At 65.5% G+C, this 55,494-nt stretch carries 55 protein-coding genes and 1 tRNA gene (1 of these 56 running past the window's edge); 28 read left to right on the forward strand and 28 right to left on the reverse strand.

Annotated features, from left to right (window positions below; translation table 11 throughout):
* On the reverse strand, positions 1-225 hold a 225-nt coding region (locus HMPREF9710_RS06780), incomplete at its 3' end, for an IS3 family transposase (RefSeq protein WP_005665076.1).
* 64 nt (positions 226-289) lie between these two features.
* Between HMPREF9710_RS06780 and HMPREF9710_RS06785 the strand changes: the two genes are divergently transcribed.
* A complete protein-coding gene (locus HMPREF9710_RS06785) occupies positions 290-787 on the forward strand; it encodes a hypothetical protein (RefSeq protein ID WP_040775161.1) in 498 nt (165 codons plus the stop codon).
* A 139-nt stretch (positions 788-926) separates the two neighbouring features.
* Positions 927-1,265: a hypothetical protein gene (locus HMPREF9710_RS27745; RefSeq protein ID WP_157225443.1), complete on the forward strand. Its 339-nt coding sequence runs from the start codon at positions 927-929 to the stop codon at positions 1,263-1,265.
* Positions 1,266-1,770: 505 nt separating this feature from the next.
* Here the strand turns inward: HMPREF9710_RS27745 and HMPREF9710_RS06790 are convergent.
* The 5 genes from HMPREF9710_RS06790 to HMPREF9710_RS06810 form a co-directional block, all read right to left on the reverse strand.
* Positions 1,771-3,021, reverse strand: coding sequence for an IS256 family transposase (locus HMPREF9710_RS06790; protein ID WP_157225494.1), 1,251 nt, complete (start codon positions 3,019-3,021; stop codon positions 1,771-1,773).
* Positions 3,022-3,199: 178 nt separating this feature from the next.
* A tRNA-Leu gene (locus tag HMPREF9710_RS06795) sits at positions 3,200-3,284 on the reverse strand.
* Between the two features lie 123 nt (positions 3,285-3,407).
* On the reverse strand, positions 3,408-3,875 hold the full coding sequence (locus tag HMPREF9710_RS06800; RefSeq protein ID WP_005665077.1) for a hypothetical protein: 468 nt from the start codon (positions 3,873-3,875) through the stop codon (positions 3,408-3,410).
* A 275-nt stretch (positions 3,876-4,150) separates the two neighbouring features.
* Positions 4,151-5,872: an ArnT family glycosyltransferase gene (locus tag HMPREF9710_RS06805; RefSeq protein WP_005665078.1), complete on the reverse strand. Its 1,722-nt coding sequence runs from the start codon at positions 5,870-5,872 to the stop codon at positions 4,151-4,153.
* Positions 5,873-5,983: 111 nt separating this feature from the next.
* Positions 5,984-6,253, reverse strand: a complete 270-nt coding sequence (locus HMPREF9710_RS06810; RefSeq protein WP_005665079.1) for a type B 50S ribosomal protein L31 — start codon at positions 6,251-6,253, stop codon at positions 5,984-5,986.
* Between the two features lie 235 nt (positions 6,254-6,488).
* Between HMPREF9710_RS06810 and HMPREF9710_RS06815 the strand changes: the two genes are divergently transcribed.
* Positions 6,489-7,814 (forward strand): ISNCY family transposase, encoded by a 1,326-nt coding sequence (locus HMPREF9710_RS06815; protein ID WP_005665080.1) that lies wholly within the window; start codon positions 6,489-6,491, stop codon positions 7,812-7,814.
* 120 nt (positions 7,815-7,934) lie between these two features.
* Here the strand turns inward: HMPREF9710_RS06815 and rho are convergent, their stop codons facing one another.
* From rho to hutC, 4 genes are all read right to left on the reverse strand, one after another.
* On the reverse strand, positions 7,935-9,197 hold the full coding sequence (gene rho, locus HMPREF9710_RS06820; RefSeq protein WP_005665081.1) for a transcription termination factor Rho: 1,263 nt from the start codon (positions 9,195-9,197) through the stop codon (positions 7,935-7,937).
* Positions 9,198-9,337: 140 nt separating this feature from the next.
* Positions 9,338-9,664 carry a thioredoxin TrxA gene (trxA, locus tag HMPREF9710_RS06825; protein ID WP_005665082.1) on the reverse strand — a complete coding sequence of 109 codons (327 nt, stop codon included), beginning with the start codon at positions 9,662-9,664 and terminating at the stop codon, positions 9,338-9,340.
* A gap of 229 nt (positions 9,665-9,893) precedes the next feature.
* Positions 9,894-10,292, reverse strand: coding sequence for a response regulator (locus tag HMPREF9710_RS06830; protein WP_005665084.1), 399 nt, complete (start codon positions 10,290-10,292; stop codon positions 9,894-9,896).
* 90 nt (positions 10,293-10,382) lie between these two features.
* A complete protein-coding gene (gene hutC, locus HMPREF9710_RS06835; protein ID WP_005665086.1) occupies positions 10,383-11,084 on the reverse strand; it encodes a histidine utilization transcriptional repressor HutC in 702 nt (233 codons plus the stop codon).
* A gap of 159 nt (positions 11,085-11,243) precedes the next feature.
* On the opposite strand from hutC, the gene ada reads away from it, so the two are divergent.
* From ada to hutI, 9 genes are all read left to right on the forward strand, one after another.
* Positions 11,244-12,323 carry a bifunctional DNA-binding transcriptional regulator/O6-methylguanine-DNA methyltransferase Ada gene (gene ada / locus HMPREF9710_RS06840; protein WP_005665087.1) on the forward strand — a complete coding sequence of 360 codons (1,080 nt, stop codon included), beginning with the start codon at positions 11,244-11,246 and terminating at the stop codon, positions 12,321-12,323.
* A 56-nt stretch (positions 12,324-12,379) separates the two neighbouring features.
* Entirely contained in the window at positions 12,380-13,009 is a 630-nt protein-coding gene (locus tag HMPREF9710_RS06845; protein ID WP_081589887.1) for a 2OG-Fe(II) oxygenase, read from the forward strand.
* A gap of 82 nt (positions 13,010-13,091) precedes the next feature.
* Positions 13,092-14,762, forward strand: a complete 1,671-nt coding sequence (locus tag HMPREF9710_RS06850; protein ID WP_005665091.1) for an amidohydrolase — start codon at positions 13,092-13,094, stop codon at positions 14,760-14,762.
* A 90-nt stretch (positions 14,763-14,852) separates the two neighbouring features.
* On the forward strand, positions 14,853-16,562 hold the full coding sequence (gene hutU / locus HMPREF9710_RS06855) for a urocanate hydratase (protein ID WP_005665094.1): 1,710 nt from the start codon (positions 14,853-14,855) through the stop codon (positions 16,560-16,562).
* A gap of 14 nt (positions 16,563-16,576) precedes the next feature.
* Positions 16,577-18,121: a histidine ammonia-lyase gene (hutH, locus tag HMPREF9710_RS06860; protein ID WP_005665096.1), complete on the forward strand. Its 1,545-nt coding sequence runs from the start codon at positions 16,577-16,579 to the stop codon at positions 18,119-18,121.
* Between the two features lie 16 nt (positions 18,122-18,137).
* Positions 18,138-18,926, forward strand: a complete 789-nt coding sequence (gene hutG, locus HMPREF9710_RS06865; RefSeq protein ID WP_005665098.1) for an N-formylglutamate deformylase — start codon at positions 18,138-18,140, stop codon at positions 18,924-18,926.
* The gene (locus tag HMPREF9710_RS06870) at positions 18,923-20,299 is read left to right on the forward strand and encodes a formimidoylglutamate deiminase (RefSeq protein ID WP_005665100.1); all 1,377 of its coding nucleotides are present in this window, start codon (positions 18,923-18,925) and stop codon (positions 20,297-20,299) included. The genes hutG and HMPREF9710_RS06870 overlap by 4 nt, the downstream gene beginning before the upstream one ends.
* A 1-nt stretch (position 20,300) precedes the next feature.
* Positions 20,301-20,906: a HutD/Ves family protein gene (locus HMPREF9710_RS06875; RefSeq protein ID WP_005665102.1), complete on the forward strand. Its 606-nt coding sequence runs from the start codon at positions 20,301-20,303 to the stop codon at positions 20,904-20,906.
* Positions 20,899-22,110, forward strand: a complete 1,212-nt coding sequence (gene hutI / locus HMPREF9710_RS06880) for an imidazolonepropionase (RefSeq protein WP_005665104.1) — start codon at positions 20,899-20,901, stop codon at positions 22,108-22,110. The genes HMPREF9710_RS06875 and hutI overlap by 8 nt, the downstream gene beginning before the upstream one ends.
* Positions 22,111-22,406: 296 nt before the next feature.
* On the opposite strand, the gene HMPREF9710_RS06885 is transcribed toward hutI, so the two are convergent.
* The 4 genes from HMPREF9710_RS06885 to HMPREF9710_RS06900 form a co-directional block, all read right to left on the reverse strand.
* The gene (locus HMPREF9710_RS06885) at positions 22,407-22,901 is read right to left on the reverse strand and encodes a GNAT family N-acetyltransferase (protein ID WP_005665106.1); all 495 of its coding nucleotides are present in this window, start codon (positions 22,899-22,901) and stop codon (positions 22,407-22,409) included.
* Entirely contained in the window at positions 22,898-23,836 is a 939-nt protein-coding gene (locus tag HMPREF9710_RS06890) for a DMT family transporter (RefSeq protein WP_005665108.1), read from the reverse strand. The genes HMPREF9710_RS06885 and HMPREF9710_RS06890 overlap by 4 nt, the downstream gene beginning before the upstream one ends.
* A 97-nt stretch (positions 23,837-23,933) precedes the next feature.
* Positions 23,934-24,380, reverse strand: a complete 447-nt coding sequence (locus HMPREF9710_RS06895; RefSeq protein ID WP_005665110.1) for an Mpo1 family 2-hydroxy fatty acid dioxygenase — start codon at positions 24,378-24,380, stop codon at positions 23,934-23,936.
* Positions 24,381-24,423: 43 nt separating this feature from the next.
* On the reverse strand, positions 24,424-25,401 hold the full coding sequence (locus HMPREF9710_RS06900) for a LysR family transcriptional regulator (RefSeq protein WP_005665111.1): 978 nt from the start codon (positions 25,399-25,401) through the stop codon (positions 24,424-24,426).
* Positions 25,402-25,542: 141 nt separating this feature from the next.
* Between HMPREF9710_RS06900 and HMPREF9710_RS06905 the strand changes: the two genes are divergently transcribed.
* The 6 genes from HMPREF9710_RS06905 (at position 25,543) to HMPREF9710_RS06930 (ending at position 34,463) form a co-directional block, all read left to right on the forward strand.
* Positions 25,543-25,770, forward strand: coding sequence for a hypothetical protein (locus tag HMPREF9710_RS06905; RefSeq protein ID WP_005665113.1), 228 nt, complete (start codon positions 25,543-25,545; stop codon positions 25,768-25,770).
* Positions 25,767-26,612, forward strand: a complete 846-nt coding sequence (locus HMPREF9710_RS06910; protein WP_005665114.1) for an alpha/beta hydrolase — start codon at positions 25,767-25,769, stop codon at positions 26,610-26,612. The genes HMPREF9710_RS06905 and HMPREF9710_RS06910 overlap by 4 nt, the downstream gene beginning before the upstream one ends.
* 395 nt (positions 26,613-27,007) lie before the next feature.
* Positions 27,008-28,222, forward strand: a complete 1,215-nt coding sequence (locus tag HMPREF9710_RS06915) for an efflux RND transporter periplasmic adaptor subunit (protein ID WP_005665116.1) — start codon at positions 27,008-27,010, stop codon at positions 28,220-28,222.
* 6 nt (positions 28,223-28,228) lie between these two features.
* Positions 28,229-31,408, forward strand: a complete 3,180-nt coding sequence (locus HMPREF9710_RS06920) for an efflux RND transporter permease subunit (protein ID WP_005665117.1) — start codon at positions 28,229-28,231, stop codon at positions 31,406-31,408.
* A 1-nt stretch (position 31,409) separates the two neighbouring features.
* On the forward strand, positions 31,410-32,909 hold the full coding sequence (locus tag HMPREF9710_RS06925) for an efflux transporter outer membrane subunit (protein ID WP_005665119.1): 1,500 nt from the start codon (positions 31,410-31,412) through the stop codon (positions 32,907-32,909).
* A 282-nt stretch (positions 32,910-33,191) separates the two neighbouring features.
* The gene (locus HMPREF9710_RS06930) at positions 33,192-34,463 is read left to right on the forward strand and encodes an alpha-amylase C-terminal beta-sheet domain-containing protein (RefSeq protein WP_005665120.1); all 1,272 of its coding nucleotides are present in this window, start codon (positions 33,192-33,194) and stop codon (positions 34,461-34,463) included.
* A gap of 66 nt (positions 34,464-34,529) precedes the next feature.
* Here HMPREF9710_RS06930 and HMPREF9710_RS06935 read toward each other — a convergent pair whose 3' ends face one another.
* Both HMPREF9710_RS06935 and HMPREF9710_RS06940 read right to left on the reverse strand, forming a co-directional pair.
* On the reverse strand, positions 34,530-34,823 hold the full coding sequence (locus HMPREF9710_RS06935) for a type II toxin-antitoxin system RelE/ParE family toxin (RefSeq protein ID WP_005665122.1): 294 nt from the start codon (positions 34,821-34,823) through the stop codon (positions 34,530-34,532).
* Positions 34,811-35,095 (reverse strand): YlcI/YnfO family protein, encoded by a 285-nt coding sequence (locus HMPREF9710_RS06940; RefSeq protein WP_040775165.1) that lies wholly within the window; start codon positions 35,093-35,095, stop codon positions 34,811-34,813. Before HMPREF9710_RS06940 ends, HMPREF9710_RS06935 begins: the two co-directional genes overlap by 13 nt.
* A gap of 90 nt (positions 35,096-35,185) precedes the next feature.
* On the opposite strand from HMPREF9710_RS06940, the gene HMPREF9710_RS06945 reads away from it, so the two are divergent.
* On the forward strand, positions 35,186-35,722 hold the full coding sequence (locus HMPREF9710_RS06945) for a DNA-deoxyinosine glycosylase (protein ID WP_005665123.1): 537 nt from the start codon (positions 35,186-35,188) through the stop codon (positions 35,720-35,722).
* A gap of 26 nt (positions 35,723-35,748) precedes the next feature.
* Here HMPREF9710_RS06945 and HMPREF9710_RS06950 read toward each other — a convergent pair whose 3' ends face one another.
* Both HMPREF9710_RS06950 and HMPREF9710_RS06955 read right to left on the reverse strand, forming a co-directional pair.
* A complete protein-coding gene (locus HMPREF9710_RS06950; RefSeq protein ID WP_005665125.1) occupies positions 35,749-36,927 on the reverse strand; it encodes a tetratricopeptide repeat protein in 1,179 nt (392 codons plus the stop codon).
* 69 nt (positions 36,928-36,996) lie between these two features.
* Complete coding sequence (locus HMPREF9710_RS06955; protein WP_005665126.1) at positions 36,997-37,854, reverse strand: HDOD domain-containing protein; 858 nt, start codon at positions 37,852-37,854, stop codon at positions 36,997-36,999.
* Between the two features lie 159 nt (positions 37,855-38,013).
* On the opposite strand from HMPREF9710_RS06955, the gene HMPREF9710_RS06960 reads away from it, so the two are divergent.
* Positions 38,014-38,583: a DNA-3-methyladenine glycosylase gene (locus HMPREF9710_RS06960; RefSeq protein ID WP_005665128.1), complete on the forward strand. Its 570-nt coding sequence runs from the start codon at positions 38,014-38,016 to the stop codon at positions 38,581-38,583.
* Between the two features lie 12 nt (positions 38,584-38,595).
* Here the strand turns inward: HMPREF9710_RS06960 and HMPREF9710_RS06965 are convergent, their stop codons facing one another.
* Positions 38,596-40,320, reverse strand: coding sequence for a methyl-accepting chemotaxis protein (locus HMPREF9710_RS06965; protein ID WP_005665129.1), 1,725 nt, complete (start codon positions 40,318-40,320; stop codon positions 38,596-38,598).
* Between the two features lie 63 nt (positions 40,321-40,383).
* Positions 40,384-40,839 (reverse strand): cache domain-containing protein, encoded by a 456-nt coding sequence (locus HMPREF9710_RS06970; protein WP_005665130.1) that lies wholly within the window; start codon positions 40,837-40,839, stop codon positions 40,384-40,386.
* Between the two features lie 281 nt (positions 40,840-41,120).
* Between HMPREF9710_RS06970 and HMPREF9710_RS06975 the strand changes: the two genes are divergently transcribed.
* The 3 genes from HMPREF9710_RS06975 to HMPREF9710_RS06985 are packed head-to-tail and all read left to right on the forward strand — an operon-like array spanning position 41,121 to position 45,167.
* Positions 41,121-42,515 carry a KamA family radical SAM protein gene (locus tag HMPREF9710_RS06975; RefSeq protein WP_005665131.1) on the forward strand — a complete coding sequence of 465 codons (1,395 nt, stop codon included), beginning with the start codon at positions 41,121-41,123 and terminating at the stop codon, positions 42,513-42,515.
* A 20-nt stretch (positions 42,516-42,535) separates the two neighbouring features.
* Positions 42,536-43,795, forward strand: coding sequence for an MFS transporter (locus HMPREF9710_RS06980; protein WP_157225445.1), 1,260 nt, complete (start codon positions 42,536-42,538; stop codon positions 43,793-43,795).
* A 58-nt stretch (positions 43,796-43,853) separates the two neighbouring features.
* Positions 43,854-45,167 (forward strand): PQQ-dependent sugar dehydrogenase, encoded by a 1,314-nt coding sequence (locus HMPREF9710_RS06985; protein ID WP_005665133.1) that lies wholly within the window; start codon positions 43,854-43,856, stop codon positions 45,165-45,167.
* Positions 45,168-45,174: 7 nt separating this feature from the next.
* Here HMPREF9710_RS06985 and HMPREF9710_RS06990 read toward each other — a convergent pair whose 3' ends face one another.
* Genes HMPREF9710_RS06990 through HMPREF9710_RS07005 form a run of 4 tightly spaced genes read right to left on the reverse strand, consistent with a single transcriptional unit; the run spans position 45,175 to position 49,359 of the window.
* Positions 45,175-45,501 (reverse strand): hypothetical protein, encoded by a 327-nt coding sequence (locus HMPREF9710_RS06990; RefSeq protein ID WP_005665134.1) that lies wholly within the window; start codon positions 45,499-45,501, stop codon positions 45,175-45,177.
* A gap of 2 nt (positions 45,502-45,503) precedes the next feature.
* Entirely contained in the window at positions 45,504-48,011 is a 2,508-nt protein-coding gene (gene ctaD, locus HMPREF9710_RS06995) for a cytochrome c oxidase subunit I (RefSeq protein ID WP_005665135.1), read from the reverse strand.
* Positions 48,008-48,970, reverse strand: coding sequence for a cytochrome c oxidase subunit II (gene coxB / locus HMPREF9710_RS07000; protein ID WP_005665136.1), 963 nt, complete (start codon positions 48,968-48,970; stop codon positions 48,008-48,010). Before coxB ends, ctaD begins: the two co-directional genes overlap by 4 nt.
* A complete protein-coding gene (locus HMPREF9710_RS07005) occupies positions 48,967-49,359 on the reverse strand; it encodes a c-type cytochrome (RefSeq protein WP_005665137.1) in 393 nt (130 codons plus the stop codon). Before HMPREF9710_RS07005 ends, coxB begins: the two co-directional genes overlap by 4 nt.
* An 86-nt stretch (positions 49,360-49,445) precedes the next feature.
* Between HMPREF9710_RS07005 and HMPREF9710_RS07010 the strand changes: the two genes are divergently transcribed.
* From HMPREF9710_RS07010 to HMPREF9710_RS07020, 3 genes are all read left to right on the forward strand, one after another.
* Complete coding sequence (locus HMPREF9710_RS07010) at positions 49,446-50,012, forward strand: c-type cytochrome (RefSeq protein WP_005665138.1); 567 nt, start codon at positions 49,446-49,448, stop codon at positions 50,010-50,012.
* Positions 50,009-50,371, forward strand: a complete 363-nt coding sequence (locus HMPREF9710_RS07015; RefSeq protein WP_005665139.1) for a c-type cytochrome — start codon at positions 50,009-50,011, stop codon at positions 50,369-50,371. Before HMPREF9710_RS07010 ends, HMPREF9710_RS07015 begins: the two co-directional genes overlap by 4 nt.
* A 71-nt stretch (positions 50,372-50,442) precedes the next feature.
* On the forward strand, positions 50,443-51,291 hold the full coding sequence (locus HMPREF9710_RS07020; RefSeq protein ID WP_005665140.1) for a fumarylacetoacetate hydrolase family protein: 849 nt from the start codon (positions 50,443-50,445) through the stop codon (positions 51,289-51,291).
* Between the two features lie 43 nt (positions 51,292-51,334).
* Here HMPREF9710_RS07020 and HMPREF9710_RS07025 read toward each other — a convergent pair whose 3' ends face one another.
* Entirely contained in the window at positions 51,335-51,889 is a 555-nt protein-coding gene (locus HMPREF9710_RS07025; protein ID WP_005665141.1) for a carboxymuconolactone decarboxylase family protein, read from the reverse strand.
* Positions 51,890-52,012: 123 nt separating this feature from the next.
* Between HMPREF9710_RS07025 and HMPREF9710_RS07030 the strand changes: the two genes are divergently transcribed.
* Positions 52,013-53,338: an aspartate aminotransferase family protein gene (locus tag HMPREF9710_RS07030; protein WP_005665142.1), complete on the forward strand. Its 1,326-nt coding sequence runs from the start codon at positions 52,013-52,015 to the stop codon at positions 53,336-53,338.
* Between the two features lie 24 nt (positions 53,339-53,362).
* Here HMPREF9710_RS07030 and HMPREF9710_RS07035 read toward each other — a convergent pair whose 3' ends face one another.
* From HMPREF9710_RS07035 to yjgA, 3 genes are read right to left on the reverse strand one after another with little or no spacing between them, the layout of a single operon-like run.
* Entirely contained in the window at positions 53,363-54,031 is a 669-nt protein-coding gene (locus HMPREF9710_RS07035) for an alpha/beta hydrolase (protein WP_005665143.1), read from the reverse strand.
* Between the two features lie 12 nt (positions 54,032-54,043).
* Positions 54,044-54,664, reverse strand: a complete 621-nt coding sequence (mog, locus tag HMPREF9710_RS07040; protein WP_005665144.1) for a molybdopterin adenylyltransferase — start codon at positions 54,662-54,664, stop codon at positions 54,044-54,046.
* Positions 54,642-55,241 carry a ribosome biogenesis factor YjgA gene (gene yjgA / locus HMPREF9710_RS07045; protein ID WP_005665145.1) on the reverse strand — a complete coding sequence of 200 codons (600 nt, stop codon included), beginning with the start codon at positions 55,239-55,241 and terminating at the stop codon, positions 54,642-54,644. The genes mog and yjgA overlap by 23 nt, the downstream gene beginning before the upstream one ends.
* 94 nt (positions 55,242-55,335) lie before the next feature.
* Here yjgA and pmbA point away from each other — a divergent pair, with 94 nt between their 5' ends.
* Positions 55,336-55,494, forward strand: the 5' end (the start) of a protein-coding gene (pmbA, locus tag HMPREF9710_RS07050) for a metalloprotease PmbA (protein ID WP_005665146.1). The gene runs 1,194 nt beyond the window's last position; the window shows 159 of its 1,353 coding nt (coding positions 1-159); it begins with the start codon at positions 55,336-55,338; its stop codon lies off the right edge, out of view.

A 55,494-nucleotide genomic window follows, 5' to 3' on the forward strand; every position in this document is an offset into this window, starting at 1 on the left:
CTTGTCCTCCGGGCTGCTTTCGTCCACCGGCTTCGGCCCGCGCTTGACGTCGAACAGGGCGCCGGCGTTCTCCAGGATCTCCTTCTTCCACTGGCCCACCAGTACTGGATGCACGCCGAATTCCTGCGCAATCTCCGTCACCGTCTTCACCCCACGCACCGCTTCCAACCCAACCTTGGCCTTGAACTCGGCGCTGTGCACCCTGCGTTTTTTACCTTCACTCATTCGCTGTCATCCTTTCGCGGACGACAGCTTAAACCACCGTCTCAGATTCGGGGTCCACTATACTATGGATATTACTCTTGTCGGAACTTACGAAGAGCCTTTCGCTGACCAAGCGAAAGTTGGTGATGAAAATCACCTTTTGTTGGAGGTTTATGCACAGTCCAGTTTTGACTACGCAGGTATCTTTGAAGATTACTTCAACTCCCAAGTGATGGACTGGGGAACAATCGGTGTGATCGAATACGGTAACATCGGTATTGGTGGCTTCAACGAAATGTATATCGATGGATTTGGCGTTGACACATATATCCAAGAATTCGATGTCGTTTTGGAAGGGGATCGCTATGGTGTAACATACTCCAGAGCAATTGATGAGCAAACCGGCAATGAAACGTGGACCATGAAATATGACTATAATGGGCTCGACGCAGGTACAGCCGTCGTAATTGCTACGGATCAAGGCACCACGATCATCGGAGTAAATCCCTACGGTCAGGTCGTTAGCCGAATCGAGATGAACCCTGGCGAGATCCTGGTCCCGATGGAAGGTTTGCCAGCCTAGCGTATTAATTTCATCAACTTAATCAGAAGCGCGCAAACTACTTACTATGACAAAAATTAGATACCAGAAATTGTTGATACCGTGCATGATCTTTTGTTTTTCGTTAAACGTTAGCGCTGCTTCCAATGACGAAAAGAATTTGCTTGTTGAGCGTCGTTATGAATATCGACCAGTACCAAGCGATTGTGTTGAGGAGCAAAAAAAAGCGAGAGATTTCCTGCTGAGTGTGAAGGAGGTGAATCTTCAACCGATTGCATCAGAGTTAGTTCCGGATAAAGAGAGTGATAAGACAGAAAGTGATGGGGTGATAAAATCATATTATCTCGCGCCCGTGGGATTTCACGCTGCAGCGCTCATGGAGCGAGACATGCAGGGTAATTTCCGATCGATTTTCGTAGACTGTCAGACTGGAGAAAAATACATCTCGTTACGTGGTGGTGTCGCAGATCAGACCCGTTGGTTTGGCCCGATAAAATAAAGATGCGTATCTGTCAATCTTCAATGATTGCGGACCTTCCTAAGCCCAGCTGGATCAGATGGCGAACTTACTAATGTGTACACAAAGAGGAGGCCAGCAATGCTGGCCTTTTTTCGTTGGAATTACACTGCTGCGCGGGGCATTACAGGGTCACGTCTGACAATCGGACACGAGCTTAACCATGATGAAGCAAGCAAGAGCCAGTACTAATGTAGAGACCGTGCCTAATTCTAAAACTGTATTGAGAGTGATCGACAGGCGCGACTGTGTAGGTAACGGCAGACCGTAGAGCTGCAGATGACTTGCCGCATGTGTTCGGCGTATCTAATTTGCAGCAGCAGACGATGCGGCCGGACCGGGTATGGGCCTAGGCAATCACGTCGGATTGTGGAGCTGCATGGGGGCGCTTGCTACCCGCAGTCGGAGACAGGTGAGCGGGACGCCGTTTGCGATTCACTTGCCGCGGACCTGTCAGAAATTCTGTGTGCGGGGCCAGAATTCGTAGTTAGATAATCGCGTTCGTGAAGCGCTCGCCGAACATGATGGCGAACTGGTTGGCAGCCTGCTTCCAGGTACGCTGTGGCATCTTCCAATCTTTCTCGATATTGCGCAAGGCCAGGAACAATAACTTGGTCGCGGCTTCGTCGCTGGGGAAGTGACCACGGTTCTTGACGATCTTCCGCAGACGCATATGCAGGCTTTCAATAGCGTTGGTCGTGTAGATGATCGTGCGCACTTCAGGTGGGTAGGCAAAGAACGGAATCACCTGCTGCCACTGGCGCCGCCACATCGCGGCCACGGTCGGAAACTTGGTGCCCCATGGGCCTTCTGCAAAGGCATCCAGCGCCGCTTCGGCCAGCTCGGCGTTGGCAGCGTGGTAGATCGGCTTGAGCGCCGCTGCCAGTTCCTTCCGGTCCTTCCAGGCCGCAAGCGTCGTCGAATTGCGGATCAGGTGCACGATGCACGTCTGGATCTGCGCTTGCGGATAAACGGCCTCGATGGCCTCCGGGAAGCCGCGCAGGCCATCGACGACGGCGATCAGGATATCGTCCAGTCCGCGGTTCTTGAGTTCGTTGAAAACCTTCAGCCAGAATTTGGCGCCTTCGGTCTGTTCGATCCACAGACCCAGCACTTCCTTGCGGCCGTCGGCACGAATGCCCAAGGCCAGATATACGGCCTTGTTCTTGACCGTGCCTTCGTCCCGGATCTTCAGGCGCAACGCGTCGAAATACACGATCGGATACATCGCCTCGAGCGGCCGCTGCTGCCACTGCGCGACCTCCTCGAGCACTTCGTCGGTGATGGTCGAAATCAGGTCTGGCGACACCTCGGTGCCGTACAACTCCAGCAAATGCGCCTGAATCTCGCGCACGCTCATACCACGAGCGTACATGCTGATAACGTGATCGTCGAAGCCCGACATCCGGCGCTGATGTTTGGCCACCAGTTTGGGCTCGAAGCTCGACAGACGATCGCGCGGAATGTCCAGGTGGAGCTCCCCGCCTGGCGTCAAGACCTTCTTCGGGCTGCTACCGTTGCGGTGGTTTCTGCTGCCGTCTTCCTCGTTGGCCAGGTGGTGGTTCAACTCGGCCGACAACATACGCTCGGCCAGCATTTTTTTGAGCTGCCCGGCGAGGCCCGATTCGCCAAGGATCGACTCGGCGTCCTTGTTCTCAACCTGGGCCAGCAACTGGTCGATCAGCTCAACGGGAAACGGGTACGCTGCTTTCTGTTTTTTGGGCTTCTTGGTGGTCATCACTTCGGTCATGGAACAGTCCTTTCGGGATTATTTCATGACCCCGTTCCACACAGAAATTCTGACAGGCTCCTTGCCGCTAAGCGACGGATCGTCCGCTGGCAAACGGCCCAGCCCGGAAAGCAAAAAACCCGCTCTTCCGAAGAAGTGTGCGGGTTTCGCTAATACTGTCTATTAGTGGTGCCTCCGGCCGGAATCGAACCGGCACGCCTTTCGGCGCTTGATTTTGAGTCAAGTGCGTCTACCAATTCCGCCACAGAGGCCCAATAGCAGGCGCGAATCTTAGCACATGGCGCACACAACTGACCAGTGTGCGAAAGAAATTGGCACAACGCGGCTTCAACTCACCCCTGCGCACGCAGCCAAGCCAGGCCCGGCGCAATGGCTCAGCGCGCGATCCGATGCTGCAACAACCGCAAGCTCCCCACCGGCCCGACGATCTCCAGCACGTGCTCGCGCACCGCGACATTGATCGCGCCTTCTTGCCCACGCAGCCAGGGGCGCGGGCGGAAGTAGCGGATGCTGGTGCTGTCGGTCGCGGTACGCCGGTAGCCGAGCGCGCCGAGCGCTTCGTCGAGCGTGCTGATCATGTAGTGGGCATCGAAGCGGGTGCGCATCTCGAAGCGGCCAGGCCCGAGCATCCAGACGGGCAGCAGACCGCCCACGATGGCCGGCAGCACCAGGTAGGGCAACGGCGTGTCGGGGTCGATCACATGCTGCGCCAGCACCAGCAGCGGCAGCCCGCCCAGCAGGGTCAGCGCCCAGGGCAGGGATTGGCGCCAGGTGTCGATGCGCCGTAGAAACCCGGGTCGCTCCCGGACGCGTACGATTTCTGAAAACGTCACACTCTTCATGGTGATCTCTCCCTCACAGCATCTTGTGCAACGGTCCATGTTGACGCCTCAATTTATAGTGACGCAACACCCCATTCAGCCCGGTAATTGATCTGCATCGACTCGCCCATTGTGACGAGCGGCCCCCGGCCGGTGCTTGACTCCGCGCAAACACGCATCCTTTGCAAACAGGTTCTCATATTGGCAACACATGCCGCGCACAGGTGAAGTTCGTTGCCTGCAAGCTCCTTAAAACGAACAAGCCGCACGGTGTGCGGCTTGTCGAGGTGCATGTTTTACTGCGTGCGGCGGAACAATCTGAAGCGCTCATCGCGGTCCGAGGCGCGCCGGCCTTCCCACAGCGGGATCGTATTGCGCACGCCCCATTTGCGCAGCAGCGCGCGGTCATTGCGGCTGCGCAGGCTGTCCTGCAGCAGCACGTAGTCGCACTTGCCGCCGGCCAGGGTGACGAAAGGCAGGCGTCCGTAAAAGGCCAGCGAGGCGCGCTGGGCCGGGCCGACATTGGTCTCGATGCAGTCGGTGTCGGCCGGCAGGCGCGCCGCGATCTGCTGGGCCACGCCGGCGTAGCTCTTGCCGTAGTTCAGGTCGGGCAGGAACAGAGTCATCAACAGCACCCACAGCAGGATCAGGCCGCCGGACGACAGCACCACCGCGCGCCACAGCACCGCCGGCTGGCGCGACAGGCGCCAGTGCACCAGCATCACCCAGCCGACGCTGGCGGCGGCCGCCACGGTGAAGGTGACGATGCCGATTTCGGGCGTGAAGCCGGGCACCAGCTTGAGCGCGTTCTTGGCCAGCTGGGCCGGCCAGCCGGTCAGCTTGGCGATCCAGAACAGCCAGATGGTGGCGCCCAGCATGGTCAGCACCATCACCGAGAACCAGTCGATGGCGTTGATCGCGCCGCGCTTCATGGTCGGCAAGCCGAAGGCGGCCATCAGGGCCAGCGGCGGCAGCATCTTGAGGAAGTCGCTGTTCTCGGGCACCGGGTCGCACAGCAGTTGCAGCACCAGGGCCAGGAAGAAGAACACCGGCAGCACGATGTGCAGCATCTGCTGCTGGCGGCGCCAGGCCCAGACCGCCCAGATCGCGAAGGGCCAGGCCGGCCAGAAGAACCAGACGCCGATGCGGAAGAAGGTCTTCACCGCCACCCAGCCGGGCAGGCCGAACTGCTCCGCGTTCCAGGCCAGCCAGTCGGCCACCGGCGGCAGGCCATACGGCTGCACGACGACGGCGGGCAGGATCCACACCAGGGTCAGGCCGAAGCCGACGCCGGCCGCCACCAGCAGGTGGCGCAGCGCTTGGCCGGCCGGCATGTCGAGGTAGCGGGTGCAGGCGAACAGGGCCACGATCAGCACCAGCGGCGGCAGGAAGCCCTGGGTCAGGGTCAGGGCGCCCAGGGCGACGCCGACCAGCACCGCATTGCGGGTGCTGGTGTGCTCGACGTAGCGCACGGCGCGGTACAGGAAATAGGCCAGCAGCGCGCCCTGCAGGGTCGCGGCCAGGGTCAGGTGGCTTTGCAGCAGCAGGCCAAGGCTGCCGAGGTAGATCAGGACGGCGGTGTCGCCCAGCGTGCGGCCATAGTCGTCGGGCTCGGGCTGGCCGCCGAAGGCCAGGCGCAGCGGCTGCGCCTCGGCGCGCCGGCCAAGGTGGAAGGCGGTGTACCACAGCGACATCGTGCCCAGCACGAAGATGCCGATGGTCGAGACGCGCGCGGCCAGCACGTCGCCCAGGATCCAGCCGAACAGCTTGATGCAGATGGCGCCCAGCCAGAAGGCCAGCGGGCCCTCGTCGACGCTGGCCAGGCCGGCAATGTTCGGGTACAGCCAGTCATCCAGGCCACCGTGCGCCATGGTCCACATGATGCCGAAGCTGCCCGCGTCTTCCTTCCACAAATCACGGCCGATGATGCCGGGCAGGATGTACAGCATGCCCAGCGCAAGCAGGGCCCAGCGGGGCAGCGCCAGGGTGGCGGCGGCGGGGAGACGGACTGGTTTCATCGGCGAATCTGATGGATAAAATAAAGCGCAGTATAGCTGCGAAAAAAAAGAAGCCGGGCAGGCCGGCTTCTTTCGCGAAGCCCGAAGGCTTCGAAGATTCTACTGCGGCAATTAGCCGTTGGCGACCGAGGTCTTCGAGCCGACCGAACCGAACTTCTGGCGGAACTTCTCGACGCGGCCAGCGGTGTCGACGATCTTGTGCTTGCCGGTGAAGAACGGGTGCGATTCAGCGGACACCTCGATCTTGACCAGTGGGTATTCTTTACCTTCGTGGGTGATCGTTTCGCGGGTGTTGATGGTCGAACGGGTCACGAATTTGAAGTCGCACGACAGGTCGTGGAAGACGACTTCGCGGTAATCTGGATGGGTATCGGTCTTCATGGTTCTGCTTTCTATTGAGTTGGTAGCCAAACAGCACTTCGTCGGTCGAACAGCTTCTTGACCCGATTGCCGATCACTTGCCAGGGGTTGGACTGAACCGGAGATTATAAAGCGGTTTCCGGCGTCAGGCAATGCCAAACAAAAAGGCATGTTAGCGCAAAGTAGTAATGTCCCCTCTCCGCTAAGTAGAAATGTCCCCTAGGATGCCCTGAAGGGGGACGGGACAGTGCTCAAGATGACAGCCAAAGACGTGTTGCGTAGCCAGGTGATGGCACAGGTAGTTGAGGGTAAGCTGGATCAGGAAAGTGCTGCCAGGAGGCTGGGCATCAGCACGCGCCAGGTGAAACGTCTGAAGCGGCGTATGCTCGACGAGGGCAATGCAGGGCTACTGAGCAAGAGCCGGGGCAAACCGTCGAATCGACGCACGCCACAAGAGAAGCTGTCCAAGGCATTGGACCTGATCAGGGCGCACTATGCGGATTTCGGTCCGACGTTGGCATGCGAGAAGCTCGACGAACTGCATGAGATCCGCCTATCAGTGGAAACGGTGCGCAAGGCGATGATTGCGGCGCAACTGTGGAAACCGCGTCGTGGCGCAACAGCGCGGACACACGCAATGCGCGAGCGCAGGGCGCGGCGCGGAGAGCTGATCCAGATCGATGGATCGCCGCACGACTGGTTCGAGGGCCGCGCGCCCCGCTGCAGCCTGTTGGTGTTTATCGACGATGCCACGAGCGAGCTGATGGCATTGCGTTTCGTCGATGCCGAGACGACGCTTGGATACATGAGTTTGCTGGAGGAGCACATCAGAAATCATGGCCTGCCAGCGGCCCTGTACAGCGATCGTCATAGCATCTTCCGGATCAGCACGGGCGACAAGAGTGGCGTCGGTGAAGGGCAAACGCAGTTTGCACGCGCATTGGAACAACTCGGTATCGAGGGCATCCAGGCTAACAGCCCGCAGGCCAAGGGACGAGTCGAGCGAGCCAATCAGACCTTGCAGGACCGCTTGGTAAAGGAGATGCGGTTACAGGGCATCAGTAGCCAGCAGGCTGCCAATGCCTGGCTACCGCAGTTCATTCGCGCCTTCAACCGGCGCTTTGCCGTCACGGCCGTGCTGCCTGAAGACGCTCATGTGCCGTATGGCGGAACCGAAGCTGCTCTACGCCGAATCCTCTCGGTGCATATACCTCGCCGCCTGTCTAGCAACCTGAGCTGTCAGTTCAATGGCTTGCTGTATCAGATCCAAATTGCCGACCAGGGGCGAGCATTGCGTGGCGCCAGCGTTACTATCGTCACCCATCCGGAAAGTGCGACCGAGGTCGTCTGGCAAGGCCGGGTTTTGCAGCACGCATGCAGCAGCAAGCCAATCAAGCAGCATGAGGCGATCGACGGCAAGGACATCAATGGCAAGGTCGAGCAGGCACTCGCCCGACGCCAACCGCCACAGCCTATCGGACACCCCTGGAAAAAACGCATGGAAACGCAACCGGGCACCGTCCCTGTACGTGCTGAGTTCGCCCATACGAAATCGCATCTGGCCCCTGTTACCAACCCGTGATCAAATTGGCAAGAGGGACATTTCTACTTTGCGCAACAGGGGACATTTCTATTTAGCGTTGACATGCCAAACAAAAAGGCAGCCCGAAGGCTGCCTCTGCACGCGTTGCGCTGGGGCTGGTCAGCCGCCGCGGCGCATCATGTCGAAGAATTCGACATTGTTCTTGGTCGCGCGCATCTTGTCGAGGATGAACTCCATCGCCTCGATCTCGTCCATCGAGTACAGCAGCTTGCGCAGGATCCAGATCTTCTGCAGCTGATCCGGCTTGATCAGCAGCTCTTCGCGGCGGGTGCCCGATTTGTTCAGGTTGATCGCCGGATAGACGCGCTTCTCGGCCAGGCGGCGCTCCAGGTGCACCTCCATATTGCCGGTGCCCTTGAATTCTTCGTAGATCACGTCGTCCATGCGCGAGCCGGTCTCGATCAGCGCGGTCGCGACGATGGTCAGCGAGCCGCCTTCCTCGACGTTACGGGCGGCGCCGAAGAAGCGCTTCGGACGCTGCAGCGCGTTGGCGTCGACACCACCGGTCAGCACCTTGCCCGAGGCCGGGATCACGGTGTTGTAGGCGCGCGCCAGGCGGGTGATCGAATCCAGCAGGATGACCACGTCCTTCTTCATTTCGACCAGGCGCTTGGCTTTCTCGAGCACCATCTCGGCGACCTGCACGTGGCGGGTGGCCGGTTCGTCGAAGGTCGAGGCGACGACTTCGCCGCGCACCGAACGCTGCATCTCGGTCACTTCTTCCGGACGTTCGTCGATCAAGAGCACGATCAGGGTCACGTCGGGGTGGTTCGCGGTGATCGCATGCGCGATGTGCTGCAGCATGACCGATTTGCCCGACTTGGGCGACGCCACCAGCAGGCCACGCTGGCCCTTGCCGATCGGCGAGATCAGGTCGACGATGCGGCCGGTGATGTTCTCGGCGCCGTTCATGTCGCGCTCCAGGCGCAGCGGCTCGTTCGGGTGCAGCGGGGTCAGGTTCTCGAACAGGATGCGGTGCTTCGAGGCTTCCGGCGATTCGCCGTTGACCTTGTCGACCTTGACCAGCGCGAAGTAACGCTCGCCGTCCTTCGGCGTACGCACTTCACCTTCGATCGAGTCACCCGTATGCAAGTTGAAACGACGGATCTGCGACGGCGAGATATAGATGTCGTCGGTCGAAGCCATGTAGCTCGCGTCCGGCGAGCGCAGGAAACCGAAACCGTCAGGCAAGACCTCGAGGGCGCCGTCGCCGAAGATCTGTTCGCCCTGCTTCGCGCGCTTCTTCAGGATCGCGAACATCAGTTCCTGTTTGCGCAGGCGGGCTGCGTTGTCGATGTCGAGGCCGATTGCCATTTCCAACAGCGCGGAAACGTGCATCGCCTTCAGTTCAGATAAATGCATGTGTGTGGGTGACCCGTGACGGGTGAATATGGTAGGGGAGGGGACTGCGTGGGTTAATCAAGGCGGGAGGGTGACTCCCGGCCAATATTGTGACTGCGTGGCGACTGCGCGGGCGCGCCGTCGCCGCTATATTACTTGGATCAGATGTTGCTGTCGATGAAAGCGGTCAGCGGACCCTTGGCGACGGCGCCCACTTTCTGGGCTGCGACCTGGCCGTTCTTGAACAGGATCAGGGTCGGGATGCCGCGGATGCCGAACTGGGCCGGCACGGCCTGGTTCGCGTCGACGTCCATCTTGGCGATCGTGATCTTGCCTGCATATTCCTTGGCCACTTCTTCCAGGATCGGGGCAATCATCTTGCAAGGACCGCACCACTCGGCCCAGAAATCGACCAGCACCGGCTGCTCGGACTTGAGCACGTCGGCTTCGAAGGATGCATCGCTGATGTGTTTGATGTTTTCGCTCATGGTTTCCTCAATGTGAGGTAAGAATCGTTATTAACGCCTTGAGACAAGTCATGCGGGACGTCTCGACCGGCTACCGTGTGTACTGCCTTGCCAATATTGCTGCTACACAATGGTGGAGGCACTGTGTGCGAATTTCAATATTGGAAGAACGGCAAGAGGGTGTCAGGCGGGGAATGAGGCGAATAATACCCCATTTTTTTAAAAAGTGTTCAGGGCCTTGTACAAAATCTCAACATTCCAGCGCATGACGCAATTGCTCGGGCGTGAGCGGCTTGCGGAACGAGCCCACTACCCGCAGGCCGAGGGCGCGCGCCAGTTCGGCGGCCGCCTCGCGCACTTCGTCCTCGAGCGCCGACAGCAGGATCACCCTGCCGGCATAGCCAAGGCTGGCCGCGGCCTGCAGGAACTCGATGCCGTCCATCTCGGGCAGCACCAGGTCGCAGATCAGGACGTCGGGCATGGCTTCGTCGAGCCGGGCCAGGGCCTGGCGCGCATCGAGTTCGAGGACGATCTGGCACGGGCCGCAGGTCGCCAGCATCTCGCGCATGACTTCCAGCAGCAGATGGTCGTCGTCGAGCACCAGCACGCGCAGTTGCGCGAAAGGCGGGTCGGCGGCGTCGGGAGGCATGGGCGACATTGGCTGGAATGGGACAATCGGATCGACGGCCATTATCGCGAAAAACTGGCAAGCCGGGTTGTCCGAAACCGCATTTACTTATCAAACACTGCCGGTGAAGCGCGCCAGGTGTCCCGGATGCCACATGGTGGCCACTGACGCCACCCGGCCGGCCGAGGTGGTGCGCCGGTGCAGCACCAGGCACGGGGCGCCGGCCGCGATCGCCAGCAGGCGCGCCTCTTCCGCCGGCGCCGGCTGGGCCTCTATCGTATAGCTGGCCCCCTGCAACGGCGCGGCCGCCATCAGGTGCTCGTTGGGCGTGATGCGCGCAAAATCCTGCTCCAGGTAGGCCGGGGCGCAGGCCGGGTTGACCCAGCGGTCCTCGAGCTGGACCGGCGTCTCGTTCTCGAAGTGGACGATCAGCGAATGGAACAGGGTGGCGCCCGGCTCCTGGTCGAACTCGGCGGCCAGCGTGTCGTCGGCGCTTCTTGCCTCCAGCGCCAGCACGCGGCTGGCGTGCAGCTTGCCGCGCGCGCGGATCTCGTCGGCGATGTTGCGGATCTCGACCAGGGTGCCCTGGTACTTCTGGGGAGCCACATAGGTGCCCGAGCCCTGGCGCCGCACCAGCACCTGCTCGGCCGTGAGTTCGCGCACGGCGCGGTTGACGGTCATGCGCGAGACGCCGAACTGGCGCACCAGCGCCTGCTCCGACGGCACCAGCTCGCCCTCTTTCCAACGGCCGGAGGCGATTTCGCCAACCAGATAATCCTTGATCTGCTGGAAAATGGGCGACTTTTCCTGCATGCTGTCTTGCGCGGTCTGTGCTTCCAAACTCAATCTCCGAATGCCTGGCCTGTCGTGGCCACGCCCGATTCTAGCATCGGGGATTCGAAAGCAAGACCCGGAGTGCGGCCTGGCGGCATCGGCTTCAGGATGGCGCTATTGCTGAAGGAGGACACCATCATGACGACATTGGATAGCGACGAGATCGACAGTATCGGCGACGATGCGCGCTGGGACGCCGTACAGCGGCGCGATGCCGGCGCCGACGGCAGTTTTTATTATTCGGTGCGCACCACCGGCGTCTATTGCCGGCCCTCGTGCCCGTCGCGCGGGGCCAAGCGCGCTAACGTCGCCTTCCACGCCAGCAGCCAGGCGGCCGAGGCGGCGGGCTTCCGGCCCTGCCTGCGCTGCGCGCCGCACCTGCCGCCGCTGGCCGAGCGCCAGGCGGACGCGGTGGCGCGCGCCTGCCGCCTGATCGAGGAATCGGAGGACGAACCGGATCTGGATGCGCTGGCCCAGGCCGCCGGCATGAGCCGCTTCCACTTCCACCGCGTGTTCAAGGCCCGCACCGGGATCACGCCCAAGGCCTATGCGGCGGCCAGGCGCGGCGCCCGGGTGCGCCAGGAACTGGCGGGGGGCGCCACGGTCACCGACGCCCTGTACGGCGCCGGCTATGGCTCCAGCGGTCGCTTCTATGCGGCGTCGAACGAGGTGCTGGGCATGCAGCCGTCGAACTACCGCGCCGGCGGGCAGGGCGAAACGATCCGCTTCGCCGTGGCCGAATGCTCGCTGGGCGCCACCTTGGTCGCGGCCACCGAACGCGGCATCTGCGCGATCCTGATCGGCGACCAGCCGGAACCGCTGCTGGAAGACCTGCAGGCGCGCTTTCCCAGGGCCGAGCTGCGCGGCGCCGAAGAAGGCTTCGAGCGCACCGTGGCGCTGGTGATCGGCCTGGTCGAGGAACCGCGCATCGGCCCGTCCCTGGACCTGCCGCTCGACGTGCGCGGCACCGCCTTCCAGCAGCGCGTGTGGCAGGCCCTGCGCGCGATTCCCCCGGGCCAGACCGTGACCTATGCCGAACTGGCCGAACGGGTCGGCCTGCCCGATGGCGCGCGCGCCGTGGCCGGCGCCTGCGCCGCCAATCCGGTGGCGGTGGCGATTCCCTGCCACCGCGTGGTGCGTACCGGCGGCGCGCTGTCCGGCTACCGCTGGGGCATCGAGCGCAAGCGCGCGCTGCTCGAGCGCGAGGCGCAGCAGTGACCGTCATCGATTGGGATGACGTCGGCGCCCAGCTCGACGACGCCGGCTGCGCCGTGATGCCGGGCCTGCTCGATGCGCGCCACTGCGCGCGCTTCATTGCCGCCTACGACGAGCCGCAGCGCTTTCGCAGCCGGGTGGTGATGGAGCGCCACGGCTTCGGCCGCGGCGAATACCAGTATTTCGGGTATCCGCTGCCGGAGCCGCTGTCCGCGTTGCGCGCCACTCTGTATCCGCCGCTGGCGCGCATCGCCAACCGCTGGCAGGCCGCGCTCGGGCTGGACGCGCGCTTTCCAGGCGAGCATGCCGACTTTCTCGCGCAATGCCATGCGGCAGGCCAGCTGCGCCCGACCCCGCTGCTGCTGCGCTACCGCGCCGGCGACTACAACTGCCTGCACCAGGACCTGTATGGCGAGCAGGTGTTTCCGCTGCAGGTGGCGGTGCTGCTGTCGCGTCCCGGCGAGGATTTCACGGGCGGCGAATTCGTGCTCACCGAGCAGCGGCCGCGCATGCAGTCGCGCGCCGAAGTCGTGAGCCTTCGTCAAGGGGACGCCGTCGTCTTCGCGGTCAACCAGCGGCCGGTGCAGGGCACGCGCGGCGTCTACCGGGTGGCGATGCGGCATGGCGTCAGCCGCGTGCGGCAGGGCCTGCGCCATACCTTGGGGATCATCTTCCACGACGCCACCTGAAGGGCCGCCGCCCTCATGCAGTACACTCTCCACACCGTGCCCACGAAGCGCGGAAAACCATCTATCGGAGAGAAGAAAAAGCATGCGCGCGCGCCAGATTTCCCTGCAGTGTTCCCTATTTGTCCTGGCTGCCCTCGGCAGCCTGTCGGCACACGCCGACACCCTGGTCGACAACGCCAACGGCTATACCCTGAACGGGAAGGGTGAGCTGGTCCAGTTCACGGCGATCGCCTTCGACGACAAGGGCCGCATCATCGCCGTCGGCAGTGGCGCCGACGTCGCCGCCAAGGCTCCAAATGCGAAGCGCATCGACATGGGAGGCCGCACCCTGCTGCCCGGCCTGATCGACGCCCACGGCCACGTGTTCGGCCTGGGCCAGCAACTGACCCAGCTCGACCTGTTCCACAGCACGTCGCTCGACGGCGCCCTGAAGTCGATCGGCGGCTATGCGCGCGCCAACCCAAGCCACGCCTGGATCCGCGGCCGCGGCTGGAACCAGGAGAACTGGAAGCTGGGCCGCTTCCCGACGGCGAAGGAGCTTGATGGCGTCGTCGCCGACCGCCCGGTATGGCTGGAGCGCGTCGACGGCCACGCCGGCTGGACCAATGGCCGCGGCCTGGCGCTGGCCGGCATCACCAGGTCGACCCCGGACCCGGTCGGCGGCAAGATCGTGCGCGACGCCAACGGCGAGGCGACCGGCGTGCTGGTCGACACCGCCCAGGAATTGCTGACCAAGGTGCTGCCGCAGCAGACCGAGGCCGAGGGTCGCGTCATGCTCGACCGCGCACTGGGCGAACTGGCGCGCGTGGGCCTGACCAGCGTGCACGACGCCGGCGTCGACGTGGCCCAGGACCGCCTGTACCGCGCCTATGCCGACGACGGCAAGCTGACCACCCGCGTGTACGGCATGATCGCCGGCACCGACAAGGACTTCGACCAGCTGGCGGTGAAAGGCCCGCTGAAGGACTACGGCAACGGCATGTATGCGCTGCGTTCCGTAAAACTGTACTCGGACGGCGCCCTGGGCAGCCGCGGCGCGGCCCTGATCAAGCCCTACAGCGACGAATCGCACTCGCACGGCCTGCTGTTCTACAAGACCGCGCAGATGGACGCGATGATGGCCAAGGCCATGCGCAAGGGCTACCAGGTCAACGTCCACGCGATCGGCGACGCCGGCAACAAGCAGATCCTCGACATCTACCAGAAGGAGTTGAAGGCGACGGGCAGCGCGGCGCAACGCCACCGCATCGAGCACGCCCAGGTCGTGCTTCCTTCCGACATCCCGCGCTTCAAGACGCTGGACATCATCCCGTCGATGCAGCCGACCCACGCGACCTCGGACAAGAACATGGCCGAGACCCGCATCGGACCCGATCGCATCAAGGGCGCCTACGCCTGGCGCAGCTTCCTGCACCAGGGCTCGCGCATCGCCTGCGGTTCGGATTTCCCGGTCGAGTCGCCGAATCCGTTCTTCGGCATCCACGCCGCCGTCACGCGCCAGGATGCGCAAGGGCAGCCGGTGGCCGGCTGGTATCCGAACCAGGCGATGTCGCTCAAGGAAGCCTTCCGCTGCTTCACGCTGGATGCGGCCTGGGCCGGGCATCAGGAGAAAGACCTGGGTTCGCTGGAGCCGGGCAAGCAGGCCGACTTCATCGTGATCGACCAGGACCTGTTCCGCATGCCGACCTACGACATCCACAAGACCGGCGTGCTGGAAACCTGGGTGGCGGGACGCCAGGTCTTCAAGAAATGATTTGACGAGGTTGTATAGACAACCTAGACTTCAGAGCAGCTTTGCGGCGCGCGGATAGCGCGCGCCGTATCCCCGACCGAAGGAGCCGCCATGTCCCAAGATACCCGTCCTCTCGACGACCCGCGTTTCGACCCGACCCGCGTCATTCAAGCGCCACGCGGCAACCAGCTCAGCTGCAAGAGCTGGCTGACCGAAGCCGCCTACCGCATGATCCAGAACAACCTCGACGCCGAGGTCGCGGAAAACCCGCAGCGCCTGGTGGTCTACGGCGGCATCGGCCGCGCCGCCCGCAACTGGGAATGCTATGACCAGATCCTGGCCTCGCTGCGCGCGCTCGAGGATGACCAGACCCTCCTGATCCAGTCCGGCAAGCCGGTCGGCGTGTTCCAGACCCACCCGGATGCGCCGCGCGTGCTGCTGGCGAACTCGAACCTGGTGCCGAAATGGGCCGACTGGGAACATTTCAATGAACTCGATCGCAAGGGCCTGTTCATGTACGGCCAGATGACGGCCGGCAGCTGGATCTATATCGGCACCCAGGGCATCGTGCAGGGCACTTATGAAACCTTCGCCGAGGCGGGCCGCCAGCACTTCGGTGGCGATATGGCCGGCCGCTGGGTGTTGACGGCGGGCCTGGGCGGCATGGGCGGCGCCCAGCCGCTGGCCGCCACCTTCGCCGGCGCCGTCTCGCTGACCGTCGAATGCCAGCAGAGCAGCATCGACTTCCGCCTGCGCACCCGCTACCTGGACAAGCAGGCGCGCGACATCGACGAAGCGCTCGCCATGATCCGCCAGCACAAGGACGCGCGCGAGGCCATCTCGATCGGCCTGCTCGGCAATGCGGCCGAGGTGCTGCCGGAACTGGTGCGCCGCGCGAAAGAGGGCGGCCTGGCGCCGGATCTCGTCACCGACCAGACTTCGGCCCATGACCTGATCAACGGCTATCTGCCGATCGGCTGGAGCGTCGAACAGTGGAAGGCGGCGCAGGCGGACCCGGGCCAGCATGCGCGCCTGAAGGCCGAAGCGGCGGCATCGTGCGCGATCCACGTGCGCGCCATCCTCGACTTCAAGGCGCTCGGCGCCCACGCCGTCGACTACGGCAACAATATCCGCCAGGTGGCCAAGGACGAGGGCGTGCAGGATGCCTTCGACTTCCCGGGCTTCGTGCCGGCTTATATCAGGCCGCAGTTCTGCGAGGGCCGCGGCCCGTTCCGCTGGGTGGCGCTGTCAGGCGACCCGGAAGACATTTATAAAACCGACGCCAGGATCAAGGAGCTGTTCCCGCACGACGCGCGGGTGCACCGCTGGCTCGACATGGCGCGCGAACGGATCGCCTTCCAGGGCCTGCCGGCGCGCATCTGCTGGCTGGGCCTGGGCGAGCGCCACCTGGCCGGCCTGGCCTTCAACGAGATGGTGCGCACGGGCGAGCTGAAGGCGCCGGTGGTGATCGGCCGCGACCACCTCGACACCGGCTCGGTGGCCAGCCCGAACCGCGAGACCGAGGCGATGCGCGACGGCACCGATGCCGTCTCGGACTGGCCGCTGCTGAACGCCTTGCTGAACACGGCCGGCGGCGCCACCTGGGTCTCGCTGCACCACGGCGGCGGCGTGGGCATGGGCTACTCGCAGCATTCCGGCGTGGTGATCGTGGCCGACGGCACCGAGGCCGCGGCGAAACGCCTGGCAAGGGTGCTGGTGAACGACAGCGCCTCGGGCGTGATGCGCCACGCCGACGCCGGCTATGACAGCGCCATCGACTGCGCCAAGCGCAATGGCCTGAACCTTCCAATGATCAAATAAACCCAGCAGCGACCATGAACGACACTCTTCAACGCCTCACCCTGCAACCCGGCGCACTGGCGCTCAGCGACCTGCGCGCCGTCTGGGGCGGCCACCAGCGACTGGACCTGGCGGCCAAGGCATGGGACGACATCGCGGCCTCCGCCGCCACCGTGGACGCCATCGTCGCCAAGGGCGACCCGGCCTATGGCATCAACACCGGCTTCGGCATCCTGGCCAAGGCCCATATTCCCAACGACCAGCTGGCCACCCTGCAGCGCAACCTGATCCTGTCGCATGCGGTCGGCACCGGTGAGCTTCTTTCGGACACCATCGTGCGCCTGATCCTGCTGACCAAGATCGGCAGCCTGGCGCGCGGCTATTCGGGCGTGCGTCCGATCATCGTCGAGACTCTGGTCGCCCTGTACAACGCCAACATCATGCCGGCGATTCCCTCGCAGGGTTCGGTCGGCGCCTCGGGCGACCTGGCGCCGCTGGCCCATATGACGCTGGCGATGCTGGGCGTGGGCCAGGTGCGCCACGATGGCGTGCTGGTGGAAGCCGTCGACGCATTGCGCGCGGCCGGCATCGAACCGGTGACGCTGGCGGCGAAGGAGGGCCTGGCCCTGATCAACGGCACGCAAGTCTCGACCGCGCTGGCGCTGCATGGCCTGTTCATGGCCGAACGCCTGCTGGAGGCGGCGATGGTCACCGGCTCGCTGTCGGTCGATGCGGCGCGCGGCAGCGATGCGCCGTTCGATCCGCGCATCCACGCGGTGCGCGGCCAGCCGGGCCAGATCGCGGCGGCGAAGATCTACCGCGAACTGGTGGCGGGCAGCGCGATCCGCGCCTCGCACCTGGTGGGCGACGAGCGGGTGCAGGACCCGTACAGCCTGCGCTGCCAGCCGCAGGTGATGGGCGCCGTGATGGACCTGATCGCCAATGCCGGCCGCACCCTGCTGATCGAGGCGAACGCCGTGACCGACAATCCGCTCTTGTTCGAGGGCGGAGAGATCATTTCTGGCGGCAACTTCCACGCCGAGCCGGTGGCCTTCGCCGCCGACACGCTGGCGCTGGCGATCGCCGAGATCGGCGCGTTGGCCGAGCGCCGCATCGCGCTGCTGATCGACGCCAACCTGTCCGGCCTGCCGGCCTTCCTGGTGCGCGAACCGGGGCTGAACTCGGGCTTCATGATCGCCCACGTGACCGCCGCCGCGCTGGCCTCCGAAAACAAGTCGCTGGCCCATCCGGCCAGCGTCGACAGCCTGCCGACGTCGGCCAACCAGGAAGACCACGTGAGCATGGCGACCTTCGCTGCGCGCCGTCTCGACCAGATGGCGCACAATACGGCGGTCATCGTCGGGATCGAGCTGCTGGCAGCAAGCCAGGGCATCGAATTCCACCGCCCCTTGAAAAGCTCCGAGACGCTGGAATCGGTGCATGCCCAGCTGCGCCAGCACGTCGCGCCCTACGATGCCGACCGCTTCTTCGCGCCCGATATCGAGGCCGCGCGCAGGTTGGTGGTCGACGGCGCGCTGTCGGCGTCGTGCAAGGAGTTGTTCACCGTACTGCACCCGTAAACACAAAGGAGGCAAGATGGAGTTCCGGTTCAAGGCAGGCAGGCTTCCCATGCTGGTGTCGATGCCGCATGCGGGCACTGACATCCCCGACGAGGTGGCGGACACGCTGGCGCCCTGCGCCGCGGCGCGCGCCGACACCGACTGGCACTTGCCGGAACTGTACGGCTTCCTGGAAGAGATGGGCATCTCGACCATCTCGGCGCGCTGGTCGCGCTACCTGATCGACCTGAACCGCCCGCCAGAGAACACCAACCTGTATCCGGGCCTGGACACGACCGGCCTGTGCCCGCTCGACACCTTCGGGCGCGAACGTCTTTACCGGGAGGGCATGGAGCCCGACCAGGCCGAGGTAGGGCGGCGCCTGGAACGCTACTGGCGGCCATATCACGCGCAACTGCGCGCCGAACTCGATCGCCTGAAAGCCGAACATGGCCGCGTGGTGCTGTGGGAAGCGCATTCGATCGCCTCGATCGTGCCGCGCTTTTTCGAGGGCAAGCTGCCCGACCTGAACTTCGGCACCGCCGAAGGCAAGTCGTGCGACCCGGGACTGGAGGAGGCGGTCCTGGGCGTGGCGCGCGCCCAGGAGCGCTACACGATCGCCCTGAACGGCCGCTTCAAGGGCGGCCATATCACGCGCCACTACGGCCAGCCGGCGCACGGCGTGCATGCGATCCAGCTCGAGAAATGCCAGTGCCTGTACATGGACGAGGCGCCGCCGTTCGACTATCGCCCTGACGTCGCCGCTCAGTTGCAACCGCTGCTGCGCGACATGGTCATGGCCGCGGTGAACTGGGTGCGTCCATGACGACAGCCCTGTTCGCGCGCCATGCGCTGCTGCCGCAAGGCTGGCAGCGCGACGTCCTGCTCGAATGGGATGCGCACGGCGACCTGACCCGGGTGGCGCCCGGCGCCACCGCTTCCCCCGGCATGCGGCAGGCGCAATACGTCCTGCCCGGCATGGTCAACCTGCATTCGCACGCCTTCCAGCGCGCGCTGGGCGGCCTGACCGAACGCGCCGGCGACGGGCCGGACAGCTTCTGGACCTGGCGCGACCTGATGTACCGCTTCGCCGCCCGCATCACCCCAGGCCAGATCGAGGCCATCGCGGCCCAGCTGTTCGCCGAGTGCCTGCGCCACGGCTACACCTCGGTGTGCGAGTTCCACTACCTGCAGCGCGACGCCGACGGCGCCGCCTATGCGCGGCCGGCCGAGACGGCCGAGCGGGTGGCCGCGGCGGGACAGGCGACCGGCATGGGATTGACCCTGCTGCCGGTGCTGTACAGCCATGCGGGCTTCGGCGAAAAGCCGCTGGCGCCGGCGCAGGCGCGCTTTCGCACGGACGTCGACGAGGTGCTCGGCATCGTCGAGGCCCTGGGCCCGCTGCGCGGCGGCCAGCTGGAAGTCGGCGCCGCGCCGCACTCGCTGCGCGCCGCCACCATCGATCAGATCCGGGCGCTGGCGGGCGGCTTGCCGCCGGGGCGTCCGCTGCACATCCACATCGCCGAGCAGCAGGGCGAGGTGGCGCAGTGCCTGGCGCATGCCGGCCGGCGCCCGGTCGAATACCTGATGGACCACGTCGCGCTCGATGCGCGCTGGTGCCTGGTGCACGCGACCCATTTGAACGAGAACGAAGTCGTGGCGCTGGCAAGCAGCGGCGCGGTGGCCGGCCTGTGCCCGACCACCGAGGCCAACCTGGGCGACGGCCTGTTCCCGCTGGCGCCCTTCATCGAGGCGGGCGGGCGCTTCGGCGTCGGCAGCGACAGCCACGTGTCGCAAAGCCCGGTCGAAGAGCTGCGCTGGCTCGAGTACGGCCAGCGTCTGTTGCACCAGCAACGCAACGTGGCGCACACCCGTGAACGGCGCGACGTGGGCGACTATCTGTGGCAGGCGGCGCTGCAGGGCGGCGCGCTGGCGACGGGGCGCCGCGTCGGCCTGCTCGAGGCCGGCCGGCGCGCCGACCTGCTGGTGCTGGACGAGCAGCATCCGAACCTCGATGGCGTGATTGAATCCGAAGTGCTCGGACGTGTTGTATTCTGTGGCAACGACAACCTGGTGCGCGACGTGCTGTGCGGCGGCCGCTGGGTGGTGCAGGACGGGCGCCACATGGCGCAGGACGAGGTCGCCCAGCGCTACCGCCAGGCGCTCAGGGATTTGCGCGCAGTGACCCAGGAGGTGTGAAATGACAGTCTTGATTCCGTTTGCAGGCTTGGCCCCGGCGCCGTGGAAGAACGGCGGCGGCAGCACGATCGAGATCGCGATCGGCCCGCCTGACGCCGGCTTCGACGATTTCGACTGGCGCGTCAGCCTGGCGACCATCGCCGAGGACGGCGCGTTCTCGCGCTTCCCCGGCGTCGACCGCACCCTGGCGCTGGTCGACGGCCATGGCCTGACCCTGCAGATCGACGGCGAGCCGACCCTGATCAGCGACGCCGAACCGGTGATCGCGTTCGACGGCGATTCCGAGGTGCAGGCCCGGCTCAATCGCGGGCCGACCCTGGACTTCAACGTCATGTCGCGCAGCGAGCGCTGCTGGCACCAGTTCGGGCGGCGTCGCCTGAGCGGCGACTCCACCTTCGTCGCGCGCGCCGAGGTGACGGTGCTGTTCCTGGCCGAGGGCGACAGCCTGCAGCTGGCCAGCGACGACGAGCGCATCGGCCTGGTGCGCTACGACGCCGTGATCCTCGACCAGGGCACGGTGTGGTCGCTGGAAGCGGGGCAGGCCACGATCTTCATCGTCGACGTCCACTATTATTCGGAAGACGACGACGCAGAGATGTATGACTGACCTGCTCTTCACCAACGTCCACCTGGCGACGATGGAGGACGGCTACGGCGAGCTGCCGGACGCCGCGCTGGCGGTGAAGGATGGCCGCATCGCCTGGATCGGCAAGCGCCTTGATGCCCCGCCGGCAAGCCGGGTGCACGATTGCGGCGGCGCCTGGATGACGCCGGGCCTGGTCGACTGCCATACCCACGTGGTCCACGCCGGCAACCGCAGCAACGAGTGGGAAGCGCGCCTGAACGGCGCCACCTATGAAGACATCGCGCGCCAGGGCGGCGGCATCATGTCCACCGTGCGCGCCACGCGCGCAGCCAGTGTCGACGACCTGGTCGCGGCCAGCCTGCCGCGCGTGCGCGCCCTGCTGGCCGAGGGCGTGACCACGCTCGAGATCAAGTCGGGCTACGGCCTCGAACAGGGCGCCGAAGAACGCATGCTGCGCGCCGCGCGCCGCATCGGCGCGCTGCTGCCGGTGCGGGTGGCGACCACCTTCCTCGGCGCGCACGCGCTGCCGCCGGAATTCGCCGGCCGCCAGGACGACTACGTGACTGAAGTGTGCGAGCGCATGCTGCCGGCGCTCGCCGCGCAAGGCCTGGTCGACGCGGTGGACGCCTTCTGCGAACGGATCGGTTTCACGCGCGCCCAGACCGAGCGCGTGTTCGACGCCGCGCGCAAGCTCGACCTGCCGCTCAAGCTGCACGCCGAGCAGTTGTCGGACCAGGGCGGGGCGGAACTGGTGGCGCGCTACGAAGGCCTGTCGGCCGACCACCTGGAACATCTGAGCCCGCAAGGCATCGCGGCGATGGCGCGCGCCGGCACCGTGGCGGTGCTGCTGCCGGGGGCCTATTATTTTTTGCGCGAGACCGTGATGCCGCCGATCGACGCGCTGCGCGAAGCCGGCGTGCCGATGGCGGTGGCCACCGACTGCAATCCCGGCACCTCGCCGATGACGTCGCTGCTGCTGGCGATGAATATGGCGTGCACCCTGTGGCGCCTGACGCCGCAGGAAGCCCTGCTCGGCGCGACCGCCTATGGCGCGCTGGCCCTGGGCCTGCAGGCCGAGATCGGCACCCTGACGGTCGGCAAGCGCGCCGACCTGGCCTTGTGGAACATCGCCCGTCCCGCCGACCTGGCGTATGCGATCGGCTTCAATCCCTGCCAGGCCGTGGTCAATGGCGGCGTCCTGCGCGCGCCCGGTCTTGCCGTGTAATTTGGCAACACTTGTCCCTTTGTCGCAACACTCGCAGCCACGGTGGGTAAGTGCTTGATCACCCTCAAGCCTGGCTTTCTTGCCTGGCCGATGATGGATTCAACACGCGATAACGACAAACGGTTACTACGGCGGTTACAGCAGTAAGCAAATGTAAGCCTTAATGGATCATTAAGAATGGCCAACTATAGTCATTCATGTGATTCCCATCTCCCCTCCCCATTTGCCAAAATGGGTTTGCCCACGGTGCCAAGGCCCGTGGGTTTTTCTTTCGGGCGTCGCTTTTATTGCGTGCTTCAGCTGCGCTGCGCGAGCGACAGCAGGCTGTCGCCGGTGACGCGGCAGATGCGCCAATCCGGCATGACGTCCGCGCCCATGGCTTGGTAAAACTGGATGGCCGGTTCGTTCCAGTCCAGCACCGACCATTCGAAACGTCCGCAGCCGCGTTCGACCGCCAGCTGCGCCAGGCGTTGCAGCATCTGCGTGCCATAGCCCTTGCCGCGGTGCGCCTGTTTTACATACAGGTCTTCCAGGTACAGGCCCTTCCTGGTGAGGAAGGTCGAGAAGTTATGGAAGAACAGGGCGAAGGTGACGACTTCACCGTTTTCTTCACCGACGATCGCTTCGCACGATGGGCGCGCGCCGAACAGGCCTTCGTGCAGCAGGGCTTCGGTGGCGACCACCATGTGTTCGAGTTTTTCGAACACCGCCAGCTCCACGATCATGGCGTGGATGTGGGCGACGTCTTGCGGCTGGGCGGGGCGGATGGAAAAGGCGGTGTTAACATTCATGGCGATTCAATGGCATTGTTCAGGTTAGCGGATTGCACGCTCCTGGCGGCAGGCGTGCGCACGGCCCAGGCGACGCTGGCCAGGCACAGCACCATGCCCAGGAATTCGAGCAGGCCGGGGCGGTAGTCTTCGAGCTGGACCGACAGCAGCACCGACAGCACGGGCGTGACGACGCCGATGTAGACGGCCTTGTTGGCGCCGATGCGGCCGATCAGCGTGAAATAGGCGAAGAAGGCGATGACCGAGCCGAAGATCGACAGGTACACCAGGCCCGCCCAGTAGGTGGGGCTCTCGGGTAGGGTAAAGGCATTGCCGTTGGCAAGCGACCATACCGCCACCATCGACGCGCCCCACAACATCGACCAGGCCATCGTCAGCGGCAGGTTGGACGATTGTTCCTTGACCTTGTTGACCACGATGCTGCCGGCCGAGCTGGCCAGGGTGGCGGCCAGCGCCAGCACCACGCCGGCCAGGAAATGGCCGTCGCCGCCCGTCTTCAATTCTTGCCAGGCGTCGCTGATCGAGTGCCAGAACAGCAGGGCCACGCCGACGGTGGCGATGCCGCCGCAGGCCCAGGTGCGTCCCTTGACCTCGGTGCCGAAGAATACGCGGCTCCAGATCGGCGTCCAGAACACCATCAGCGCGAACATCACCGCCACCAGGCCAGAGACGATGTGCTGCTCCGATTCGTAGGTGCAGATATACGAGATGCCGAAGGTCAGCCCGCCCTGCAGCGCCATCCAGCGATGGGTGCGCCAGGGCAGGCGCAGGCTGTCGCGGCGCACCAGGCAGATGGCGAACAGGGCGGCGGCAGCCAGGAAGAAACGGTAGGCCACCGACACGGCGGGAGCGGTGTGTCCCAGCTGTAAGGTGATGGCCCAGAAGGTCGAGCCCCAGATCAGTGAGGCGATGATGAAGAGGACGGGAGAAGACATTCGCGGGAGTATAGTCCTCCCGCTTTGTTCCTGCCGGCATCTTTTACGGCGGTGGGGCGCTCCGCTGTATCAAAAGCGCAACATCGCCGTCGGGTGATCAATAGGCCAGCCGCATTCGCCGATACAGAAAGCTCAGCACGAATAATGGCCCGATCAGCAGGAAGCGCAGGTCGTCGAAGAACGATGGTTTCTTGCCCTCGATATGGTGGCCGATGAATTGCCCGATCCAGGCCAGCACGAACACCCCGATCGAGGTCACCAGCACGGTGCCTTCCGGCAGCATGTTCAGCAGCCCCAGCATCACGGCGGCCATCGCCGCCATGCCGAGCGCGAACGGCCTGGACAGCCTGATGTAATAGACCAGCGCGGCGCCCACGACCGCCAGGGCCACGAGCGGGTGAATTGCCCACAGGATGCCCAGCAGGCTGAACACGATGGCGGGGATGCAGACGAAGTGGATCAGTTCGTTGACGGGATTGCGGTGGCTCTCGGCATAGCGGGCCAGCAACACGTCGATATCGCGCGGCGTAGAGGAAAATTCCATGACGGCGGCCTCCAGTTGTTGTAACGACGATTCTACGCCCGCATCAGTCTCCTTGTCCGGCCTGCCGCGCACTCGACGGCAGCGCCGGCACGGGCGCCGCGGTGTCGGCCGGCTGCAGGCGCAGGTTCGGATGGTTTGCGAACAGTTCCGAGATCCATTCGACGAATACCCGCACCTTGGCCGACAGGTGGCGGTTGTGCGGATAGACGACGTGCACCGGCAGCGGGTCGCAGCGCCATTCGGGCAGCAGGCGCACCATCTTGCCGGTGGCCAAGTGCTCGTTGAGCAGGTAATCCGTCATATTGATCACGCCCAGCCCCGACAGGCCGGCCTGGATATAAGCGCTCGAATCGTTCAGGGCGATCACGCCGGGCAAGGTCATGTCGATGCGCTCGCCGTCGCGGGTGTAGTCCCAGCTGGAGATCTTGCCATTCCTCGCCGAGAAATAATTCACGCAGCGGTGCCGCTCCAGGTCGCGCGGGTGCATCGGCATGCCGTAGCGTTCCACATAGGCGGGGGAGGCGCAGGTGACGAAGTTGATCACCCCGACCCGACGTGCAATGAGATTGGTATCGAGCAATTCCCCGCCGCGCACGGCGCAATCGACGCCTTCCTCGACCAGGTCGACCGGGCGGTCGGTGGTGCCGAGTTCGAGCGTGATGTCCGGATAGCGCTCGAAGAAGTCGGGCAGGGCGGGAATCAGGATCTCGGCCGACAGGCCGGTCGGCGCATCCACCCGCAGCCGTCCGCTGGGGCTGAAGCGGTGGCGCGACAGCGATTCCTCGGCGTCGCGCACGTCGGACAGGATGCGCACGCAGCGCTCGTAATAGGCGGCGCCGTCCGAGGTCACCGACACATGGCGCGTGGTGCGGTGCAAGAGCTTGGAGGCGAGCGAGGTTTCCAGCGCCTGTACCAGGGTCGACACCGTTGCCTTGGGCAATTGCAGGGTCTCGGCGGCACGCGTGAAGCTGCCGGCGTCGACCACTTGCACGAATACTTCCATGGCCTGGAGTTTGTTCATATCGTCTTCTTCGGATTAAAACAGTGCGATTGTTCAGCAATCCGAACAATCAATTCGGTATTGCCATCTTTATCTGATTGTAGATGAAGACTATTATGTGTGCATCGCAACAATGTATTGACCAGGAAGACGGAGCCGGCCATGAGCCATCGGAACATTCAGAACGGAATCTTTACCACGGTAGCAGTCGCCCTGAGCGGCGTCGCACTGGCGGCACTGCTCTGCACCGATGCCTACTCGCGCGCCGCCGGCGCCGAGGCGCGTGGTTTCCATGCGCTGTCCCTGGAAATGCAGATGAGCTGCGCCGGCGATTGCGCCGACGTCGACGAGCGCATCGTCCAGCTCCAGAAACAGGGAGCCGCCCGATGAGCGCCGTGCTGGACGCCGTCGACCGCAGCCTCAAGGTACGCGACCTCGAGGTAGGCGGCGCCACCGGTCCCCTGGCCGCGCGGCTGTATGCCGCGGGCCCGGTCGCCAAGCGCGACCTGCTGGTGGTGTACTTCCACGGCGGCGGCTTCGACAGCGGCGACCTGGACGAGTGCGACGACTTCCTGCGCAGCCTCGCCGAATGCGACCACCTGCCGCTGGTGCTGGCTTCGACCTATACGCTGGCGACCGTGAGTCCGTTCCCGGCCGCGGTCGAGGACGCCCATGCGGTGCTGCAGTGGGCCAAGAAGAACAAGACCAAGCTGGGCTGGAGCGGCAAGCTCCTGGTGACGGCCGGCATCGAAGCCGGCGCCAACCTGGCGGCGGTATGCGCGCTGATGTCGCGCGACCGCGGCGGCCCGGCCCTGGCCGGCCAGATCCTGGTCATGCCGATGCTCGACCCGGCGCTCTCCACCGGTTCGATGCGCCAGATGACCTATTGCGCCGATCGCGAGAAGGCGGCCACCGTATGCGCGGCCGCCTACCGCGGCTACCTGCCGCATGCGGCCGACCGCTCGCATCCGTATGCGGCGCCGCTGCACTCGAGCCGTCTCAAGAACCTCGCGCCGGCGCTGATCCTGTCGGCCGAAGACGATCCATTACGCGACGAGGCTGAACAATACGGCGCCAAACTGATCAACGCCGGCATTTGCACCACCGTGCGCCGCATGGCCGCACCCGACCTGCAGGATCCGAACGGGCGCAACGAATGCGCCTGCAAGGTGCAGGCGATGCTCGAGATTTCCAGCTTCCTCGCGCGGCTGGAAGGGCGTGGAGGCGCCTGACACCTCAGCATCAACCACCTGATCCCGGCCACGCCGGATACAGCAAGCGTATCGCAAGACACCGTGCCTGGCGCACCGGTGGGGGACCCATTGTAACTGCGTCTTATGCAGTCTTGATGGGTAAGTAAGAGTCAATCGAAAATGGAGGGTCGCCATGAATCACAACGAGCAGGCACAGGGCCGGCAGTTGCACGCAGCGCGCGACTGTCCCCGGGGCTAGGCCCGGCGCCGCCGGCATGAACTGACCGGCCGCGTTTCACTTATTTCCTGATTTTTTCCGCGCCACGGCGCGGAAGGGGATGTTTTTCGCCAGCGTTTCGCTCGACTCGACAGGTCGACGACGCCGGACGGGGTTTTATTGTCTTTTCAATCGTCGTTAATAAGAAAGGTTAATCATGAATAACCAGCCAAAACAGGGCAAACTACCGGGCAACCTGCGCGTGATCGTGGCCGCACTGGCGCTCAGTGGACTCGTCGGCGCCGGCCTGACCGGCTGCGCCGACGCCAACAGCAACGATGCACCGGCAGCGCCGCCCGCGCCGCCGGTGTCCGCCGCCGTGGTCGTGCAAAAGCCCGTCCTCGAGACCCAGGAATTCTCGGGCCGCCTGGAAGCGATCGACGTGGTCGAGATCCGTTCGCGCGTCTCGGGCTACATCACCGCCGTCAACTTCAAGCCCGGCGCCGAAGTCAAGAAAGGCGACGTCCTCTTCGTGATCGACCCGCGTCCTTACCAGGCCGAGGCCGACCGCACCCAGGCCGCCGCGGCCGCCGCCCGCGCCAGGGCCGACCTGGCGCGCCTGGAACTGCAGCGCGCCGAGCGCCTGCTGCTTGACAAAGCCATCGCCCAGCGCGAATTCGACGAACGCGACGCCGGCCAGAAGGAGCTCGACGCCAGCGCCCGCGCCGCCGCCGCCGAGTACGAAGCCGCGCGCCTGAACCTGGCCTATACCCGCGTCACCGCGCCGATCGACGGCCGCGTCTCGAAAGCCGAAATCACCCTCGGCAACCTGGTCGATGCCAGCGCCGTGCTGACCTCGGTGGTGTCGCTGGACCGCATCTATGCCAGCTTCGACGGCGACGAAAGCACTTATCTGCGCGTGAGCCGCCGCACCCATGCCGGCCAGCCGGTCGACGTGAAGGTAGGCCTGGCCGGCGAAGCAGGCTTCCCGCACAGCGGCAAGCTGGAATTCGTCGACAACCAGCTCGACAGCCGCAGCGGCAGCGTGCGCATGCGCGCCACCCTGGCCAATGCCGACCGCCAGCTGGCGCCCGGCCTGTTCGCCCGCGTGCAGATCGCCGGCGGCGCGCCGAGCCAGCAGATCCTGATCCAGGACCGCGCCATCAACACCGACCAGGACCGCAAGTTCGTGTACGTGGTCGACAAGGACGGCAAGGCCGAGTACCGCGCCGTCAAGCTCGGACCGCTCGACGATGGCCTGCGCGTGGTGCGCGACGGCTTGAAGCCGGGCGAAAAGATCGTCGTCAACGGCCTGCAGCGCGTGCGTCCCGGCGCGCCGATCGCCGCGCAAACCGTGCCGATGGTGGCCCCTGCGGCCGCAGCCCCGGCAGCCAAGGACGCCAAAGTGGCGCTGGCCGACGTCAAGGAGTAATCGAACATGAACTTTTCCAGATTCTTTGTCGACAAGCCGATCTTCGCGGCGGTGCTGTCGGTGATCATCTTCGTCGGCGGCCTGATTTCGATCTTCCAGCTGCCGATCTCGGAATACCCGGAAGTGGTGCCGCCGTCGGTGGTGGTGCGCGCCCAGTATCCGGGCGCGAACCCGAAGGTGATCGCCGAAACCGTGGCCACGCCACTGGAAGAACAGATCAACGGCGTCGAGGACATGCTGTACATGTCCTCGCAAAACACATCGGACGGCGCGCTGATGCTGACCGTCACCTTCAAGATCGGCACCAACGTCGAGCAGGCCGAGACCGCGGTGCAGAACCGGGTCCAGCGCGCCTTGCCGCGCCTGCCGGAAGAGGTGCGCCAGATCGGCGTGACCACGGTGAAGTCGTCGCCCAACATCACCATGGTGGTGCACCTGAATTCGCCCAACGGTCAATATGATGACCTGTACCTGCGCAACTACGCGGTGCTGAACGTCAAGGACCAGCTGGCCCGCATCGAGGGCATGGGCGAGGTGCAGCTGTTCGGTTCCGGCGAATACGCGATGCGGGTCTGGCTCGATCCGCAGAAGGTGGCCGAGCGTAACCTGACCGCGGGCGACGTGGTCGCGGCGATCCGCGAGCAGAATGTGCAGGTCGCGGCCGGCGTGATCGGCCAGGGGCCGGCCAAGGACGCCGACTTCCAGCTGACCGTCAACACGGTGGGCCGCCTGCAGTCCGTCGAGGAATTCGGCGACATCGTCCTCAAGACCAATGCCGACGGCGGCACGACCCTGCTCAAGGACGTGGCGCGCCTGGAACTCGGTTCCAGCTCGTATGCGCTGCGCTCGCTGCTGAACAACAAGTCGGCGGTGGCGATTCCGATCTTCGCCGCCCCGGGCGCCAACGACCTGCAATTATCAAGCAACGTGCGCGCCACGATGGACGAGCTGGCGAAGGACTTCCCGCAGGGCGTCGAGTATTCGATCGTGTATGACCCGACCCAGTTCGTGCGCGAGTCGATCGATTCGGTGATCAAGACCCTGCTCGAAGCCGTGGTGCTGGTGGCGCTGGTCGTCATCATCTTCCTGCAAACCTGGCGCGCTTCGATCATCCCGCTGCTGGCGGTGCCGGTCTCGGTGGTCGGCACCTTCGCCGTGATGCTGGCCTTCGGTTTCTCGATCAACACCTTGTCGCTGTTCGGCCTGGTGCTGGCGATCGGCATCGTGGTCGACGACGCGATCGTGGTGGTGGAAAACGTCGAGCGCAATATCGCCAACGGCTTGACGCCGCATGACGCGACCATCCAGGCGATGAAGGAAGTGAGCGGCCCGATCATCGCGATCGCGCTGGTGCTGTGCGCCGTGTTCGTGCCGATCGCCTTCGTCGCGGGCCTGACCGGCCAGTTCTACCGCCAGTTCGCCCTGACCATCGCGATTTCGACCGTGATTTCGGCCTTCGTGTCGCTGACCCTGGCGCCGGCGCTGTCGGCCTCGATCCTGCAGCCGCATCACGCGCCGAAGGACCGCCTGACGCGCATGATCGACGCAGTCCTGGGGCGTTTCTTTGCGGTGTTCAACCGCTTCTTCGCCCGTTCGTCCGAGAAGTACGAAGGCGGCGTGAAGGGCGTCCTGCGCCGCAAGACCGCCGCCATCGGCGTCTACCTGGCGCTGGCCGTGGCCGCAGTGTTCATGTTCAAGGCAGTGCCGCCGGGCTTCGTTCCGCAGCAGGATAAAGCCTACCTGATCGGCTTCGCCCAGTTGCCGGACGCCGCGTCGCTCGACCGCACCGAAGCCGTGATCCGCCAGATGTCGGCGATCGCCAAGGAGATCCCGGGCGTGGAATCGTCGATCGCCTTCCCGGGCCTGTCGATCAACGGCTTTACCAATGCGCCGAACGCCGGCATCGTGTTCACCAGCCTGAAGCCGTTCAAGGATCGCAAGGGCAAGGACATGAGCGCGGACGCCATCGCGGCCGAGATCAACAAGCGCATGGGCGCCGTCGAAGACGCCTTCGTGCTGGTGCTGTCGCCACCGCCGGTGAACGGCCTGGGCACCACCGGCGGCTTCAAGATGATGATCGAAGACCGCGGCAACGTCGGCTATGACGAGTTGAACAACGCGGTGCAGGCGCTGCAGGCACGCGCCTGGCAGACCCCGGAGCTGGCCGGCGTGTTCTCGGGCTTCCAGATCAACGTGCCGCAGCTGTTCGCCGACATCGACCGCGTGAAAGCCAAGCAGCTGGGCGTGCCGCTGTCCGAGATCAACCAGACCTTGCAGGTCAACCTGGGTTCGGTGTACGTCAACGACTTCAACCAGTTCGGCCGTACCTACCAGGTGCGCGTGCAGGCCGACGCCGAGTTCCGTTCGCACCGCGAGCAGATCGAGCAGCTGAAGGTGCGCAGCAACAGCAGCGAGATGATTCCGCTGTCGTCGGTGATGCGCGTGAAGGACACCTATGGTCCGGACCGCGTGACGCGTTACAACGGCTACGTGTCGGCCGAGATGAATGGCGGCGCGGCGCCCGGCGTGTCGTCGGGCCAGGCGCAAGCCATCATGGAACAGATCGCGAAAGAGACGCTGCCGAAGGGCGTGTCGTACGAATGGACCGAGCTGACCTACCAGGACATCCTGTCGGGTAACACCATGATCTATGTGTTCCCGCTGTGCGTGCTGCTGGTGTTTCTGGTGCTGGCCGCCCAGTACGAAAGCTGGACCCTGCCGCTGTCGGTGATCCTGATCGTGCCGATGTCCATCCTGTGCGCGCTGGCCGGCGTGAAGCTGTCGGGTGGCGACAACAATGTCTTCACCCAGATCGCCCTGTTCGTGCTGGTGGGGCTGGCCTCGAAGAACGCGATCCTGATCGTGGAATTCGCGCGCGAACTCGAAGACCACGGCCGCAGCGTGATCGACGCCGCCCTGGAGGCAAGCCGCCTGCGTCTGCGTCCGATCCTGATGACGTCGATCGCCTTCATCGCCGGCGTGGTGCCGCTGGTGTTCTCGAGCGGCGCCGGCGCCGAGATGCGCCACGCGATCGGCATCGCCGTGTTCTGGGGCATGCTGGGCGTGACCTTCTTCGGCCTGTTCCTGACGCCGCTGTTCTACGTGCTGCTGCGCATGCTGGCCAAGCGCTTTGAAAAACCTGCGAAGGCGCCCGCCGTGGCGCACAACGCGGAAGGAGTACATTGAGATGAATAATCCATTCATTCGACGCGGCGTAGCCCCGTTGCTGGCAGCCTTGTTGCTGACCGCCTGCGCCACGCCCGATTTCGTGCAGCCGCAAGTGGCGACCCCGGCCGCCTTCCGCGAATCGCAGGCCCCCAAGGCGGCCGACGTGGAAGTGGCGGGCATCGACGGCGCGCGCTGGAAGCCGGCGCAGCCGGCCGAAGCCCAGTCGCGTGGCCAGTGGTGGCTGGCCTTCAACGACCCGGCGCTCACCGCGCTGATCGAGGAAGCCGCCGCCAACAACGCCAACCTGTCGGTCGCGGCCAGCCGCGTCAAGCAGGCGCGGGCCATCGCCGGCATCGCCGAAGCCGACCGCATTCCGCAAGTGGGCATCGGCATCGGCGCCCAGCGCGCGCGCCTGTCGCCGCTGGAGTCGGGCCAGGTGCAGGGCAGCGATACCGAGGCCCACACCAGCTACACGGCGCGCCTGTCGGCCAGCTACGAGGTCGACCTGTTCGGCCGCGTGGCGGCCAGCGTGTCGGCGGCGCGCGGCGACGCGGCAACCTCCGAGGCGAACTTCCGCTCGGTGCTGCTGGCGCTGCAGGCCGACGTGGCCCAGACCTATTTCAGGCTGCGCGCGCTGGACGCCGAACTCGTGACGGTGGACCAGACCGTGCGCCTGCGCGAAGAGAGCGTGAAGGTGACCCAGCGCCGCTTCGACCTGGGCGACATCGGCGAATTCGACCTGTCGCGCGCCCGCACCGAGCTGGCCACGGCGCGCGCCGAGGCGATCGGCGTGCAGCGCCAGCGCGCCACCACCGAGCACGCGCTTGCCGTCTTGCTGGGCAAACCGGCGGCCGACTACGTGGCCGGCCCGAGCCCGCTGCTCGATGCGAGCCTGATGCCGGCGATTCCTGCCGGCCTGCCGTCGTCGCTGCTGGAGCGCCGGCCCGACATCGTCGCCGCCCAGCGCGCGATGGAAGCGGCCAACGCCCGCATCGGCGTGGCGCGCGGCGCCATGTTCCCGGCGCTGACCATCAGCGCCGACGGCGGCGGCGTGGGCAGCGTGTTCTCCGAGGTCTTCAAATGGAGCAGCCGTTCATGGGTGGTCGGCGCGCTGGCCTCCATGCCGCTGATCGACGGTGGCCGCAACCGCAACAACGTGGTGCGCAGCGAAGCCGCGCTCGAGGAATCGGTCGGCGCCTACCGCCAGAGCGTGCTGGTGGCGTTCGCCGAAGTCGAGGACAGCCTGGCCGGCCTGCGCATCCTGGCCGGCCAGTCGGCCCAGATCGACGCCGCCGTGGTCTCGGCGCGCCGTTCGGCCGACCTGGCGCAGAAGCTGTATGACGCGGGCCGGTCGAGCTACCTGGAACTGCTCGACGCGCAGCGCAACCTGGCGGCAGTGGAACGCAGCGCGGTGCAGCTACGCGGTGACCGTGCGCTGGCCACCGTGGCGCTGATCCGGTCGCTGGGCGGCGGCTGGGATGCGCCGCAGGCGGAAAGCACGACGCTGGCCCAGCGTTGATCTGATTCCTTACCTCCTGGCAGATTGTTTGCCCTTTGCGGCGGTGCGTGCGAGCGTACCGCCGCTTTTTTTGCTTGGTGTAGCAAAACTACACATTTCACCCGGATTCAATTGACACATTGAGGAGGCGGGACGAGACTTTCCCTGCCGAGTTCGCCAACTGCGTAGATGATTTCAAGAAATAAGTAATTAACCTACTCAGTATGTCTTGCAGAAGCGCGTCGGCGCCAAGCGATGTTGAAGAAATCCATTCGAACCGCACAAAACAAAAGGAGACAAAGCATGAAGAAGAGCATCACCGCCATGCTCGCGGCAGGCGTCATGGGCATGTGCGCCGGCGCCGGCGCCGCGACCCCGCCGGCCCAGTCCGGCAACAGTCAGGCCGTCCTGCTGCAGGGCTTTCACTGGCACTCCGCCAATTACAGCAGCCCCAACTGGTATAACACGCTGCACGCCAACGTGGCCGACCTGAAAACGATGGGGTTCTCCCACGTCTGGTTCCCACCGCCTTCCGACTCGGCGGCGGCCGAGGGTTACCTGCCGCGCCAGCTCAATGTGCTCAGTTCGCGCTACGGCAGCTCGGCCGAGCTGACCAATGTGGTGCGGGCCTTCACCAATAATGGCATCAAGGCGGTGGCCGACATCGTGGTCAACCACCGCGTGGGCAGCACCGGGTGGTCGGATCTCACCAACCCGAACTGGACCACGCACGCCATCGTCAATAACGATGAGTGCAATTGCGGGCTTGGTAACCCGGACACCGGCGACGGCTTCAGTGCCGCCCGCGACATCGACCATCGCAACGTGGGCGAAGTCCAGAACGGCATCATCGGCTGGCTCAACCACACTCTCAAGCCGGTCGGCTTCAGCGGCATTCGCTTCGATTACGTGAAGGGCTTCAGCCCGAGCTATGCCGGGCAGTATGCGAACGCCTTCGGCGCCGAGTTCTGCGTGGGCGAGTTGTGGACCGACCTGAACCTGAACAATATCGATGCCCACCGCCAGCAGATCATGAACTGGATCGACGGCACCGGGAGTAGCTGCGGCGCCTTCGATTTCACCACCAAGGGCTTGCTCAACGATGCGCTGGCCAACGGCAATTACTGGCGCCTGCGCGATGCGTCCGGCAAGCCGCAGGGCGCGCTGGGCTGGTGGCCGGCGATGGCGGTGACCTTCGTCGACAACCACGACACCGGTCCGTCCGAAAGCTGCGGCAACGGCCAGAATCACTGGTCGGTGCCGTGCGGCTCGGTGATGGAAGGGTATGCCTATGTGCTGAGCCATCCGGGCATCCCGACCGTGTACTACCCGCACATCTATAACTGGAACCTCAAGACGCCGATTGCGGCGCTGATGGCGGCACGCCGTACGGCAGGCGTGCATTCGACGTCGCCGGTGGCGATCCAGCAGGCGACCCAGGGGCTGTATGCGGCGATCATCAGCGGCAATACGCGCCAGCTGGCGATGAAGATCGGGCCGAACAGCTGGAGTCCGGCGGGCAGTGGGTGGACGTTGCAGACGTCGGGGAATAATTACGCGGTGTGGATCAAGTAAAACCGCTTGTTGTAGCCGGCTGCCATCCACGGCAGCCGGATTTAGCGCGGTGGATGCGATCGAGCGCTAGCCGTAGAAGCCAACTTCTCTCTGGTGTCGGATGGCGAGAATCAGGATGGCATCCTGTTCCGCTTCATAGCTGTAGAGGGCGATGTATCCGGTCTTCGCCTGCGAGATGATGAGTTCACGTAAATCATGCTCTGCCAGACGACCGATGAGTGGGTGCCGGACGAGCACCGCCACCGCTTCGTCAATCAAATCGAGTGCTTCAAGCTGCGCACCCGCGCCTTCCGGCGCGAGAAAGTCGCTGATACGTTCAAGATCGGCCAGCGCACGACGGGAATAGCTTATTCTCGCCATGGTTTTTTGGGCGGCCTGTCAACCTGGCCGTCTTCGAGCCGCCGGCGCAGATACGCCCGAACGTCCTCGGCCGCATGCCCATCTCCTTGTGCCAGCATTTCCGTCCTTGCTTCACGCGCCTGCGTAACGAAGGCCGCACGTTGCTCGACAGCGTGGGCGGCCTGGCGGATCGCGTCCACCATGAATGCGTGGGGACTGATGCCTAGTTCCTGCGCAGCGTTGACTGCGCGTTGCTTGAGCTCATCGGGAAGCTTGAGTGATGTTGTCGACATGGTATGCGTCATCCTGGGCGGTGCTACTAAGGTAGCACCTTCGCTACAGAGTTTCAAGGCGTTATTCGGGCCGGCCGCTACAATGCATCCATGCAGAATGCAACTGTTCCCACTCTCATCGGTCTGGCGCCGGTTCTCGACGCGAACGTACGCATTCTCGTCCTGGGCAGCTTTCCCGGCGCCGCCTCGCTGGCTGCGGGCCAGTACTACGCCCATCCGCGCAACCAGTTCTGGCGCCTGATCTCCAGCGTCGTGGGCGAGGACCTGGCGGCCCTGCCTTACGCCGAGCGCCTGCCGCGCCTGCTGGCGCATGGCGTCGGGCTGTGGGACGTGCTGGGCGAATGCGAGCGGGTCGGCAGCCTGGATTCGGCGATCCGCAAACCCGCCGCCAATGACTTCGACCGACTGCGGGAACTGTGTCCGCGGCTTGTCACGGTCGGTTTCAACGGCCAGGCCTCGGGCAAGTTCGCGCCGCAATTCGCAGCGGCTGGCTATCGCACCGTCGTGTTGCCATCGAGTTCGCCGGCGCATATGGCGATGTCGTTCGAGCAGAAGCTGGATGTCTGGTCGCGACTACGGGGCGACGAGCAGCGCGGCCCGACGGTATCGCAGTCGCCGCTGTTCTGATGACGCCGGCATGGCGGGCGGCGCGGTCAGCGCAGCCGCGTCCCCGTCGTCGCCACCCTTCTTAAATGCGCCAGCTTGGCCGAATACACCTCGCGCATATCCCCCCGCGTGCTGTGATCGACCGCCAGCGCGATATGCTCGCGCGCGTCGCCCAGATGCCCGAGCTTGAGGTGCGCGATTCCCAGCCAGAACCTGAACTCGTCGTTGTAGGGCGAGCGTTTCACCTCGCGCGCGAAGAGCGCCACGGCCGCGTCGAAGTCGCCCGCCTTGAGCGCCGCCATGCCCTTGTCGAAATAGTGGTACGGCGGCGTCGGCTCGATCGCGGCGATGCGTTTGGCCAGCGCCTGCGCTTCCAGCGGCCGGCCCAGCGTCACCAGCAGCGGCTCCAGGTTGCGCAGCACCGCCAGGTTCTCGGGCTCGCGCGCCAGCGCGGCCTGATAGGCGCGCTCGGCCAGCGCCAGCTCGCCGTGGCGGTGGTAGATCACGGCCAGCGTATTGAGCGTGGTCGCCGTGCCGGGACGCGCCGCCACCGCCGCGCGCGCCCACCAGTAGGCGTCAATGATACGGTCCTGTATCAGCGCCTCGGCGGCGCGGTTGTTCAGGTAGAGGGCGACGACGTCTTCTTCTTCCAGCTCGCGGGTGCGCAGGCTCGCCGCTTCCTCGCGCGGGATGAAGTCGACCACCAGCACCCGCTCGGGATCGTAACCGCGCAGGACCTCGGACGCATGCTGCCCCAGGCCGATGTTGATGTGGGCGCTCGACAGGTAGATGCCGGCGGTGCGGCTCCAGCTGTCCGCGACCTCCACGCTCTGGAAGCGCACCGGCATGCCGAGTTCCTTCGCGAAGGCGGCCGTCATGATGACCAGCGACAGGCAGTTGCCCATGCGCGCCTCATAGGTTTCGCTGGCGGTGCGCGTGATGCGCGATTCGTATTCGAGTTTCAGGTCGGTCTTGCTGTACAGCGCGTCCAGCAGGCCATGGCGCATGCCCTTGCTGCGCAGGCGCTGGGTGAAGGCGGCGCTGTGCAGGTAATCGCGCATCGCGGGGCTGAGCGTGAACAGGCCCTGCGCGCCGACCGGTTCGGACGGCGGCGCGAAACGCTCGTCGGCGAACAGCGCGGATGATGGCGGGGAGGTGGGAGCGGTGCTGGCGCAGCCGCCCAGCAGCAGGGACAGCGACAGCAGTCCGGTCACGAGGCGCTTCATGTCTCCTCCCTGTACGCGCGGGTATTTACATCCCAGTATCCGCTCGCGTCAGGCAGAAGTCAAAAGCCTTCAATCCTCGTGGAAGGCTTCCAGCAATTCGTCCAGGATCTCGGCGGTTTCTTCGCTCGACAATCCCAGATAGGCGCAGGCCGCGGCGCCGCCCTTGTTCCACTCGGTCGATTCGGCGTGGCCCTGGTAGCGGCAGATCGCGTTCTCGGCCAGCAGCGACAGCGCGACCAGCGAGCGCACCGGCGATGCCGTCGACGCGTCTTCGATCACGGCGTAGTCATGGTGGTGCAGGATGGCCCACGACACGTGGTCCGACAGCCCCCAGTTACGCGCCAGCAGGCAGCCGACGGCGGCGTGGCTGGTGTCGTGGCGCTCGACTTCGAGCGCGGTGAACGGACGGACCGCTTCGAGCGAGGCCGCGCCATAGGTGACGTTGTAATCCTTGAAACGCTCCATCAGCAGCGGCACGCCGGTGTCGCAGAACAGGCCGAAGGTGTGGGCCACGTCCGCTTCGCCCATGCGCAGGCGGCGCGACAGGAACACCATCGCCTGCGCGCGGCGGGTGGAGATGTCCCAGAAGCTGGCCAGGGCCGCGCTGTTGGCGGGAATCGCCTGGCGCGCCAGCAGGCCGGTCATCATGGCCGCGACCTGGTTAATGCCGAGGAACAGGATGGCCTGTTCGATCGACTTGGCCTTGCGCCGGCCGCCATAGATGGCCGAATTGGCAAGTTTCAGGAGGGCGCCGGACATGCCGACGTCGCTCGCCACGATCTTGCCGATGGCGTCCAGCGACGGATCTTCCGCCGCCAGTTCGCGTTGCAGGTCGGCGAGCAGGCTGGGCCGAGGCGGGATGCGGATCGATTTGATCAGGGCATCGACCTGGTCGATCTGCGGAATGGGCTCGACGACGGTGTTCATGGAGATGGAGGCGCGAATAGGCTTCGCGGAAATGCGGAGGACGCTGCCACTATACCCGAGTCATTTCGTTATTGCAGCAAGGCAATGCCATTATCACTCTATTCTTGTGTCAATTTCACCAAAACGGCGGGTCATGCTGTCCCGCGCTAGAATCGGCGCATGGCTATTTCTACAATTGCAGGGATCGATTTCTCGAAGCCGGCGGACGTCGTCGCGCAGCAGCTGATCGGCGTCACGGTGCTGGTCGACGGCGTCGGCGGCCGGATTGTCGAGACCGAAGCCTATGACCATGAAGACCCGGCCTCGCACGCGTATTCCGGGCCGACCGAGCGTAATGCGTCGATGTTCGGGCCGCCCGCGCATGCCTATGTCTACCGGTCGTACGGCATCCACTGGTGCCTGAATTTCGTGTGCCAGGAGGCCGGGCACGGCGCCGGGGTCCTGATCCGGGCGCTGGAGCCGGTGGCGGGCCTGGACCTCATGCGCGCGCGGCGCGACGCGCTGGACGAGCGCCTGCTGTGTTCCGGGCCGGGCAAGCTGTGCCAGGCGCTGGGCGTGACCCGTGCGCACAACGGCATGGCGTTGTCGGAACGACCATTCGAACTGCTGCCGGCCGAGCCCGGTCTGTCGCTGGTGGCAGGACCGCGCATCGGCATCTCGAAGGCGGTCGACGTGCCGTGGCGGTTCGGGCTGGCCGGCTCGCGTTTCGTCAGCCGGCCGTTCCGCTAGCCGAACCACGCTTCAGGCGCGCCGCCGCGTGGGCGCCGCGGGCGCCGCGGGCAGGGCGCGCACCGGACCGCCGCGCATCGCGCTGCCCGATGCGCGCCGTTCGCCCACGCCCTGGAAGCCGGATTCCGGCGCTTCTTCCGCGCTCGTCTCCTCTTGCGTTTCGACGCCCGCCGCATCGGCGTCCAGGCCGGGCGCGACGCGGAAGATCGCCACCGCCTTCGCCAGGTTCACGGTCTGCTCGTGCAGGCTTTCGGCCGCCGCCGCGGCCTGTTCGACCAGGGCCGCGTTCTGCTGGGTCATGCCGTCCATCTGCCCGACCGCGCGATTGACCTCGGCGATGCCGTCGGCCTGCTCGGTGCTGGCGATGCTGATGCGGCCGATGATGTCGTTCACCTGGCGCACCGAGGACACGATGTCGCCCATGCTGGCGCCGGCCTCGCTGACCGAAGCGTTGCCGCGCTCGATGATGTTCACCGAATCGGCGATCAGGCCCTTGATTTCCTTGGCCGCCGCCGCCGAGCGCTGGGCCAGGGTGCGCACCTCGGAGGCCACCACCGCGAAGCCGCGTCCCTGTTCGCCGGCGCGCGCCGCTTCCACCGCCGCGTTCAGGGCCAGGATATTGGTCTGGAACGAGATGCCGTCGATGACGCCGATGATCTCGACGATCTTGCGCGAGCTGGCCTGGATCGATTCCATCGTCGTCACCGCCTGCTGCACCGCCTGGCCGCCGCGCGATGCCAGTTGCGACGCTTGCGCCGCCAGCTCCGAGGCCTGGCGCGCATTGCTGGCATTGTCCTTGACCGCCGTGGTCAGGGTCTCCATGGTGCTGGCGGTCTGCTCGAGCGAGCCGGCCTGCATCTCGGTGCGGGTCGAGAGGTCGAGGTTGCCGCTGGCGATTTCCTGCGACGCGGTGTCGATCGAGCGCACCGCGTTCATCACGCTGTGCAGGGCGGCGTTCAGGCGCGCGATGGTGTGGTCCAGCGCCCGTGCGGTGTCGTCGATCTCGTCGCGGCCTTTCGCCTGCAAGGGCGGCGCGTCGAGCCGGCCTTCGGCCAGTTCGCCGACCGTGCGCGCGATCGCGTTGATCCCGCCCAGCATCGAGCGCCGCACCAGCATCGTCACCGCCAGCGACAGCCCGATCGACAGCAGCACCAGGCCGGCCATGCTCAAGCCAAGGCTGCGGAACTCGGCCTTGGCGGCGGCGTGGGCATCCTCGCTCATCTTTTTCTCGAGCTGGGCCAGGCGCGTCAGTTCGGCGTCGAGCGCGACGAACTGCTGCTCGGCCTTCTGCATCGAGTTGGTGGCGATCGACTGGTCGACCGAGGCCATCTCGATCGTCTCGCCGACCGCCTTGCGGTAGCGCGCCAGCGCCGCTTGCGAGGCCTCGATCGGCGCGCGCTCGTGCTGTTCGGCCTCCTGCGCGAACTTGCCCAGCTGGTCGCCGATGGCGGCGTGCCTGCGCTGGATGTCGGCGGTCAGGGCGCTCAGCCGGTTCTGGGCGAAGCTGCCGTTGACCCAGGCCAGCAGCTGGTAGGCGTTGGCATGCGCGAAGCGCGCTTCGCCGGCGACGTCGGCCACCGCCTGCAGGCGCGCGGCGCGCACCTGCACCATGTGTTCGAGCGAGGCATTCTGGCGCACCATGCCATAGTAGGCGGCCGCCGAAAGCAGGGTCAGCAGGACGAGCACGAGTCCCGGGGCCAGCAGCAGTTTCTGGCCGATCCGCAGTTTGTTCAGCATGGGAGTCACTCCTAGAGACGCGTGCGGTGGACGGATTCACCGTCCACCGCACGCCAACGGCAATCACTTCTTGTAGATGCCGGCTTCCAGCACCACGTCGTCGACCAGCAGGATATAGGTGGTCTTCGGCTCGATCTTGCCGGTGGTCGGGTTCTTGTACTGGTAGTCGACCCAGCCCTTGCCCTTGGCCGCGGCCAGCTCGATGATCTCGCGCCGGTATTTCTTGCCGTTCGCATCGGGCACATCGGTCAGGTCCTTGCCGACGATCGACGGGTTGTACGGATGGGCCAGCACGATGCCGGTCTTGACGTCGCGCAGGTCGACGTACAGCGAGCCCTGGACGAAGCTCGGATCCTTGGCGTTGATGAGTCTCATCATCTCGGCCTTGCCCTTGGTCTTGATGACGGTGGCGCCGCGCTCGGCCATCGCGATGGCGTCCTTCGCGGTCGGTTCGTTGGCGTGGGCGGCGGTGGCGGCCAGCCCCAGGCAGAGGGCGGCGGCGGTGGCGATCATCTTCATGGATGGCTTTCCTTTCGGGTGTGTTCGGTAGGATATTTCTCAAGTGCACGCACTAATGTACCGAGCCGTGACGGTGCCGGATTGCGTTCGCACAACGGCAGGAGCTGCGAGCCGGTCGCGTTGTGTCCTTGCCTCATTTCGCCGGGCCGCGTCGCAGGTTTGTTCTAAACACGGTCCGAGCAACAGTGAGGTTGATGGAAGGCAATTCCTGTTGCATACAGGCTCCCTAATATGAGTGCTTCCCGGCAACTTGCCGCCTGTCATCTCACTGGAGAATTCTCGTGACCACGACTGTATCGACGCCTTCCAAGTTCAAGCCGTATACGCGCCAGTCCATTGTGACTGCGCGCCAATGGGAATGGCTCACACCGGAGCTGCAGGAAGCCGTACAAGTGGTATCGCACGTGCTGCCGTTTCGCACCAATGCCTATGTGATGGATGAGCTGATCGACTGGAAGCGCGTGCCCGACGATCCGATCTACCGCCTGACCTTCCCGCACCGCGACATGCTGCCGGCCCATGAATACGAGCAGTTGCGCGAGCTGGTGCTGCACAAGAAGGACGACGCCGCCATCGCGCGCCTGGTGCACGACATCCGCATGCGCATGAATCCGCACCCGGCCGGCCAGATGACGCACAACGTCCCGCGCGTGAACGATGCGCCGCTCAAGGGCCTGCAGCACAAGTACAAGGAGACCGTGCTGTTCTTCCCCAGCGCCGGCCAGACCTGCCACGCCTACTGCACCTTCTGCTTCCGCTGGCCGCAGTTCGTCGGCATGGACGAGATGAAGTTCGACGCGCGCGAGTGCGGCGAGCTGGTGTCCTACCTCAAGATGCATCCGGACGTGACCGACGTCCTGATCACCGGCGGCGACCCGATGATCATGAACACCCGTTCGCTGGCCGAATTCCTCGAACCCCTGCTGGCGCCCGAGCTGGCCCACATCCAGAACATCCGCATCGGCACCAAGTCGGTCGCCTATTGGCCGCAGCGCTTCGTGTCGGACAAGGACAGCGACGACCTGATGCGACTGTTCGAGAAAGTGGTGGCAAGCGGGAAGAACCTGGCCATCATGGGCCACTACAACCACGCGGTCGAACTGCGCGCGCCGATTGCCCAGCAGGCAGTCAAGCGCATCGTCGGCACCGGCGCCACCCTGCGCATGCAGGGCCCGCTGATCCGCCACATCAACGAAGACCCGAAGAGCTGGGCCGAGCTGTGGACCACCGGCGTGCGCCTGGGCGCCATTCCCTATTACATGTTCGTCGAGCGCGACACCGGCCCGCGCGACTACTTCTCGCTGCCGCTGGCGCGCGCCCACGAGATCTTCCAGGAAGCCTATTCGATGGTGTCGGGCCTGTCGCGCACCGTGCGCGGGCCGTCGATGAGCGCCTTCCCCGGCAAGGTCGTGATCGACGGCGTGGTGACCATCAATGGCGAAAAGCTGTTCGCCCTGCAGTTCCTGCAGGCGCGCAATCCCGAGTGGGTGCGCCGTCCGTTCTTCGCCAAGTTCGACCCCAACGCCACCTGGCTCGATCATTTGAAGCCCGCGTTCGGGCGCGACCGCTTCTTCTTCGAGGTGGAAAGCGGCGGTCCGCTGCGCGGCCCCGGCGGACGGGTGATCCCGCTGGTGCCGGCCGGCCAGCGCGGCGAAGCCCAGCCCGACGCGGCCTGATGCCAGGCGCGGGTCCGACGATGCAACCAGGCGCCCTGGCGTCCGTAGCGCCCCTGCGCCTGTCCGGCGTGGGGGTGTTCTTCTACGTGTTCCTGCCGTTCGCGCTGGGGCACTTCCTGTCTTCGCTGCTGCGCAACGTGAACGCGGTGCTGGCCTCGCACCTGGTGGGAGCGCTGGCGCTCACCCCTAGCAAGCTCGGACTGCTCACCAGCGCGTTCTTCTTCGCCTTCGCCCTGGTCCAGCTGCCGGTCGGGATGGCGCTGGACCGCTACGGGCCGCGCCGGGTGCAGGTGGCGATGATGCTGCTCGCGTCCTGCGGCGCGCTGCTGTTCGCGAACTGCAGCGGCTTTTATGGCCTGCTGGCAGCGCGCGCCATCATGGGCTGCGGCCTGGGCGGCTGCTTCATGGCGGCGGTCAAGGCGATCTCCACCTGGATCGCGCCGAACCGGCTGCCGTCGGTGCACGGCTACCTGATCGCGGTCGGCGGCATGGGCGCCGCCAGCGCCACCATGCCGGTGCGCGCCGTGCTGGAATACACCGACTGGCGCGGCCTGTTCTGCCTGCTGGCGGCGCTGGTGGCCTGCACCGGGTTGTTGATCGCGCTGCTGTACCCGAAGGCCGAGGGCCCGGCCGCGCAGCGCGGTCCGCTGCTGCCGGCCCTGCGCGAAGTCTGGCGCGCGCCGAGCTTTCGCGCGGTCGCCTCGCTGGTCTTGATCCCGCATGCGGTGTTCTTCGGCGTGCAGGGCCTGTGGGTCGGGCGCTGGCTGTCCGATGTGGGGCGCTACCCCGAGCCCGCGGTCGCCTATCTGCTCTACCTGGGGATGGCGGCGGTGGTGTTCGGCGCGATCGCGGTCGGCATGGTCACCGAATGGGCCGGGCGGCGCGGCATGCCGCCGCTCGACGTGGCGGCGGCCGGCATCACGTTTTTCGTGCTGGTGCAGGCGGCCATGGTCATCGGCTACCGGCCCGGTGTCGCGATGCTGTCGGTGATGTTCACGCTGGTGGGCACGATCACCGGCATCGAGTACGCCATCGTGGCGCAGTCGATGCCGCGCGAACTGACGGGACGCGCCGCGACTTTCCTGAACCTCTTGATCTTCATCGGCGCCTTCCTGGTGCAGGCCGGCTTCGGGCTGGTGATCGGCCTGTGGCAGCCCGACCTGCTCGGCCGCGCGCCGCCGGAAGCCTATCGCGCCGCCTTCGCCCTGCTGGTGGCGATCCAGCTGCCCGGCCTGTGGCGGTTCGCGCGCCGGCGCACGGCTGAGCGTTCTCAGCCGTAACGTGCATAGGTGGCTTTGTCATATACACTTTCCCCAGTCCATATTCTTGGGGAAAGTCATGCGCAAACCACTCCCGTTCATGTGCGCAGGCGCCATGCTCCTGCTGGCCGCCTGCGGCGACAAATCGACCTTGCCGGCCGGCGCCGACATGGGTTCGCAGCCGACCCTGAAGGAGCCGAACAAGACCCTGATCCCGACCGTTCACATCGCCCCGGCCAAAGGCTGGCCGGCGAACACGACGCCGGTCCCGGCGCCCGGCCTGGCGGTGAACGCCTTCGCCACCGCGCTCGACCATCCGCGCTGGGTCTACGTGCTCCCGAACGGCGACGTGCTGGTGGCCGAGACCAATGCGCCGCAGCGTCCGGCGAAGAGCGGCATCGGCAACTGGGTGACGGGCAAGGTCATGGCGCGCGCCGGCGCCGGCGTGCCGAGCGCGAACCGTATCAGCCTGCTGCGCGACGCCGATGGCGACGGCGTGGCCGAGCTGAAACGCGTGTTCCTGAAAGACCTGAATTCGCCGTTCGGCATGGCGCTGGTGGGCGACACGCTGTATGTGGCCAATACCGATGCGGTGGTGCGCTTTCCGTACAAGGAGGGGGTGACCGAAATCCTCGACAAACCGCAGCAGGTGGCGCCGCTGCCGGGCGGTCCGCTGAACCACCACTGGACCAAGAACATCATCGCCAGCAAGGACGGCACGAAGCTGTACGCGACCACGGGCTCGAACAGCAACGTCGCCGAGAACGGCATGGACCAGGAGAAGGACCGGGCCGCGATCCTGGAGATCGACCTCGCCAGCGGCAAGACGCGCGTGTTCGCGTCGGGCCTGCGCAATCCGAACGGCATGGCCTGGCAGCCCGAGACCGGCGTGTTGTGGACCGTGGTGAACGAGCGCGACCTGATCGGCAGCGACCTGGTGCCGGACTACCTGACCTCGGTGAAGGACGGCGGCTTCTATGGCTGGCCGTACAGCTACTTCGGCAAGCACGTCGACGCGCGCGTCAAGCCGCCGCGTCCCGACCTGGTGGAAAAGGCGATCGTGCCGGATTACGCGCTGGGCGCCCACGTGGCGGCGCTGGGCCTGGCCTTCTACGAAGGATCGCTGCTGCCGGGGCAGTACAGGAATGGCGCCATCGTCGGCAACCACGGCTCCTGGAACCGCAAGCCGCGCTCGGGCTACAACGTCGTGTTCGTGCCGTTCAAGGATGGCCGGCCGAACGGCAAACCGGTCGACATGCTGACCGGCTTCGTCAACCAGGATGGCGAGGCCCATGGCCGGCCGGTCGGCGTCGCGGTCGACAGGAAGGGCGCGGTGCTGGTGGCCGACGACGTCGGCAACGTGATCTGGCGCGTGGCGCCGGACGCCGGTTGATGCGCCGTCAGGCGCATCCACTGACCAGCAGGACCGGCATCCCGGTCCACGCGATCGCCACGAAGGCCAGCACCGCGCTGGCCGCCGCCACGTAATCCACGAACTCGGTCGACCCCTGCCGCAGGCGCTTGCCGGCGGCGGCGCCGCTCCATACGCACACGGCCAGCGCCAGCAGCGTGGCGCCGCCCAGCAGCCACGGGTTCGGCCCTTCCGGCCGCCAGGCGCCCGGCGTGCACTGGGCCGCAGCCACGATATAGCTGAAGCCGAAGTGCGCGGCCCAGGCCAGGAGGGGAAGCGAGGCGCGCGTGGCGCGCCGGAAGAATCGGTCGTCCATGTTCAATCCATCACCAGCAGCAGGCCGCGGATCACCACCATGGCGGTGATGCCCTGCAGGGTCACGTAATGCCAGATCAGCGCGATATTGTCGCGCGTGGCGCGGTTTTCGGGCTTGACCAGGCCGCGCCAGGCGCGCACGCACAGGTAGGGCGCGGCCAGCAGCAGCACGAACAGCATCACGCCCTGGAAGCCGAGCATGATCGCGATCGAGGCGTTCCAGGCATCCTTGGTGCCATCGAGGTGGACCAGGCGCCAGCTGTGCACGTCGAGCAGGAAGGCGGCCGTGGTGCAGGCCAGCGCCGCGAGTGTCGTCCAGGCCATGCCGTGGCCCTTCAGGCGACCGCTGAACCAGACCAGGGCGGAGCCAAGCAGCAGCAGGGCGGCGGCGGCGATGGTGTACGTTCCGTCGGGCAGCGAGGCGCCCGGCGGCGGGCAGATCTCGAGCCGCATCGAGGTGTGGATGTAGGTGTAGGCGAAGGACCAGAAGATCCCGTAGATCACGATCAGCATGATGAAGGTGCCCCACCACGAATGCGAGGCGACGCCGACCGCGCCGATCGGCAGCCTGATGCCGCCGCCGATCGGAGCGTGGGTCATGTTGACGCTGCGGTCCGATTGCCACAGCCAGCCGATGATGCAGGCGACGGCGATGACGCCGCAAATCGAGGCCAGCACCATCGCCTTCACGGTCAGCAGCAGGAAGAAGCCGGCCGTGCCGGCGGCGCCGATCACGGTCAGCCAGCTGTCGCCGGGCAGGATCATCAGGTAGTTGGGCGTCGCGCTCACCGGGCTGGTGGCGATCGTCTCGCGGCGGCCGGTGACGGTATTGGGCAGGTAGTGGCGGCCTTCTTCGACCTCCTTCGACAGGGTCGGCTGGTCCCAGAGCGGATCGTCGGACGTGACGATCGGGATGCTGCGGTTGCCGTAGTCCTCGGACGGCAGCCACTCGAGCGTCGCCGCGTTCCACGGATTGCCGACTTCCTTGGTTGGCCGGCGCAGGGTGCGGGTGGCGTCGACGATCATGGCCACGATGCCAAGGGCGAACATGAAGGCGCCGATGGTCGAGAGCATATTCAGCCAATCCCAGCCCATCTCGTGCGAGTAGGTATAGACCCGGCGCGGCATGCCGTACAGGCCGGTGATGTGCATCGGGAAGAAGGTGATGTTGAAGCCGCCGAACAGCAGCCAGAAGATCGGTTTGGCCCAGCGCTCCGACATCTGGTTGCCGTTGATGAGCGGCAGCCAGTAATAGATGGCGGCGAACACCGGGAACACCATGCCGCCGATCAGCACGTAATGCAGGTGGGCGACGATGAAATAGGTGTCGTGCACCTGCCAGTCGAACGGGATCACGGCCACCATCACGCCGGTCAGCCCGCCCAGCACGAAGATGAACATGAAGCCGAGCATGAATAGAGTAGGAGCATTCAGCTTGATGCGGCCACTCCATAAGGTGGCGATCCAGCCGAACACCTGGATGCCGGTGGGGATCGCCACCGCCATGCTGGCCGCCGAGATCAGGCTCATCTCGAGCACGCCCAGGCCGGCGGTGAACATGTGGTGGGCCCACAGGCCGAAACTGAAGATGCCGACGCCGACCAGCGCCACCACGATCACGCGCCGTCCCACCAGGCGGTTCTGGGCGATGGTCGGGATCATGGTCGAGATCATGCCGGCCGCCGGCAGGAAGATGATGTAGACCTCGGGATGGCCGAAGAACCAGAACAGGTGCTGCCAGATCAGCGGGTCGCCGCCGCGCTCGGCATCGAAGATCGGCATGTTGAAGGCGCGCTCGAGTTCGAGCAGCGCGGTGCCGGCGATCACGGCCGGGAAGGCGATGATGATCATCACGCCCACCACCAGCATGGCCCAGGCATACACCGGCATGCGGCGCAGGGTCATGCCCGGCGCGCGGGTGAACAGGATGCCGACGATCAGCTCGATCGCGCCGGCGATCGCCGAGATCTCGATGAAGCCGATCCCCAGCAGCCAGAAGTCGGCGTTCAGGCCGGGCGAATACTTCATGCCGGTCAGCGGCGGATACATGAACCAGCCGCCGTCCGGCGCCAGGCCCCAGAACAGGGTGCAGAAGAAGGCCAGGCCGCCGAAGGCATAGGCCCAGAAGGCGTAGGCCGACAATCGGGGGAAAGGCAGATCGCGCGCGCCCAGCATATTGGGCAGCAGGTAGACCGCGATCGCCTCGACGATCGGGATCGCGAACAGGAACATCATCACGGTGCCGTGCATCGTGAAGATCTGGTTGTAGGTGCTGGCGGCCACCAGGTCGTTGTCCGGCACCGCCAGCTGCACCCGCATGATCAGGGCCAGGATGCCGGCCAGGATGAAGAACAGGATCGCCGTCCCGATGTACATCAGGCCGATATTGGTGTTGTTGACCGACTTGAAGAAGCGCCAGCCGCTGGGCGTTTCCCAGATCTGTTCGAGGCGGGTCAGCTCCAGCGGTGGGCGGGGCAGGGGATTCGGCAAAGCGTCGTCGCGCGTCGTCATTTCAGGTGCTCGAGGTAGGTGGCCAGCGCGCGCAGGGTTTCGCCGTCCAGGTCTTGTGAAGGCGGCATGAACACGCCTGGCTTGATGGCTTGCGGGTCGGCGATCCAGCCGGCCAGCGTGCCGCGGTGGTTGCGCAGGGTGCCGGCCGCGATTTCGCGGCGGCTGCCGACGTGGGTCAGGTCAGGGCCCAGGCGCGAGGTGTCGGCAATGCGCGCCTGCTCCGAGAACGGCGGCACGTCGGTGACGCCGCGGATCGTGTGGCAGGCCTGGCATTGCTGCGCCAGGAAGGCCTCGCGGCCGCGCCGCAGCACGGTGGTGTCGGCCGGCAGGCTTGGCGCCGCCTGGCGCGCCAGCCAGGCGTCGAATTCGGGGCGCGGCAGGGCGATCACGTGGAAGGCCATGCGCGCGTGCTGCTCGCCGCAGTATTCGGCGCACTGGCCGCGATACACGCCCGGCTTGTCGGCGCGCAGGGTCAGGCCGGTGACGCGGCCCGGGATCATGTCGCGCTTGCCGGCCAGCGACGGCACCCACAGGCTGTGGATCACGTCGGACGCGGTCAATCCAAGGTAGACCGATTCGCCGACCGGGATGTGGATCTCGTTGGCGCTGATGATCTCGCGATTGGTGGCCGGGTCGCGGTAGCGCACCTCCCACCACCACATCTTGCCGGTGACCGAGATCGTCAGCGCATCGTGCGAGGTCTGCGGCGCCAGCTGCGCGCTGCGCCAGGTGCTCCAGGCGAGCAAAGCGGTGAGCACCACCACCGGGAAGGCGATGCCGGCGCCGAAGATCCAGATGGCGGGCCGGATCGGGCGCGCCTGGCGCCGCATGGCCAGGGTCAGCAAGGCCATCACGAAGATGAAGATCAGCGTGCCGCCGACGAACAGCACCCAGGTGAACTGGTGGATGATGGCGGCGTCGGCGCCGGCCGGATGGAGGACGGATTGCAGGTCGTTCATTTCAGGGTGTACATGAAGGCCGCCATATGGCGCGCCTCTTCTTCGGAAATGCCGAGCGCCGGCATCAGCGTGCCGGGCTTGACCGCGGGCGGGTTCCGCAGGAAGCGGACCATGTTCTCGGGCTGGTTCGGGATGCTGCCTGCGATATAACTCAGGCGGCCCATGTACTGCAGCGACGGACCGGCGTCGCCGTTCGTGCCCTGCACCTCGGGAATGAAATGGCAGGCCGCGCACTGGTATTGCTGGGCCAGCAGGCGACCGCGCTCCGGATCGCCCCCTTCGACACGGCTCGGCTTGTCCTGGCTGCCGCAGCCGCTCGCCAGCAGCGCGCACAGCAGCATGGCGCTGGCGCGTAAAAGGAAAGGACGGCCGTATTGACAGATATTCATGCGCACGGTTGGTTTTTCGTGAAAAAGCAGTGGCTTTTATAATACAAGAAATTAGATGTCATTTTTTTAACTGAACGCCCTAGGTTATGCTATCCAATCGCGCACGACTTATCGTCAAGACCATGGTGCTGACCCTGCTGGGGGCAGGGCTGATCGGCGCCGTCATCGGCCTGATCGTCCTGCGCGGCGGTTTCTACAATATCGCCGCGACCGCGCAGCACTACCCGCTGATCTACACCGTGTTCGAGGAAGGCTTGCAGTACTCGGTGCAGAACCACGCGCGCGACATCCAGGTGCCCGCGGGGCTGGGCGCAGCGGAGCAGGTGCGGCGCGGCGCCGCCATCTACGCGGCCAACTGCATCCAGTGCCACGGCGGACCGGGCATCGCGCCGCTCAAGCAGGGCATGAGCATGCAGCCGGTGCCCGGGCCGCTGGTGGACGCCGACCTCAATTGGGAAACGCGCGAGCTGTACTGGATCACCCGCAACGGCATCAAGATGAGCGGCATGCCGGCCTGGGAATACCACTTGAGCGACAACGATATCTGGGCCGTGGTGGCGTTCGTGTCGGCCATGCCGAACATGACGCAGGAAGACTTCCGCCGCATGACCTCCACCGAGGCCGGAACCGTAACCCAGGGGGAGGCGCCATGACAGCAGCACGCATTCCCGCCATGATGGCGCTGGCCATGCTGGTGGCGGCCTGTGGCCCGACGCGGCCGGCGCCCGGCATCCAGGGCGACCCCGAACGCGGCAAGATCGCGCTGACCCAGTACGCCTGCCACTCCTGCCATACGGTGCCGAGCATCGCCGGCTCGAAGGTCTACGTCGGCCGTCCGCTCGGCGACATGGCCGAGCGCCGCTACATCGCCGGCAAGGTGCCCAATACCCAGGACAACCTGGTGCGCTGGATCATGGATCCGCAGGCGATCGATCCGGGCAACGCGATGCCGAACATGGGCGTGAGCGAGCGCGATGCGATCGACATCAGCGCCTATCTGCTCAGTCAATAGCCGATCCTTGGTATCATCGCCGGTTTGACGCGGACCGCCACGGTCCGCGCGTTCACGACCGAGGAAGAATCATGAGATTGGTGCGCTATGGCCGCCCGGGCAAAGAGAAGCCGGGCCTGTTCGACGAAGAGGGCCGCCTGCGCGACCTGTCCGGCATCATCGACGACATCGATGCGTCGGTGTTGGGCGACAAGGCGCTGCGCAAGCTGGCGAAGATCGACCACAAGACCCTGCCGCTGGTGCGCGGCAATCCGCGCCTGGGCGTGCCGGTCAAGGGCGTCGGCAAATTCATCGGCATCGGCATGAACTACGCCGACCACGTCGCCGAAACCAAATCCATCACCCCGAGCGAGCCGGTGTTCTTCACCAAGGCGACCAGCTCCCTGAACGGCCCTGACGATGCGATCGTGCTGCCGAAAGGCTCGAAGAAGACCGACTGGGAAGTCGAACTGGGCGTCATCATCGGCACCCGCGCACAGTACGTGAGCGAAGAAGAAGCGCTGAAGTACGTGGCCGGCTACTGCGTGGTCAACGACGTCTCGGAGCGCGCCTTCCAGTTCGAGATGGGCTCGCAGTGGGATAAAGGCAAAGGCTGCGACACCTTCGGCCCGGTCGGCCCCTTCCTGGTCACGCGCGACGAGATCTACGACGTGCAAGACCTCGACTTGTATCTGGAACTGAACGGCAAGCGCATGCAGACCGGGAACACGGGCAGCATGATCTTCAGCGTGGCGCAGATCGTCAGCTACGTGTCGCGCTTCATGACACTGGAGCCGGGCGACATCATCACCACCGGCACCCCGCCGGGCGTGGGCATGGGCCGCTCGCCGCAGCGCTTCCTGAAAAAGGGCGACCAGCTGCGCCTGGGAATCGCGGGCCTGGGCGAGCAGCAGGCCGAAGTGGTGGCGTTTCCGAAATAAGCGTCGCCCCCGCGAAGGCGGGGGTCCAAGTACACCTTCAACCCTAATCCGGCATGCGCCACGCGCCCTCCTCGGGCACGCTGGTGCGCGCCGTGTTCATCACCATCGCGAGCAGGGTGTAGTAGCCGTTGATCCCGATGAGGTCGACCACGCCCTGATCGCCGAACAGCGCGAGCGCGTCGGCATACACCCGGTCCGACACCGCCTTGTGCTCGTGCAGCTCGATGCAGAAGTCGTGCACCACCGCCTCGTCCACCAGCATGTCGCCCGGCCGCTCGCGCGCCGCGATGGCCGCGATGACCGACGACGGAATTCCCACCTGGGCCGCGATCGGCGCATGGATCGCCCACTCCACCTGCTGGTCCCACTGGCGCGCCGTGACCAGGATCGCCAGCTCCGACAGGCGCACCCCGATCGCGCTGCGGTAGCGCAGGTACTCGCCCATGCGCTGCGCATGGCTCATCAGCTCGGGACTGCGCAGCAGCGGCACGAAGGGGCCGTAGACGGCGCCGCGCGGGCCGGCGACGATTTCCCGCGCGGCGGCGCGCTGGGCGTCGTTCAGTTCATGGTCGGGAATGGGGCCCAGGCGCTCGCTCATGTGTTGTTCCAATAGTGATCCCAAGAAAATATTCGCACGGCCTGCGCTAAAAATCAAAAGAAGCCGGCTCTCCCGCGCTTATCGTCAAGTGTCGTCCCTATCGGAGATCGGAGGTAAGCTTTCATGAGCCACATCATCCACCGCAGTCTGCGCCAGGTGCCGCCCCTCGCGGCCGGCGGCGAGGGCATTACGCTCGTCGACACCAACGGCAAGACCTATATCGACGCCAGCAGCGGCGCCGCCGTCTCTTCGCTGGGCCACGGCCACCCGGACGTGATCGCCGCCATGCACCGCCAGATCGACCGCTGCGCCTATGCCCACACCGCCTTCTTCACCACCGACGTGGCCGAGCAGCTGGCCGCGCGCCTGGTCGAGGGCGGGCCGGAAGACATGGGGGGCGTCTATTTCGTCTCCGGCGGCTCCGAGGCGATGGAGACCGCGCTCAAGCTGGCGCGCCAGTACTGGGTCGAGATGGGCGAGCCGCAGCGCACCCGCTTCCTGGCGCGGCGCCAGAGCTATCACGGCAACACGCTGGGCGTCCTGGGCGTGGGCGGCAACGAGTGGAGAAAACGCGCCTTCGCCCCGCTATTGAAGGATGCGCTGCGGGTGTCGGCCTGCTACGAGTACCGCGGCCGCGCCGACGGCGTCAGCGTCGACGACTACACCGCCGGCCTGCTGGACGAACTGGAGACCACCATCCTGCGCGCCGGCCCCGAGAACATCATCGCTTTCGTGGCCGAGCCGGTGGTGGGAGCGACCGGCGGCGCGATCCCGCCCACGCCGGGCTACTTCCAGGGCGTGCGCGAGATCTGCGACCGCCATCGCATCCTGCTCATCGCCGACGAAGTCATGTGCGGCATGGGCCGCACCGGCACCATGTACGCGATCGAGCAGGACGGCGTGGCGCCCGACATCGTGGCCGTGGCCAAGGGCCTGGGCGCCGGCTACCAGCCGATCGGCGCGGTGCTGGCGCACAAGGCAATCGTCGAATGCCTGCGCAGCCGCAGCGGCATGTTCCAGCACGGGCACACCTATATCGGCCATCCGGTAGCGGCCGCCGCGGCGCTGGCGGTGCAGCAGGTGATCGAGCGCGACGACCTGCTGGCGCGGGTGCGCAGCCGCGGCGCGGTGCTGCGCCGCATGCTGGGCGACGTGTTCGGGGTGCACGAGCATGTCGGCGACATCCGCGGACGCGGGCTGCTGCTGGCGCTGGAGTTCGTGCGCGACCGGGAAACGAAGGAGCCGTTCGCGCCCGAGCGCAAGCTGCACGCGGCGATCAAGGCCAAGGCGATGGCGCGCGGCCTGCTGGTCTATCCGATGGGGGGAACGATCGATGGGCAGCACGGCGACCATGTGCTGCTGGCGCCGCCCTTCATTGCGACGCCGGCGGATCTGTCCGAGATCGTGTCGCGCCTGAGCGATGCGGTGGAGGCGGCGTTGTCGACGTGACCGCGCCGCCGATGGAGCCGGGTGTCAGGCGACGACCTTGCGAATCCACTTCGCGATGTCCTGCACCTCTTCCAGGCACAGCGTGTGCTGCATCTGGTAGGCATGCCACTCGACCTGGTAGCCGAGCGATTCGAGCACCTTGCGCGAATCCTCGGCGCGCGCGAACGGCACCACCGGATCCTGCACGCCATGCGCCATGAAGATCGGCGTGGCCAGGCTGGCGTCAATGCGCTCGGCGCCGGCCACGCCCGCCAGCGGCAGGTAGCCCGACAGGCACATCATGCCGGCCAGAGGTTCCGGGTGGCGCAGGCCGGTCTGCAAGGTCATCGCGCAGCCCTGCGAGAAGCCGGCCAGGATGATGCGCGAAGCCGGGATGCCGCGCGCCTTTTCGCGCGCGATCAGCGCCTCGACCTGCAGCTGCGAGGCGCGCAGGCCGGCTTCGTCTTCGCGCCGCACCAGGTCGGTGGCGACGATGTCGTACCACGAGCGCATCACGTAGCCGCCGTTGATCGTCACCGGCATCGTGTTCGCATGCGGGAACACGAAGCGGATGCCGGGCAGGCCCGACAAGTCCAGTTCGCGCACGATCGGCACGAAGTCGTTGCCGTCGGCGCCCAGGCCGTGCAGCCAGACGATGGCAATGGACGGGTTCGGCGCGGTTTCGATCTCGATATTCTCAAGCAGCTGGCTCATGGCTTCCTTCAGTTAGGCGACAGGCGGACGCAATGCCGATTTGGGGCGGAAAGTCTTGCTCACCGCCGGATTGGTTTCCATGTACGGGCCGCCGATCAGGTCGATGCAATAGGGGACGGCCGCGAAGATGCCGCCGACGACCGTGTTGCCGGCGTCGTCCTTCAGCCCTTCGAGGGTTTCCTTGATCGACTTCGGCTGGCCGGGCAGGTTCATGATCAGGGCCGCGTGGTCCGCCGTTTCGCGAATCACCGCGGTCTGGCGCGACAGGATCGCGGTCGGCACGAAGCGCAGGCTGATCTGGCGCATCTGCTCGCCGAAGCCGGGCATTTCCTTGGTGGCGACGGCCAGCGTGGCCTCGGGCGTGACGTCGCGCCGCGCCGGGCCGGTGCCGCCGGTGGTCAGCACCAGGTGGCAGCGTGCGCTGTCCACCAGTTCGACCAGGGTCGCTTCGATACTGGCGCGGTCGTCGGGGATCAGTCGCGTCTCGACGCGAAATGGCGTGGTGATCGCTCCCGCCAGCCACTCGTTCAGCGCCGGGATGCCCTTGTCTTCGTAGACGCCGCCGCTGGCGCGGTCGGAGACCGACACCAGGCCAATCACCAGCGTCGCATCACTCGTCGTCGGATTCGTCATCGTTGCCTTCTTCTTCGGCGTCGGCGTCGGCTTTCTTCTTCTTGCTCAGGTCCTTCAGGATCTGGAAGATCTCGCGGTAGGCCTTTGGCGGCTTGGATTCGGCCACTTCCTTGCGCGCGTTGCGGATCAGGGTGCGCAGGTGCTGGACGTCGAGCTCGGGATTTTCTTCGAGCAGGACGGTCAGGGCCTTGTCGTCGGCCAGCAGCTTCTCGCGGCGGCGCTCGAGCGCGTGCAGGGCGGCGGTCTCGGACTTCGAGGCGCCTTTCCAGCTGTCGATGGCGCGCTGGATGGCGGCGACTTCTTCCTCGTCCAGGGTGCGCATCTTCTTGCCCACGAATTGCAGGGCGCGGCGGCGGCCTTCGTGGTTGGTGATGGTCTGGGTTTCGAGGATGACATCGCGCACGTCTTCCGGCATCGGCACGCGCTTGACGCGGTCGCGTGGCGCGTCGACCAGTTGCTCGCCGAGCTTTTGCAGCTCGTTCGACTGGCGCTTGAGTTCCGACTTGGAAGGACGGTCGTATTCGGGTTCGAACTCGTTCGACTGGAAGCCGACCGAGCCGCGATTTGGATTAGGCATGATATGAATGGATTTGATTGGCGCGGGGCCGATCAGTGAAAACTGTAAACGGCTGCTATGATAACTGTTTTAGGGCCTGCCACGAAAAACACCTATGAACGACAACGCTTTTACCCACACCCAGGATCAGCTCAAACAGCTGGCGCGCGACGTGCTGGCGTTCGCCCGCGAGCAGGGCGCGACCGACGCCTCGGTCGAGATCAGCGAAGGGAGCGGTTTGTCGGTTTCTGTGCGTAAAGGCAACATCGAGACG

Source organism: Massilia timonae CCUG 45783, from assembly GCF_000315425.1.
GTDB classification, from domain to species: Bacteria; Pseudomonadota; Gammaproteobacteria; order Burkholderiales; family Burkholderiaceae_D; genus Telluria; species Telluria timonae.

Coding starts and splice junctions, on each gene's coding strand:
- HMPREF9710_RS07025 (WP_005665141.1), bottom strand. CDS start 51,889: ATGAGCGAGCGCCTGGGCCCCATTCCCGACCATGAACTGAACGACGCC.
- HMPREF9710_RS07015 (WP_005665139.1), top strand. CDS start 50,009: ATGACAGCAGCACGCATTCCCGCCATGATGGCGCTGGCCATGCTGGTG.
- HMPREF9710_RS06910 (WP_005665114.1), top strand. CDS start 25,767: ATGAGCGCCGTGCTGGACGCCGTCGACCGCAGCCTCAAGGTACGCGAC.
- HMPREF9710_RS06845 (WP_081589887.1), top strand. CDS start 12,380: ATGCCGGGCCTGCTCGATGCGCGCCACTGCGCGCGCTTCATTGCCGCC.
- HMPREF9710_RS06935 (WP_005665122.1), bottom strand. CDS start 34,823: ATGGCGAGAATAAGCTATTCCCGTCGTGCGCTGGCCGATCTTGAACGT.
- HMPREF9710_RS06805 (WP_005665078.1), bottom strand. CDS start 5,872: ATGAAACCAGTCCGTCTCCCCGCCGCCGCCACCCTGGCGCTGCCCCGC.
- HMPREF9710_RS06950 (WP_005665125.1), bottom strand. CDS start 36,927: ATGAAGCGCCTCGTGACCGGACTGCTGTCGCTGTCCCTGCTGCTGGGC.
- HMPREF9710_RS06895 (WP_005665110.1), bottom strand. CDS start 24,380: ATGGAATTTTCCTCTACGCCGCGCGATATCGACGTGTTGCTGGCCCGC.
- mog (WP_005665144.1), bottom strand. CDS start 54,664: ATGACGAATCCGACGACGAGTGATGCGACGCTGGTGATTGGCCTGGTG.
- HMPREF9710_RS06785 (WP_040775161.1), top strand. CDS start 290: ATGGATATTACTCTTGTCGGAACTTACGAAGAGCCTTTCGCTGACCAA.
- HMPREF9710_RS06940 (WP_040775165.1), bottom strand. CDS start 35,095: ATGTCGACAACATCACTCAAGCTTCCCGATGAGCTCAAGCAACGCGCA.
- HMPREF9710_RS07020 (WP_005665140.1), top strand. CDS start 50,443: ATGAGATTGGTGCGCTATGGCCGCCCGGGCAAAGAGAAGCCGGGCCTG.
- HMPREF9710_RS06955 (WP_005665126.1), bottom strand. CDS start 37,854: ATGAACACCGTCGTCGAGCCCATTCCGCAGATCGACCAGGTCGATGCC.
- HMPREF9710_RS06885 (WP_005665106.1), bottom strand. CDS start 22,901: ATGAATGTTAACACCGCCTTTTCCATCCGCCCCGCCCAGCCGCAAGAC.
- coxB (WP_005665136.1), bottom strand. CDS start 48,970: ATGAACGACCTGCAATCCGTCCTCCATCCGGCCGGCGCCGACGCCGCC.
- trxA (WP_005665082.1), bottom strand. CDS start 9,664: ATGAGCGAAAACATCAAACACATCAGCGATGCATCCTTCGAAGCCGAC.
- HMPREF9710_RS06810 (WP_005665079.1), bottom strand. CDS start 6,253: ATGAAGACCGATACCCATCCAGATTACCGCGAAGTCGTCTTCCACGAC.
- HMPREF9710_RS06970 (WP_005665130.1), bottom strand. CDS start 40,839: ATGAAGATGATCGCCACCGCCGCCGCCCTCTGCCTGGGGCTGGCCGCC.
- HMPREF9710_RS07035 (WP_005665143.1), bottom strand. CDS start 54,031: ATGAGCCAGCTGCTTGAGAATATCGAGATCGAAACCGCGCCGAACCCG.
- HMPREF9710_RS07010 (WP_005665138.1), top strand. CDS start 49,446: ATGCTATCCAATCGCGCACGACTTATCGTCAAGACCATGGTGCTGACC.
- HMPREF9710_RS06965 (WP_005665129.1), bottom strand. CDS start 40,320: ATGCTGAACAAACTGCGGATCGGCCAGAAACTGCTGCTGGCCCCGGGA.
- HMPREF9710_RS06960 (WP_005665128.1), top strand. CDS start 38,014: ATGGCTATTTCTACAATTGCAGGGATCGATTTCTCGAAGCCGGCGGAC.
- rho (WP_005665081.1), bottom strand. CDS start 9,197: ATGCATTTATCTGAACTGAAGGCGATGCACGTTTCCGCGCTGTTGGAA.
- HMPREF9710_RS06930 (WP_005665120.1), top strand. CDS start 33,192: ATGAAGAAGAGCATCACCGCCATGCTCGCGGCAGGCGTCATGGGCATG.
- HMPREF9710_RS06985 (WP_005665133.1), top strand. CDS start 43,854: ATGCGCAAACCACTCCCGTTCATGTGCGCAGGCGCCATGCTCCTGCTG.
- hutH (WP_005665096.1), top strand. CDS start 16,577: ATGAACGACACTCTTCAACGCCTCACCCTGCAACCCGGCGCACTGGCG.
- HMPREF9710_RS06890 (WP_005665108.1), bottom strand. CDS start 23,836: ATGTCTTCTCCCGTCCTCTTCATCATCGCCTCACTGATCTGGGGCTCG.
- HMPREF9710_RS06900 (WP_005665111.1), bottom strand. CDS start 25,401: ATGAACAAACTCCAGGCCATGGAAGTATTCGTGCAAGTGGTCGACGCC.
- HMPREF9710_RS06925 (WP_005665119.1), top strand. CDS start 31,410: ATGAATAATCCATTCATTCGACGCGGCGTAGCCCCGTTGCTGGCAGCC.
- HMPREF9710_RS07030 (WP_005665142.1), top strand. CDS start 52,013: ATGAGCCACATCATCCACCGCAGTCTGCGCCAGGTGCCGCCCCTCGCG.
- HMPREF9710_RS06920 (WP_005665117.1), top strand. CDS start 28,229: ATGAACTTTTCCAGATTCTTTGTCGACAAGCCGATCTTCGCGGCGGTG.
- ada (WP_005665087.1), top strand. CDS start 11,244: ATGACGACATTGGATAGCGACGAGATCGACAGTATCGGCGACGATGCG.
- HMPREF9710_RS06990 (WP_005665134.1), bottom strand. CDS start 45,501: ATGGACGACCGATTCTTCCGGCGCGCCACGCGCGCCTCGCTTCCCCTC.
- ctaD (WP_005665135.1), bottom strand. CDS start 48,011: ATGACGACGCGCGACGACGCTTTGCCGAATCCCCTGCCCCGCCCACCG.
- yjgA (WP_005665145.1), bottom strand. CDS start 55,241: ATGCCTAATCCAAATCGCGGCTCGGTCGGCTTCCAGTCGAACGAGTTC.
- HMPREF9710_RS07005 (WP_005665137.1), bottom strand. CDS start 49,359: ATGAATATCTGTCAATACGGCCGTCCTTTCCTTTTACGCGCCAGCGCC.
- hutU (WP_005665094.1), top strand. CDS start 14,853: ATGTCCCAAGATACCCGTCCTCTCGACGACCCGCGTTTCGACCCGACC.
- HMPREF9710_RS06915 (WP_005665116.1), top strand. CDS start 27,008: ATGAATAACCAGCCAAAACAGGGCAAACTACCGGGCAACCTGCGCGTG.
- HMPREF9710_RS06790 (WP_157225494.1), bottom strand. CDS start 3,021: ATGACCACCAAGAAGCCCAAAAAACAGAAAGCAGCGTACCCGTTTCCC.
- HMPREF9710_RS06905 (WP_005665113.1), top strand. CDS start 25,543: ATGAGCCATCGGAACATTCAGAACGGAATCTTTACCACGGTAGCAGTC.
- hutG (WP_005665098.1), top strand. CDS start 18,138: ATGGAGTTCCGGTTCAAGGCAGGCAGGCTTCCCATGCTGGTGTCGATG.
- hutC (WP_005665086.1), bottom strand. CDS start 11,084: ATGCAGGAAAAGTCGCCCATTTTCCAGCAGATCAAGGATTATCTGGTT.
- HMPREF9710_RS06980 (WP_157225445.1), top strand. CDS start 42,536: ATGCAACCAGGCGCCCTGGCGTCCGTAGCGCCCCTGCGCCTGTCCGGC.
- HMPREF9710_RS06815 (WP_005665080.1), top strand. CDS start 6,489: ATGACAGCCAAAGACGTGTTGCGTAGCCAGGTGATGGCACAGGTAGTT.
- HMPREF9710_RS06830 (WP_005665084.1), bottom strand. CDS start 10,292: ATGCCTCCCGACGCCGCCGACCCGCCTTTCGCGCAACTGCGCGTGCTG.
- HMPREF9710_RS06800 (WP_005665077.1), bottom strand. CDS start 3,875: ATGAAGAGTGTGACGTTTTCAGAAATCGTACGCGTCCGGGAGCGACCC.
- hutI (WP_005665104.1), top strand. CDS start 20,899: ATGACTGACCTGCTCTTCACCAACGTCCACCTGGCGACGATGGAGGAC.
- HMPREF9710_RS06875 (WP_005665102.1), top strand. CDS start 20,301: ATGACAGTCTTGATTCCGTTTGCAGGCTTGGCCCCGGCGCCGTGGAAG.
- HMPREF9710_RS06850 (WP_005665091.1), top strand. CDS start 13,092: ATGCGCGCGCGCCAGATTTCCCTGCAGTGTTCCCTATTTGTCCTGGCT.
- HMPREF9710_RS06945 (WP_005665123.1), top strand. CDS start 35,186: ATGCAGAATGCAACTGTTCCCACTCTCATCGGTCTGGCGCCGGTTCTC.
- HMPREF9710_RS06870 (WP_005665100.1), top strand. CDS start 18,923: ATGACGACAGCCCTGTTCGCGCGCCATGCGCTGCTGCCGCAAGGCTGG.